This is a genomic window from Streptomyces sp. NPDC101234 (assembly GCF_044767525.1).
Taxonomy (GTDB): domain Bacteria; phylum Actinomycetota; class Actinomycetes; order Streptomycetales; family Streptomycetaceae; genus Streptomyces; species Streptomyces sasae.
Window position 1 is genome coordinate 1 of sequence record NZ_JBIWOA010000018.1, and the last position, 57,159, is coordinate 57,159.

The 57,159-nt window shown below is 72.2% G+C and carries 48 protein-coding genes and 4 pseudogenes (1 of these 52 only partly in view); 29 read left to right on the forward strand and 23 right to left on the reverse strand.

The window, feature by feature from the left end; genetic code table 11:
• From ACIRR9_RS29830 to ACIRR9_RS29850, 5 genes and pseudogenes are all read left to right on the forward strand, one after another.
• A partial coding sequence (locus ACIRR9_RS29830; RefSeq protein WP_403758464.1) for a hypothetical protein occupies positions 1–157 on the forward strand: 157 nt, incomplete at its 5' end.
• Between the two features lie 31 nt (positions 158–188).
• Entirely contained in the window at positions 189–1,202 is a 1,014-nt protein-coding gene (gap, locus tag ACIRR9_RS29835; RefSeq protein ID WP_403757960.1) for a type I glyceraldehyde-3-phosphate dehydrogenase, read from the forward strand.
• Between the two features lie 132 nt (positions 1,203–1,334).
• Positions 1,335–4,028 carry a GNAT family N-acetyltransferase gene (locus ACIRR9_RS29840; protein WP_403757962.1) on the forward strand — a complete coding sequence of 898 codons (2,694 nt, stop codon included), beginning with the start codon at positions 1,335–1,337 and terminating at the stop codon, positions 4,026–4,028.
• 19 nt (positions 4,029–4,047) lie between these two features.
• A pseudogene (locus ACIRR9_RS29845) lies at positions 4,048–4,780 on the forward strand (CBS domain-containing protein).
• 16 nt (positions 4,781–4,796) lie between these two features.
• A complete protein-coding gene (locus ACIRR9_RS29850; protein WP_403757965.1) occupies positions 4,797–5,312 on the forward strand; it encodes a flavodoxin domain-containing protein in 516 nt (171 codons plus the stop codon).
• A gap of 261 nt (positions 5,313–5,573) precedes the next feature.
• On the opposite strand, the gene ACIRR9_RS29855 is transcribed toward ACIRR9_RS29850, so the two are convergent.
• A complete protein-coding gene (locus tag ACIRR9_RS29855) occupies positions 5,574–6,155 on the reverse strand; it encodes a hypothetical protein (RefSeq protein ID WP_403757968.1) in 582 nt (193 codons plus the stop codon).
• Between the two features lie 343 nt (positions 6,156–6,498).
• Between ACIRR9_RS29855 and ACIRR9_RS29860 the strand changes: the two genes are divergently transcribed.
• A complete protein-coding gene (locus ACIRR9_RS29860; protein WP_403757970.1) occupies positions 6,499–7,566 on the forward strand; it encodes a zinc-dependent alcohol dehydrogenase family protein in 1,068 nt (355 codons plus the stop codon).
• Between the two features lie 98 nt (positions 7,567–7,664).
• Here ACIRR9_RS29860 and ACIRR9_RS29865 read toward each other — a convergent pair whose 3' ends face one another.
• From ACIRR9_RS29865 to ACIRR9_RS29880, 4 genes and pseudogenes are all read right to left on the reverse strand, one after another.
• Positions 7,665–8,120, reverse strand: coding sequence for a pyridoxamine 5'-phosphate oxidase family protein (locus tag ACIRR9_RS29865; RefSeq protein WP_403757973.1), 456 nt, complete (start codon positions 8,118–8,120; stop codon positions 7,665–7,667).
• A gap of 181 nt (positions 8,121–8,301) precedes the next feature.
• Complete coding sequence (locus ACIRR9_RS29870) at positions 8,302–8,688, reverse strand: hypothetical protein (protein ID WP_403757975.1); 387 nt, start codon at positions 8,686–8,688, stop codon at positions 8,302–8,304.
• A gap of 44 nt (positions 8,689–8,732) precedes the next feature.
• Positions 8,733–9,137, reverse strand: a pseudogene (locus tag ACIRR9_RS29875) (putative PEP-binding protein); the annotation flags it as partial.
• A gap of 570 nt (positions 9,138–9,707) precedes the next feature.
• On the reverse strand, positions 9,708–10,373 hold the full coding sequence (locus ACIRR9_RS29880) for a CBS domain-containing protein (protein WP_403757978.1): 666 nt from the start codon (positions 10,371–10,373) through the stop codon (positions 9,708–9,710).
• Positions 10,374–10,656: 283 nt separating this feature from the next.
• On the opposite strand from ACIRR9_RS29880, the gene ACIRR9_RS29885 reads away from it, so the two are divergent.
• The 4 genes from ACIRR9_RS29885 to ACIRR9_RS29900 all read left to right on the forward strand — a co-directional run bounded on the left by ACIRR9_RS29885 (position 10,657) and on the right by ACIRR9_RS29900 (position 15,007).
• Positions 10,657–10,866 (forward strand): hypothetical protein, encoded by a 210-nt coding sequence (locus tag ACIRR9_RS29885; protein WP_403757980.1) that lies wholly within the window; start codon positions 10,657–10,659, stop codon positions 10,864–10,866.
• A 214-nt stretch (positions 10,867–11,080) separates the two neighbouring features.
• The gene (locus ACIRR9_RS29890) at positions 11,081–11,932 is read left to right on the forward strand and encodes a universal stress protein (RefSeq protein ID WP_403758467.1); all 852 of its coding nucleotides are present in this window, start codon (positions 11,081–11,083) and stop codon (positions 11,930–11,932) included.
• Positions 11,933–12,060: 128 nt separating this feature from the next.
• Positions 12,061–14,460, forward strand: a complete 2,400-nt coding sequence (locus ACIRR9_RS29895) for a glycoside hydrolase family 65 protein (protein ID WP_403757983.1) — start codon at positions 12,061–12,063, stop codon at positions 14,458–14,460.
• 178 nt (positions 14,461–14,638) lie between these two features.
• On the forward strand, positions 14,639–15,007 hold the full coding sequence (locus tag ACIRR9_RS29900; protein ID WP_403757986.1) for a universal stress protein: 369 nt from the start codon (positions 14,639–14,641) through the stop codon (positions 15,005–15,007).
• Between the two features lie 179 nt (positions 15,008–15,186).
• On the opposite strand, the gene ACIRR9_RS29905 is transcribed toward ACIRR9_RS29900, so the two are convergent.
• The 7 genes from ACIRR9_RS29905 to ACIRR9_RS29935 form a co-directional block, all read right to left on the reverse strand.
• Positions 15,187–15,843, reverse strand: coding sequence for a potassium channel family protein (locus ACIRR9_RS29905; RefSeq protein ID WP_403757988.1), 657 nt, complete (start codon positions 15,841–15,843; stop codon positions 15,187–15,189).
• Positions 15,840–16,499 (reverse strand): potassium channel family protein, encoded by a 660-nt coding sequence (locus ACIRR9_RS29910; RefSeq protein ID WP_403757991.1) that lies wholly within the window; start codon positions 16,497–16,499, stop codon positions 15,840–15,842. Before ACIRR9_RS29910 ends, ACIRR9_RS29905 begins: the two co-directional genes overlap by 4 nt.
• Positions 16,496–19,324 (reverse strand): cation-translocating P-type ATPase, encoded by a 2,829-nt coding sequence (locus ACIRR9_RS29915; RefSeq protein ID WP_403757994.1) that lies wholly within the window; start codon positions 19,322–19,324, stop codon positions 16,496–16,498. Before ACIRR9_RS29915 ends, ACIRR9_RS29910 begins: the two co-directional genes overlap by 4 nt.
• Complete coding sequence (locus ACIRR9_RS29920; RefSeq protein WP_403757997.1) at positions 19,314–19,775, reverse strand: cyclic nucleotide-binding/CBS domain-containing protein; 462 nt, start codon at positions 19,773–19,775, stop codon at positions 19,314–19,316. Before ACIRR9_RS29920 ends, ACIRR9_RS29915 begins: the two co-directional genes overlap by 11 nt.
• A 37-nt stretch (positions 19,776–19,812) precedes the next feature.
• Positions 19,813–20,823 (reverse strand): Acg family FMN-binding oxidoreductase, encoded by a 1,011-nt coding sequence (locus ACIRR9_RS29925; protein ID WP_403757999.1) that lies wholly within the window; start codon positions 20,821–20,823, stop codon positions 19,813–19,815.
• Between the two features lie 110 nt (positions 20,824–20,933).
• Positions 20,934–21,815 carry a universal stress protein gene (locus ACIRR9_RS29930; protein ID WP_403758004.1) on the reverse strand — a complete coding sequence of 294 codons (882 nt, stop codon included), beginning with the start codon at positions 21,813–21,815 and terminating at the stop codon, positions 20,934–20,936.
• Positions 21,799–22,092, reverse strand: a complete 294-nt coding sequence (locus ACIRR9_RS29935) for a DUF1918 domain-containing protein (RefSeq protein ID WP_403758007.1) — start codon at positions 22,090–22,092, stop codon at positions 21,799–21,801. The genes ACIRR9_RS29930 and ACIRR9_RS29935 overlap by 17 nt, the downstream gene beginning before the upstream one ends.
• A 524-nt stretch (positions 22,093–22,616) precedes the next feature.
• On the opposite strand from ACIRR9_RS29935, the pseudogene ACIRR9_RS29940 reads away from it, so the two are divergent.
• Both ACIRR9_RS29940 and ACIRR9_RS29945 read left to right on the forward strand, forming a co-directional pair.
• A pseudogene (locus ACIRR9_RS29940) lies at positions 22,617–23,132 on the forward strand (FAD-binding oxidoreductase); the annotation flags it as partial.
• 89 nt (positions 23,133–23,221) lie between these two features.
• Positions 23,222–24,259 carry an acetolactate synthase large subunit gene (locus ACIRR9_RS29945; protein WP_403758010.1) on the forward strand — a complete coding sequence of 346 codons (1,038 nt, stop codon included), beginning with the start codon at positions 23,222–23,224 and terminating at the stop codon, positions 24,257–24,259.
• Positions 24,260–24,610: 351 nt separating this feature from the next.
• On the opposite strand, the gene ACIRR9_RS29950 is transcribed toward ACIRR9_RS29945, so the two are convergent.
• A complete protein-coding gene (locus ACIRR9_RS29950; RefSeq protein WP_403758013.1) occupies positions 24,611–24,898 on the reverse strand; it encodes a DUF1876 domain-containing protein in 288 nt (95 codons plus the stop codon).
• Positions 24,899–25,495: 597 nt separating this feature from the next.
• On the opposite strand from ACIRR9_RS29950, the gene ACIRR9_RS29955 reads away from it, so the two are divergent.
• The 8 genes from ACIRR9_RS29955 (at position 25,496) to ACIRR9_RS29990 (ending at position 30,192) form a co-directional block, all read left to right on the forward strand.
• A complete protein-coding gene (locus ACIRR9_RS29955; RefSeq protein ID WP_403758469.1) occupies positions 25,496–25,666 on the forward strand; it encodes a DUF429 domain-containing protein in 171 nt (56 codons plus the stop codon).
• A gap of 52 nt (positions 25,667–25,718) precedes the next feature.
• Positions 25,719–26,081: a zinc ribbon domain-containing protein YjdM gene (locus ACIRR9_RS29960; protein ID WP_403758016.1), complete on the forward strand. Its 363-nt coding sequence runs from the start codon at positions 25,719–25,721 to the stop codon at positions 26,079–26,081.
• A gap of 181 nt (positions 26,082–26,262) precedes the next feature.
• Positions 26,263–26,601, forward strand: a complete 339-nt coding sequence (locus ACIRR9_RS29965; protein WP_365336347.1) for a metalloregulator ArsR/SmtB family transcription factor — start codon at positions 26,263–26,265, stop codon at positions 26,599–26,601.
• The gene (locus ACIRR9_RS29970; protein WP_403758019.1) at positions 26,601–28,325 is read left to right on the forward strand and encodes a SulP family inorganic anion transporter; all 1,725 of its coding nucleotides are present in this window, start codon (positions 26,601–26,603) and stop codon (positions 28,323–28,325) included. Before ACIRR9_RS29965 ends, ACIRR9_RS29970 begins: the two co-directional genes overlap by 1 nt.
• Entirely contained in the window at positions 28,322–28,723 is a 402-nt protein-coding gene (locus ACIRR9_RS29975) for a pyridoxamine 5'-phosphate oxidase family protein (protein ID WP_403758022.1), read from the forward strand. The genes ACIRR9_RS29970 and ACIRR9_RS29975 overlap by 4 nt, the downstream gene beginning before the upstream one ends.
• Entirely contained in the window at positions 28,723–29,151 is a 429-nt protein-coding gene (locus ACIRR9_RS29980; protein WP_403758026.1) for an ATP-binding protein, read from the forward strand. Before ACIRR9_RS29975 ends, ACIRR9_RS29980 begins: the two co-directional genes overlap by 1 nt.
• Before the next feature lie 67 nt (positions 29,152–29,218).
• Entirely contained in the window at positions 29,219–29,662 is a 444-nt protein-coding gene (locus tag ACIRR9_RS29985; protein WP_403758029.1) for an STAS domain-containing protein, read from the forward strand.
• 179 nt (positions 29,663–29,841) lie between these two features.
• On the forward strand, positions 29,842–30,192 hold the full coding sequence (locus ACIRR9_RS29990; protein WP_385683616.1) for an ArsR/SmtB family transcription factor: 351 nt from the start codon (positions 29,842–29,844) through the stop codon (positions 30,190–30,192).
• A gap of 56 nt (positions 30,193–30,248) precedes the next feature.
• Here the strand turns inward: ACIRR9_RS29990 and ACIRR9_RS29995 are convergent, their stop codons facing one another.
• The 6 genes from ACIRR9_RS29995 to ACIRR9_RS30020 all read right to left on the reverse strand — a co-directional run bounded on the left by ACIRR9_RS29995 (position 30,249) and on the right by ACIRR9_RS30020 (position 41,065).
• Positions 30,249–30,791 carry a hypothetical protein gene (locus ACIRR9_RS29995; protein ID WP_403758032.1) on the reverse strand — a complete coding sequence of 181 codons (543 nt, stop codon included), beginning with the start codon at positions 30,789–30,791 and terminating at the stop codon, positions 30,249–30,251.
• Positions 30,792–30,821: 30 nt separating this feature from the next.
• Positions 30,822–31,004, reverse strand: a complete 183-nt coding sequence (locus ACIRR9_RS30000; RefSeq protein ID WP_316781420.1) for a DUF6126 family protein — start codon at positions 31,002–31,004, stop codon at positions 30,822–30,824.
• Complete coding sequence (locus ACIRR9_RS30005) at positions 31,001–31,366, reverse strand: ArsR/SmtB family transcription factor (protein WP_403758035.1); 366 nt, start codon at positions 31,364–31,366, stop codon at positions 31,001–31,003. The genes ACIRR9_RS30000 and ACIRR9_RS30005 overlap by 4 nt, the downstream gene beginning before the upstream one ends.
• A gap of 5 nt (positions 31,367–31,371) precedes the next feature.
• Positions 31,372–31,554, reverse strand: coding sequence for a hypothetical protein (locus ACIRR9_RS30010; RefSeq protein ID WP_384575480.1), 183 nt, complete (start codon positions 31,552–31,554; stop codon positions 31,372–31,374).
• Between the two features lie 112 nt (positions 31,555–31,666).
• The gene (locus ACIRR9_RS30015) at positions 31,667–33,151 is read right to left on the reverse strand and encodes a tryptophan 7-halogenase (protein ID WP_403758038.1); all 1,485 of its coding nucleotides are present in this window, start codon (positions 33,149–33,151) and stop codon (positions 31,667–31,669) included.
• Between the two features lie 30 nt (positions 33,152–33,181).
• Complete coding sequence (locus ACIRR9_RS30020; RefSeq protein ID WP_403758041.1) at positions 33,182–41,065, reverse strand: type I polyketide synthase; 7,884 nt, start codon at positions 41,063–41,065, stop codon at positions 33,182–33,184.
• 443 nt (positions 41,066–41,508) lie between these two features.
• On the opposite strand from ACIRR9_RS30020, the gene ACIRR9_RS30025 reads away from it, so the two are divergent.
• Positions 41,509–42,660, forward strand: a complete 1,152-nt coding sequence (locus tag ACIRR9_RS30025) for a glutathione-independent formaldehyde dehydrogenase (protein WP_403758043.1) — start codon at positions 41,509–41,511, stop codon at positions 42,658–42,660.
• 84 nt (positions 42,661–42,744) lie between these two features.
• Here the strand turns inward: ACIRR9_RS30025 and ACIRR9_RS30030 are convergent, their stop codons facing one another.
• The gene (locus tag ACIRR9_RS30030; protein ID WP_403758046.1) at positions 42,745–43,230 is read right to left on the reverse strand and encodes an acyl-CoA thioesterase; all 486 of its coding nucleotides are present in this window, start codon (positions 43,228–43,230) and stop codon (positions 42,745–42,747) included.
• Positions 43,231–43,318: 88 nt separating this feature from the next.
• Here ACIRR9_RS30030 and ACIRR9_RS30035 point away from each other — a divergent pair, with 88 nt between their 5' ends.
• On the forward strand, positions 43,319–44,203 hold the full coding sequence (locus ACIRR9_RS30035) for a fumarylacetoacetate hydrolase family protein (RefSeq protein ID WP_403758049.1): 885 nt from the start codon (positions 43,319–43,321) through the stop codon (positions 44,201–44,203).
• Positions 44,204–44,419: 216 nt separating this feature from the next.
• Here the strand turns inward: ACIRR9_RS30035 and ACIRR9_RS30040 are convergent, their stop codons facing one another.
• A complete protein-coding gene (locus tag ACIRR9_RS30040; RefSeq protein WP_403758052.1) occupies positions 44,420–46,591 on the reverse strand; it encodes an MMPL family transporter in 2,172 nt (723 codons plus the stop codon).
• Between the two features lie 309 nt (positions 46,592–46,900).
• Between ACIRR9_RS30040 and ACIRR9_RS30045 the strand changes: the two genes are divergently transcribed.
• A complete protein-coding gene (locus ACIRR9_RS30045; protein WP_403758471.1) occupies positions 46,901–48,049 on the forward strand; it encodes an XdhC family protein in 1,149 nt (382 codons plus the stop codon).
• Positions 48,010–48,452: pseudogene (locus ACIRR9_RS30050) on the forward strand (transposase); the annotation flags it as partial. The gene ACIRR9_RS30045 and the pseudogene ACIRR9_RS30050, both read left to right, overlap by 40 nt.
• Before the next feature lie 95 nt (positions 48,453–48,547).
• Here ACIRR9_RS30050 and ACIRR9_RS30055 read toward each other — a convergent pair.
• Together ACIRR9_RS30055 and ACIRR9_RS30060 are read right to left on the reverse strand one after the other, a co-directional pair.
• Positions 48,548–49,669 (reverse strand): sensor histidine kinase, encoded by a 1,122-nt coding sequence (locus ACIRR9_RS30055; protein WP_403758055.1) that lies wholly within the window; start codon positions 49,667–49,669, stop codon positions 48,548–48,550.
• Entirely contained in the window at positions 49,666–50,328 is a 663-nt protein-coding gene (locus ACIRR9_RS30060) for a response regulator (protein ID WP_403758058.1), read from the reverse strand. The genes ACIRR9_RS30055 and ACIRR9_RS30060 overlap by 4 nt, the downstream gene beginning before the upstream one ends.
• Before the next feature lie 1,144 nt (positions 50,329–51,472).
• Here ACIRR9_RS30060 and ACIRR9_RS30065 point away from each other — a divergent pair.
• From ACIRR9_RS30065 to ACIRR9_RS30085, 5 genes are all read left to right on the forward strand, one after another.
• Positions 51,473–52,369, forward strand: coding sequence for a 2-dehydropantoate 2-reductase N-terminal domain-containing protein (locus ACIRR9_RS30065; protein ID WP_403758061.1), 897 nt, complete (start codon positions 51,473–51,475; stop codon positions 52,367–52,369).
• 189 nt (positions 52,370–52,558) lie between these two features.
• Positions 52,559–53,800, forward strand: a complete 1,242-nt coding sequence (locus ACIRR9_RS30070; RefSeq protein WP_403758063.1) for a glycosyltransferase — start codon at positions 52,559–52,561, stop codon at positions 53,798–53,800.
• Positions 53,797–55,590, forward strand: coding sequence for a right-handed parallel beta-helix repeat-containing protein (locus tag ACIRR9_RS30075; RefSeq protein WP_403758066.1), 1,794 nt, complete (start codon positions 53,797–53,799; stop codon positions 55,588–55,590). The genes ACIRR9_RS30070 and ACIRR9_RS30075 overlap by 4 nt, the downstream gene beginning before the upstream one ends.
• Before the next feature lie 72 nt (positions 55,591–55,662).
• Positions 55,663–56,556, forward strand: coding sequence for a polysaccharide lyase (locus tag ACIRR9_RS30080; protein ID WP_403758069.1), 894 nt, complete (start codon positions 55,663–55,665; stop codon positions 56,554–56,556).
• Between the two features lie 31 nt (positions 56,557–56,587).
• Positions 56,588–57,159: the 5' portion of an NDP-sugar synthase gene (locus tag ACIRR9_RS30085; protein ID WP_403758072.1), read on the forward strand. Its footprint extends 196 nt past the window's final position; the window shows 572 of its 768 coding nt (coding positions 1–572); the start codon lies at positions 56,588–56,590; the stop codon falls past the right edge of the window.

The following is a 57,159-nucleotide window of genomic DNA, read 5'->3' on the forward strand; positions in this document are numbered from 1 at the left end:
CCTGGTCATGGACGTCATCGACCGTGTCCCCGGTCTCGCCGTACGCGCCGCGGCCGTACGTCAGCAGATGGCCGACGCCCGCACCCGCCACCAGGTCTGGATCCGCGAGCACGGCACCGACCTGCCCGAGGTCGCCGACTGGACCTGGACCGCCTGAACACCGCTCACCGGAAAAGGAGTTCGTCATCATGACCGTACGTGTCGGCATCAACGGCTTCGGCCGGATCGGCCGTACCTATCTTCGCGCGGCACTGGATCGTGCCGATGCGGGTACCCAGGAGCTCGACGTCGTCGCGGTCAACGACGTCACGTCGCCGGCCACCCTCGCCCATCTCCTGGAGTACGACTCGACGTTCGGGCACATCGGGCGCCGCGTCGAGCACGTCGCCAGTTCGATCACCGTCGACGGGCGGCGCATCGCCGTCACCTCGGAGCGCGACCCGGCCGCCCTGCACTGGTCGGACTACGGCGCCGGGATCGTCGTCGAGTCCACCGGCCGCTTCCGGGACCGCGACTCCGCCGCCCTGCACCTGAAGGCGGGCGCCCACACCGTGCTGCTGTCGGCCCCCGGCAAGAACGTGGACGCCACCATCGTCATGGGCGTCAACGACGGTGTATACGACCGGCGGCGCCACCAGATCGTCTCCGCCGCATCCTGCACCACCAACTGCGTCGCCCCGATGGTCAAGGTCCTCGACGAGGCCTTCGGCATCGAACGCGGGGTGATGACCACCATCCACGGCTACACCAACGACCAGTCCCTGCTCGACGGCCCGCACAAGGACCTCCGGCGGGCCCGCTCGGCCGCCCTGAGCATCATCCCGACCAGCACCGGCGCCGCCCGCGCGGTGGGCCTGGTGGTGCCCGAGCTCGCCGGCGCGCTGGACGGCATCGCGGTCCGGGTGCCCGTCGAGGACGGCTCGCTCACCGACCTCGCCGTGGTGCTGGAACGCGAGGCGACCCCGGACGAGATCAACGCCGCGTTCTCGGCCGCCGCCGAGGGGCCCCTCAACGGCATACTGCGGGTGTCCAAGGCTCCGATCGTCTCCCGGGACGTCATCGGCGACCCCTCCTCCTGCGTCTTCGACCCGGCCCTGACCCAGGCCAACGGCACCCTGGCCACGATCTTCGGCTGGTACGACAACGAGTGGGGTTACACCAACCGGCTCCTCGACCTCACTGCCCTGGTCGCCGAGGAGTGAAGCCCGCCGGGGCGAGGACGTCCGGGGCGGGGTGAGGGCCGATCGGCCTTCACCCCACCCCGGACAGCCCATGGGATCACGGGCGCCCACGCCGGATGCTCGAAGTACCGACCGGTTCGGAGGAGACCCGCCATGACGGACTACCTGCTCGACCGAGTTCCCGCCGCCCATGCGCTGCTCGCGGACGGGACCACCATCTGTATCCGCTCCGTGCTGCCAGGCGACCACGACCGGCTGCAGCGGTTCTACGACGACATGTCGCCGGAGAACCTCCGCCTGAGGTTCTTCGGGCTGAGCCCTCGCTCGGCCGCCATGGCCGCCGACCGGGCCTGCACGCCCCGCCCCGGCTACCGGGCCCTGCTCGCCGAGGCCCAGGGAGCCGTGCTGGGCCTCGCCGAGTACGACACCGGCGGCAAACCGGGCCCGGCGGAGATCTCCATCGCCGTCGCCGACGGACTGCACCACCGAGGGGTCGGTACCCTGCTGATCGAGCACCTGGTCTCGGCGGCCCGCGCGGCCGGTATCGACACCTTCACCGCCGACGCGCTCAGCGAGAACCGCGAGGTGCTCCGGCTCTTCACCGACCTCGGCCTGCGCACCTCCCGCCGTTTCGAGGGTCCGGAGGCGCGCTGCACCATCCACCTCGACGAGGACGACACCTACCTGTCGGCCGTCGAGGCCCGCGGCCGCTCCGCCGACGTGGCGAGCCTCAAGCCGCTGCTGTGCCCGGACGCGGTCGCCGTCGTCGGCGCGGGCCGCACCCCCGGCTCGGTCGGCCGGGCAGTCCTTCACCACCTGCACTCCGGCGGCTTCACCCGTCGCCTCTTCGCGGTGAACCCGAACGTGACGTCGGTGCTCGGCGTGCCGTCCTACCCCAGCGTGCACGCCCTGCCGAAGACCCCGGACCTCGTGATCATCGCGGTGTCCGCCGCAGGCGTACCGGCCTGCGCCGAGGAGTGCGGCAAGGCCGGTGTCCGCGCCCTGGTCGTCGTCACTTCGGGTCTCGACGCCGCCCAGGCGCGGGCGCTCCTGGCGGCCTGCCGCACCTATGGCATGCGCCTGGTCGGCCCCAACTGCCTGGGCATCTCCCACCCGGACCCGGACCTGCGCCTCGACGCCACGTTCGCCGCCGGCCATCCACGCCCCGGCAGCGCCGGAGTGGCCGCACAGTCCGGAGGCATCGGCATCGCCCTGCTCGACGGGCTGTCCCGACTGGGCATCGGCGTGTCGTCCTTCGTCTCGCTCGGCGACAAGTACGACGTCAGCGGCAACGACATGCTCCAGTGGTGGGAGACCGACGGCCGCACCGACCTCGCCCTGCTGCACCTGGAGTCCTTCGGCAACCCCCGAGCCTTCTCCCGCACCGCCCGCAGGGTCGCCCGCCGGCTGCCGGTGCTGACCGTGGACGCGGGACGCTCACAGGAAGGCCGCAGGGCCGCCGCCTCGCACACGGCCGCGGCCGCCACCCCCACCATGACCCGCCAGGCGCTGTTCACCCAGGCCGGCATCACCGCCACCCGCTCGGTCGGTGAGCTCCTCGAAACGGCAGCGCTGTTGTACTCCCAGGTGCTCCCCGAAGGGACGCGCGTAGCGATCGTCACCAACGCGGGCGGGGCGGGCGTGCTGGCCGCCGACGCCTGCGCCGAGGCCGGCCTCGTCCTGCCGCCGTTCACGCCCAAGGCCGTCGACGAGCTGGCCACCGTGCTGCCGGACGGCGCCTCCTGCGGCAATCCCCTCGACGCCACGGCCGCGGTGAGCGAGGAAGAACTCAGGCGGTGCGTCGACCGGCTCATCGGAAACCCGGGCGTCGACGCCGTGCTGGTGGTCCTCGTCCCGACGGCGGTCGCCGCCGCCACCGGCGACGACCTCGTCCGGGCCCTCACCTGGGCGCCCGGCCGCCGGACCAAGCCCGTCGTCGCCGTGCGCCTGGAGCAGGACCTCCCGGTGAAGCTGCTGCCGGCCCTCGATGACGGCACGATCCCCAGCTACGCCGAACCGCAGGCGGCCGCTCGCGCGCTGGCCCACGCGGCCCGCCGCGCGGCCTGGCTGGCCCGCCCCGCCGGCACCGTCCCGGTCCTCGACGACATCGACACCGAACGGGCCCGGACGCTGGCCGACGCCTACCTCGACGCCCACCCCGACGGCGGCTGGGCGGACCCGCGGACCTGCGCCGACCTGCTCGCCTGCTACGGCATCCCGCAGCTCCGCTGGGCCTGGGCCGAGACGGAGGACGACGCCGTACGCGCCGCCGAACGACTGCGCGGTGCCGACGGCCGGGTGGTGATGAAGGCCCACTGGCCGGGCCTCCTCCACAAGAGCCGGGAACGCGCGATTTATCTCGACCTGCGCGGTGAACACCAGGTCCGGGCCGCCTTCCGCGACCTGGAGACCCGTTTCCACGGCCTGCTGACCGGAGTGGTGCTCCAGCCGCTCGCCGATCGCGGCACCGAACTGTTCGCGGGTGTCGTCCAGGACGAGGTCTTCGGCCCACTGGTCCTGTTCGGGCTCGGCGGTACAGCCACGCAGGTGCTCGCCGACCACGCAGCGCGGCTCGCTCCGCTCACCGACCACGACGTCCACGACCTGATCACCGCCCCGCGCTGCGCGCCCCTGCTGTTCGGCACGAACGGCGCCGGGCCGGTCGACCTGGAGCGCCTGGAACAGCTGTTGCTACGGCTGTCCCGGATGGCGGAGGACCTGCCGCAGCTGGCCGAGGCCGACTTCAACCCGGTGCTCGCCGCACCCGGCGGGGTCACCGTGCTCGACGCACGGCTCCGTCTGCTGCCGCGCCACCCCAAGGACCCCTATCTGCGCCGGCTGCGCTGAAGCCGAGGAGGGAACAGACATGAAGCACGACAAGGTGGGCTCCGTGATGACCACGGACGTCGTCCACGCCACCTACGCCACCCCGTTCAAGGAGGTCGCGCGGCTCCTCGCGGACCACCGCATCAGCGGACTGCCGGTGCTCGACGACGACGACAAGGTCATCGGGGTCATCTCCGAGACGGACCTGATGGCGCGCCAGGCGGCCACCCCGGTCCCCTTCGGGAACAAGCGCCGCACGCCGTCGTTCGGACAGCTGACCCGCGGTGCCCGGCGACAGGCCGGCAAGGCCAAGGCCCGCATCGCCGGGGAACTGATGTCCGAACCCCCGGTCACCGTGCACGCCGAGGACACCATCGTCGAGGCAGCCCGCACCATGGCCGCGCGGCAAGTGGAACGCCTCCCCGTCCTCGATGTGGAGAACCGGCTGGTCGGCATCGTCACCCGGCGCGACCTGCTGACGGTGTTCCTCCGCCCGGACGCGGAGATCCGCACGGAAGTCGTCGACGAGGTGCTGGTGCGGGCCCTGTGGCTGTCGCCCCGCACCGTCGAGGTCTCCGTCACCGAAGGTGTCGTCACGCTCACCGGCCATATGGAACGCAGGACCGAGACCGAGATCGCCGTTTCCATGACCCGCCAGATGGACGGCGTGGTCGATGTGGTCGACAAGCTGACCTACCACCTCGACGACACGCGCATCCGTCCGGAGCAGGACCCTGCGCGGCGCGGCTGACGACCGGCCACGCTGGCTGTAAGAGGAGGCACGTGGCCATGACGGGCAGTGTGCTGGTCACCTACGGGACCACGAACGGATCGACGGCACGGATCGCGGAGACCGTCGCGGCCGTCCTGCGCAAGGACGGCCTGACGGCGGAAGCCCGACCGGCCGGAGCCGTCACCGACCGGACGCCCTACGGCGCGGTCGTGGTCGGCGGCGCGCTGTACGCCGGCCGCCGGCACAAGGACGCCCGGCGCTTCGTGCGCCGCCACCGCCGCGCGCTCGCGAAGCGATCGCTGTGGTTCTTCAGCAGCGGCCCGCTCGGCGTCTCCGCCGCGGCCTCCGGGGACATCCCGCCGGTGCGCGGGGTGCGGCGCGCGATGACGGAACTGGGCGTCCGGGGCCACGCCACCTTCGGCGGCTGCCTGGAGGAGGGCGCCAAGGGCTGGTTGGCGCAGCGGATCCTTCGCTCGGGAAACGGCGGGGACTTCCGGGGCTTCGCGGCGATCGAGGCCTTGGCGGCCCGCGTCGCCGGGGAGCTGCGGGGCGCCGAGACGGACGACGAGTGAGAGGCGAGAGACGTCAGAGAGCGGCCGACGGCCGCTCCTGACGCATGTGCTACGACGACGGTACGACGGCCAGGGGGCAGGCGGCCCCGGGGGAGCGGGGCCCCGGCGACGGATCCCCAGCCGGCGGTGAGAGGGAGCGGCCGATCACGATCCCGGGCACGGGCACGGTCGAGGACGAAGTCGATCGCGGCCCCCGCGGGATCGCGGGGGCCGACGCCGAGCACCACGTCCGAGCGGTGGCCCAGGTGCGGGCGCCATCGATCAGCCCGTCCGGTGTCCCCAGCTCGGTCCGACGAGATCCCACTCCCGCCCCCACAGCGCCGTCCGCCGTTCGTCCAGCCGCCAACGGGCGACGGCTCCCGCACCCAGTGCGGCGCCCGCCACGGCGGCCACGGCCAGCGCCCCCAGAACCCCTGCCTCGATGCCCGCCTCCGTCGCGCTCGGCGGTTCGGCGACCAGGTCTCCCCGGCCGTCCTCCCAGGCCATGACCGAAGTCCCGGCGCCCAGGTCCGCGTCCACCCGGGTCAGGCCGGTGCGGAGGGATCCGTCGGGTGCCGTCCACCGCACCGTGGCCATCCTGCGATCGTCGGCCACCCCGCCGGTGCCGGTGCTCTTCGGCACATCGGTGAGGAGCACCGCCTGGACGGGCCGGCGCTCGGCCCGCTGCTGTGCGAACACCTGGTCGGCGGCCTGGGCCGTCACCACGCCGGCGACGGCGCCGCCCACCGCGATGAACGCCCACATGGCCAGGACGATCCAGGCCTCGACGATGTCGTCGTGCCGCCGCAGCGGGTTGTCCCGCCACCGCCACAGCCGCTTCTTCCCGGTCTTGGCTCCGCGCATCGGACCGTACCCCCTCCTCGTCGTCGTGGTGACGTTTCCGAAGGTGGCAGCCGGTGTGCCGACCGGGTATGGGCCGGACAGGGGCCACCACGGGGCCGCTCGGACTCGACTTGCGAGTGGGAAAAGGCCGTTCAGCCCTTCCGCGCTGTCGAGGCCGACGGCCGGGGTGGCGTGCGGGGCAGCGCGAAGGCGCTGCCCTGCCCCGTGCGGCACGCGGCGGGGGCCGGACGGCCCAAGCGCGTCCTCGCAAGCCGGGACAGGATGGAGCTGTGGGGCAGTCCGGCGTCTTCCCGGCGTCCGTCGATCCCCGGCCCCGCAGCGGACCAAGGACGGTGAGCGCGACATGAAAGCCTTCGTCTTCCACGGCCCCGGGCAGTCCGCCTGGGAAGAGGTCCCCGATCCCGCCGTCAAGGAGCCCACCGACGTCGTCGTGCGCGTCGACGCCGTCACGATCTGCGGGACGGATCTGCACATCCTCAAGGGCGACGTCCCCGAGGTCCTGCCCGGCACGGTCCTGGGTCATGAGGCCGTCGGCGAGATCGTCGAGATCGGCGGCGACGTGCAGACCGTACGGCCGGGCGACCGGGTGCTGGTCTCCTGCATCACTTCCTGCGGGCGCTGCTCCTACTGCCGCGAGCGGATGTACGGCCAGTGCCGGGGCGGCGGAGGCTGGATCCTCGGCCACCTGATCGACGGCACCCAGGCCGAGTACGTCCGCGTCCCCCATGCCGACCTGTCCGTCCACGCGCTGCCCGGCGCGCTCGACAGCAGGGACGCGGTGCTGCTCGCGGACATCTTCCCCACCGCCTACGAGGTGGGCGTCCTGAACGGGCGGGTGCGCCCCGGCGACACCGTCGCCGTCGTCGGCGCCGGTCCCATCGGCCTCGCGGCGATTGCCACGGCCCGCCTGTTCTCACCCGAGCGGATCATCGCGATGGACCTGGCCCCGGCCCGGCTGGAGGCTGCCCACCGGTTCGGCGCCGATGCCGTGGCCGACGTCCACGAGGCCCCCGCGCAGCTGGTGGCCGACCTGACCGACGGGCTGGGCGCGGACGTGGTGATCGAGGCGGTCGGAGTGCCCGAGAGTTTCGAGCTGTGCACCCGCATGGTGCGGCCCGGCGGCCACGTCGCCAACATCGGCGTGCACGGCAGGCCGGCCACCCTGCACCTCGAAGAGCTGTGGATCAAGGACGTGACCATCACGACCGGCCTGGTGGACACCCACTCCACACCGACCCTGCTGCGGATGGCCGCCGCCGGCCGCCTGCCCACCGCGCAGATGGTCACCCATACCTTCCCGCTGAGCCGCATGGAGGAGGCGTACGACGTCTTCCGCCGGGCCGGCGAGACCGCCGCGCTGAAGGTGGTCCTCGGTGGGGCCCTGCACGAGCTCGCCGTCCCCGCGGCCTGACGGGAGGACGGGACAGGGGCCGGCCGAACAGGTGAGGCCGGGCGAGGCCGACCGGACCGGCGACGTGTTCAGCGAGGGAGTACCTCGTGACCGGCCGCTCAGCCGTCGTCGCCGACGAGGGCGATGCCGGTCACCAGGTCGGGGCGGATCCGGACCGCGTGTTCCATGGTCCTGTTCAGCCATGGACGCAACAGCCGCTCATAGCGGGCGAGTTCGCGTGGATCGGTCACCAGGCGTGCGTAACCGGTGACCACCACGCTCCAGCCCAGGTGGGTGTCGGGATCGATGGTGTCCGCTTCGTAGGCGACCACGACCCCGGCGCCGTCGGCCTGCCGGGTGCGGGAGGTCAGGGCCGCGCTCTCGTGGGTGCGGATGACGATGTCGCCGTCGACCAGCACATGGTTGACAGGGCGGACGGTGGGCAGCGCCTGCCGGGTGAAGACGATCCTTCCCAGGGAGACCGAGCCCAGCAGTCGCAGCGCCTCCGCGCTGTCGAGCTCGACGCTCCTGCGCGCATTCGGCGAAGGGGCGGGTGCGCTGTCGTCGTTCGCCATGTCGGGCTTCCGTCGGTGAGTCGTCCCTCGGCGCGGCGGACATGCCTCGCCGAGATGGTGCGGAGTGGTGGTACGGGCGGAGCGGCACCGCGGGGGATCGGTGCCGCTCCTGACCCAACTCTCTCCCCGGCCGCGCTGCGGCGCAGGTGCCGTTGGTCCCGCGTCCTGGGCCGATCGGCCCTTACGTGGCGGACCGGGTGCCGTCGTCCGATGCCTCGGGCCCGCCGCGCCATGGTGGCGGCGCGGCCGACCTGCGGGCCGTGTCCGTGCGGTGCGCCTCCGCCTCCGCACGGGCCCGCACCCTGTCCTCAAGCCGGTCCCCGAGTTCGTGGGCGGTGGGCTCCTCCGCGTGTACGACGACCACGGTCCCGGCCACCAGGAGCCGGGCCGTCGCCGACCACGGCCGCCGGACGTGCGGCGCGGCGGCCCGGACGACGGTCAACGTGCCCTCGGCGGGCGGGAGTCCGAGCCGCTCGAAGGCCGCGTCGACCTTCGAGCGAACATAGCCGAGCGCATCCTCGTCCACCTCGCCCTGGGCTCGCATGCGTACGGCGTCCCTGATGGTCATGTGCGCCACGTCCTTTCGGTTCTTTCGCTCACTGTGAGGGGTGTTCACCGGCTGTCGCCGACGCCGGTCGTCTCGGGAAGGGCGGCCCGTCCGGCCTCCAGCCGGGCCACCGGGACACGGAAGGGCGAGCACGAGACGTAGTCCAGTCCCGCCTCGTGGAAGAAGTGCACCGACTCGGGGTCGCCGCCGTGTTCGCCGCACACGCCGATCTCCAGGTCGGGTCGCGCCGCACGGCCCTCGTCGACGGCGATCCGGACCAGCCGGCCCACGCCCTCGCGGTCGATCGTCTCGAACGGCGAGGCGGCGAAGACGCCACGGTCGAGGTAGGCGGAGAAGAACGCCGCCTCGACGTCGTCGCGCGAGAAACCCCAGGTGGTCTGGGTCAGGTCGTTCGTACCCAGCGAGAAGAACGTGGCCTCCGCGGCGATCCGGCCCGCGGTGAGCGCGGCCGGGTCATCTCGGCCAGGTTCGCACCCCTGCCGCCGAGCGACTCGGCCATGTCACGGCCGCCCTCGGCGAAGTCGTACACGTATCGGACCATGACACCGGTCTCCTCCGTCTTGCTCGGGGCTGGTTTCAGCTCAAGCGTCGATCGGCCGGGGCCGCTGGGGCAGATGCTGTCCGTCCCCATCGGAGGGCCGACCGGCCCACCTGAACCTGACCCGTTCGAGTCGGAAGGATCCGGAGCTCCGCGGTGGAAGGCTCCGAAGCGGCTGCCGTACGGCTGCCACAGTGCAGGCTCGACGACGAGCCGCTACGGCACGATCGCCCGCTGCGTCCGGCTGCCCGCGGGCGCCAGGAGCGATGAGGCGACGGCGGAGTACAAGGACGGTGTCCTGACCATCCCCGTGCGGACGGGCTGACTCGGGGGGACGCCCCACCGCACGAGGTGTGCGCGGCCGGCGGTCACCGGCCGCGCACACCGTTGTGTCCGATCCGCCCGACGAGTCCCCTGACGAGTCATGGGCGCGCCCGGCGGTTGCCGATCCGCGCCCGGGGCGTCTTCTCATCACCGTGCGTCAGACGGTGTCGTTCCTGACGGAGACGGGGGCCAGCCGGCAGTGCACGTCGACCACGCCTTCCACGGCGCGGGCCAGGCGTTCGGCCACCGGCGCCAGCGCCGGGCCGTCGATCCAGCCGGTGAGGGTGACGACCCCCTCGGCGACCTCGACCCGGATATGGTCCGCGGAGATCGGGAACAAGTGTTCGATAACCTGCTGGCGTACCTCCTCGGCCAGTTCCTCGTCCTCGCGGAGGAACACCTTGAGCAGGTCCGCACGGCTGACGACGCCTTCGAGCATGCCCACGCCGTCGACGACGGGCAGCCGCTTGACCCTGCGCCGGGCCATGATGCGGGCGGCCTCGGCCAGGGTGGCGTCGGCGTGCACGGTCACCGCGGGCGCGCTCATCAGCTCCCCGGCGGTCACCCCGCCGGCCTTGGCGAGGTCGGCCAGTCGGTCCCGCTGGGTGAAGCGGTCGGGATCGCTGTCGCGGAACTCCTCCTTGGGCAGCAGGTCGGCCTCGGACACGACGCCGACCACCCTGCCCTCGCCCTCCAGCACGGGAAGGGCACTGACGCTCCACTGGTCCATCAGCGTGACGACGTCCTTGAACGGCGCGTCACGGCCGACGGCGACGGCGGTGTGGGTCATCACGTCGCTGACCGTGTGCGGGCTGCCGTGCATGATTGCCTCCTCGGTTCCCTGATCCCAGCGTGTGCCCGACCGGCCGCGGGCACCAAGGGCTGCCCGGACCCTCCCGAGGGGCTCTTCGGCCCGGGACTACGGCGATCTCCTCCCCGGCCGGACCGGCACTCCCCGGTGCGGGACCGTGCAGGCCTTGGGCCGGACGGCCCCCGGCCGGGGACGGTCTGCGCCGTCGCGCGGACCGCTCGGCTCAAGCGCCCTCGGTGTCACAGGAGTTGGCTGCGAGTGAGGGGAACGATCCCCACGAGGGAGGGCGAGGGCAGTGGGTACGAGCCTCACGACGGAGTTCTGGGAACGCTTCTCGGTCCTGCTGGTGGTGGCGCTGGCCATGACGGCGATCCTCACCGCGGTCTTCACCACGCTGTTCGACGCGCTCACCGCCTGGCTGAGCGGCCGGCGGCCGCACCGCACCACGCCACCGATCCCGCATCCGCGCATGCCGTCCGACCGGCCGACCCCAGCGCACCACTGAACCCGAAGGGCCCGGTGCCGCGCACATGGAGCGGGCGGCACCGGGCCTGCGGCGCCGTGGCGGCGGCTTCGAGCCGCGGCCGCCCGCCCGCGGGGGCTGAGCGGGTACGCCAACGGGCCGAGTGGCCCCTCCTGCCGGCCGGCCACTGGTGCGAAGGTGGATGGAGGGTCCACCTGCCGCGCGAGGTGGCAGTCCGAGGAAGGCGGTGGGGATGATGACACTTCCCCTGGTCGTAGGCGTCGACGGATCGGACGGCAGCCTGCAGGCGGTCGACTGGGCGGCGGCCGAGGCCGCCCGCCACGACGTCCCGCTACGGGTGGTGTACGCGTCCCTGTGGGAGCGCTACGAGAGCGGCGTCCCCGAGGTCGGTCAGGAGCGCCCTTCCGAACGTGTGTCGGCCGAGCACATCGTCGCCTCGGCGGCCGACCGCGCGGCCCGGCGCGCCCCGGACGTGAAGGTCACCACCGACATCCTTCCCGAGGACGCGGTCGACGCCCTCCTGCACGAGGGGAACAACGCCTCCCTGGTCGTCACCGGATCGCGGGGCAGGGGCGAGCTGAAGGGACTGCTCCTCGGCTCGGTCGGCCTGGCGGTCGCGGGCCGGGCACACTGCCCGGTGACCGTGGTCCGCGGTGACAAGGCGGGCCTGGCAGGCACCCATGAACGGATCCTGCTCGGCGCCGGTGACCCGGAGAGCGGCGATGCGGCCGCGCGCTTCGCCTTCCGCGAGGCGGCGGTGCGCGGATGCGCCCTGGACGTGGTCCGCGCCTGGCGTCGTCCCATGACGGTGGAGGAGCCTGCCCGGGAAGCCGAGTCGCAGGCCTCGGCGCTGCTCGACGCGCTGCTGCGCGAACCCATGGCCGAGTACCCGGACGTCCGGGTGCGCTCCGTGGCGGTCGAGGGCCCGGCCCACCGGATCCTGGCGAACCGCTCGGCCGCCGCCGACCTCGTCGTTCTGGGCTCCCGTCGCCGGCGCGGCCACCGCGGTCTGCAACTCGGCCGGGTCGTCCACGCCCTGTTGCACCAGGCTGACTGCCCGGTCGCCGTCGTACCGCAGGCAGTGTGATCGTCGTATCCGGTGCACTGGTGAGGGGTTGCCGATGACTGCTCGGGACCACGGCTGTTCACCCGGCGGCGGCTTGGTGCCGTCGTCGTACTCGACCTCGAAGAGCCGGTCGTGAGGGGAGTACCGCAGTGACGTGGGAGTACGGCGGCTACGTGCCCGCCGACGAGCGGCTCAGGGAGTCGTTGTGCACGCTCGGGAACGGCTACTTCGCCACCCGGGGCGCACTGCCCGAGTGTGCGGCGGACGACGTGCACTACCCCGGCACCTATGTCGCCGGCTGCTACGACCGGCTCACCACGGACGTCGCCGGACACCGGGTCGAGAACGAGGACATGGTCAACCTCCCGAACTGGCTGCCGCTGCGATTCCGGCTCTCCGGCGGGGACTGGCTCACCCCGGACACCGCACCCGTGCTGGACCACCGTCAGATCCTGCACCTGGGCGTCGGGGTGCTGGAGCGCCGGACCCGCTACCGGCTCGGCGCCGGGCGGGTGCTGTACGTCCGCCAGAGACGACTGGTGCACATGGGGGACCCGCATCTCGCGGTCCTGCGAACCGAGTTCACCGCCGAGGGCTTCGCCGGCGAGCTGGAGGTCGAGGCGGCGCTCGACGGGGACGTCCGCAACGCAGGGGTGCCCCGCTACCGAGACCTGGACGGCCGCCACCTGGCCCGCGTACGCACCGGTACCGCCTGTGCGGACACGGTGTGGCTGCGCTGCCGCACCCGCACCGCGGACATCCGGATCGCCATGGCCGCACGACTCACCGCGGACGTCCCGGTCTCGGTGGGAAACGGCCCCCTGAGAGCCGTCCAGCGGCTGAGGCTGCCGCTGACGCCCGGTCGTACCCGCACCGTCGACAAGACCGTCGCCCTGCACACCTCCCGCGACCCCGCGATCGCCGACCCCCTGGGGGCCGCCGTCGACCGGATCGGCGACGCTCCCGGATTCGACGCGCTGCTCGATACCCATCGGAATGCCTGGGACCGACTGTGGCGCCGGACCGCCCTCGACGTCCCCGGGAAGGCGGGCCGCATCCTGCGGCTGCACCTCTTCCACGTGCTGCAGACGCTCTCCCCGCACACCGCCGACCTGGACGTCGGTGTGCCGGCGAGGGGGCTGCACGGCGAGGCCTACCGGGGGCATGTCTTCTGGGACGAGCTGTTCGTCCTGCCGTTCCTCGACCTGCACTTCCCCGAGGTCTCCCGCGCCCTGCTCCGCTACCGGCACCGGCGCCTGGACCGGGCCTGTGCCGCCGCCCGCGCGATCGGCCGCCGCGGCGCGATGTACCCGTGGCAGAGCGGGGCCGATGGACGTGAGGAGTCGCAGTCGCTGCACCTCAACCCGCGATCGGGACGCTGGCTGCCGGACCACTCGCACCTCCAGCGGCATGTCGGCTCCGCGGTCGCCTACAACGTGTGGCGGTACTGCGAGGCGAGCGGCGACACCGAGTTCCGGCACACCAAGGCCGCCGAGATGCTCCTGCAGATCGCCCGGTTCTGGGCGGACTCGGCCACCTGGGACGACCACCTCGACCGGCACCGCATCCGCGGCGTGGTCGGTCCCGACGAGTACCACGACGCCTACCCCGGCGCCCGGGAACCCGGCCTCGACGACAACGCGTACACCAACGCCACCGCCGCCTGGGTCCTCACCCGCACCCTGGAACTGCTGGACACCCTGCCCGAACCGCGCCGCCGCGAACTCACCGAACGCACGGGCCTGGAAGACGCCGAACTCCAACGGTGGGAGCACGTGTCCCGCTCCCTCCACATCCCCTTCCACGACGGCGTCATCAGCCAGTTCGAGGGCTACGGCGACCTGGCCGAACTCGACTGGGACGGCTACCGCGAGCGGTACGGCGACATCCGCCGTCTCGACCGGATCCTGGAGGCCGAGGGGGACACCGTCAACCGCTACAAAGCCTCCAAACAGGCCGATGTCCTGATGCTCGGCTACCTCTTCTCGCCCGCCGAACTCCACACACTCTTCAGACGGTTGGGCCATGAACTCGACGAGGAGACCTGGACGCGCACGGTCGACCACTACCTGCGCCGCACCAGCCACGGCTCCACCCTCAGCGGCCTGGTCCACGGCTGGATCCTGGCCCGTTCCCGACGCGCGGACGCCTGGACGTTCGTCCAGGAGGCCCTGCGCGGCGACATCGCCGACGTCCAGGGCGGCACCACCGGCGAGGGCATCCACCTGGGCGCCATGGCGGGCACCCTCGACCTCGTCCAGCGCGGGCTGACCGGGCTGGAGACCCGCGAGGGAGCGCTCTGGTTCGACCCGGTGCCGCTGCCGGAGCTGTCGTCGTATGGCATGTCCCTTCGCTACCAGGGACATTGGGGTGTACGGCTGCGGCTGACGCGCGGGCGGCTGGAGGTCACCGTGCCGTCGTCCGACGAGGCGCCGATCGACATCCGGCTGCCGGACCGTGCGGTGTGCGTCGAGCCGGGGGACACCTGTGTGCTGATGCTCCCGGACCACGGCTCTCGCCCCGGGCACGGGCCGACCGGCCCCGGGTGAGACCGGGCGGCCCCTGCCCGCCGCGGGACGCTGGTACCGGGAGAAGCCCCTTACCAGGAGGTGTCGTCATGGTGCCGTGTGTCGTCGCCGGAGTCGACGGGTCCGCACAGAGTCTGGCCGCCGCCTGGGGGTACCTCCCACGCCTTCAGGGCAGTGGGGGAGGGCGGCCCGTGAGGCGATGCGGCGTGAACTGCCGCTGCGTCTGGTGCACGTCCGGGACTGGCATCCGCGCCGGCAGGACGGCGCGATCGCCACCGCCGCGCAACGCCACCTGGCCCGGCGGGCGTTGCACCAGGCCGAGGAGCGGCTGGGCTTCCTCAAGACCGTGCTCCGGGTGTGGCGCGACAAGTACCCGGACGTGGAAGTGCTGGAGACCGTCGCCGAGGACAAGGCCTCGACGGTCCTGGTCCGGGCAGCCACCGGGACCGGCCTGCTCGTAGTCGGCCACCGGCTTGCCGAGCGGCCCGTGGGCCCGCGCACCGGACCGGTCACCCATGCCGCGATCCAGCACGTCGGCTGCCCGGTGGCTGTCGTCCCGCACACCTGAGGCGGCTCGTGGGCCCGGTCCTGCCGCCCGGCGCGGGTGCAGCTCGTCGCGCAGCGTGGAGGCGGGGCCGGGGCGGGGCGGCTTCGCCGACGCCCTGCTCGGCTCCGCCGGCCGGTGTCGCAGCACGCCACATGCCCCGTCGTGATGGTGCGCGTCGAGCAGGAGTGACACGGGCCCGGTTACTGGAACGCCGCGTGGATCTCCTGCTCGGTGGCCTCGTGCGAGACGAGCAGGAGTTCGTCACCCGGCCGCAGCTCCATCTCCGGGCCGGGGACCGTCGGCCGTCCCTCGCGTACGACCGTGGCGACGACGGTGCCGGCGGGCAGGTCGATCTCACCCAGGGCGCGCCCGGCCGCCCTGGATTCCGCGGTGATCGCGGTCTCGATGACCGCGACGCCCGCCTTGCTGAGTCTCAGCAGCGCAACGGTGTCCGTGGCGCCGGTGGCCTCCTCGATGAGGGAGACCAGCGGGGTGGCGGCGGGCACCGCCACGTCCACGCCCCACCGCAGATCGAAGAGCCAGGTGTTCTCCGCGTCGTTGACCCGGGCCGCCACCCTGGCCACGCCGAACCGCCGCTTGGCGAGCAGACCGATGACCAGGTTGTCCTCGTCGCGGCCGGTGGCGGCGATGAGGACGTCGGCGGTGCGGGTCCCCGCGCGGGCGAGCAGACCGGGCTCGGAGGCGTCTCCGGCCAGCAGCCGCACCTGCGCCATGCCGTCGAGTTCCGCCAGCCGGTCCTCGTCGCGCTCGACGAGCGTCACGTCGTTGCGCGCGGCGGACAGCACCTGGGCGATCTGGGTGCCGAGGCGGCCCGCGCCGGCGATCAGGACCTTCATGTTCCCAGCTCCTTGTCCAGGAAACCGCGCAGCCTGCCGAGCGCGGTCGCGGCGACGGCGAAGGTGACCAGGTCACCGGGTTCGGCCGGGAGCCCGTGGGCGGGCACCAGCGAGTGGCCGGCGCGGGTGATCTCCACGACCCGGATCTCGCCGTCGACGTCGAAGCCGGTCACCGGCCGGCCGGCGAGGTAGGACGGCAGCTCGGAGCGGACGAGGAGCGTCTCGCCGTTGCCGAAGACGAGCTCGGGGGTGAGGTGGCGGTGCAGCAGCATCTGGTGGATGCGGCTGACGGCCCAGCGGACGCTGGAGACCGCCGGGATGCCCAGGTCCCGGTAGATTTCGGCGCGGCGCGGATCGTGGACCCGGGCGAGGACGATCGGGACCCGGTAGGTCTCCTTCGCCGTCCGCGCGCTCACGATGTTGGCGTTGTCGGCGGAGGTGACCGCGACGAAGGCGTCGGCACCGTCGATCCCGGCCGCCTCCAGGACCGGGCGGCCGAAGCCGTTGCCGACGTGGAAGGTGCCGGGGAAGCCCGCCGGCAGCAGCCGGTCCGCCGTGGGCCGCCGGTCCACCAGCCGTACGTCGTGTCCCTCCGCGGCGAGCTGCGCGGCGAGGGTGGCCCCCACCCGGCCGCAGCCCACGATGACGATTCTCATCGTGTTCCTCCCTTCACGGCCGCGGGACGGCGCCGCAGCCACTTCCGGCATTCCTCGGCGGTCAGCAGCAGGACACCGAAGGCGGCCAGGACCGCCCAGTCGGCGGCGGTCAGCGGGGCCGTGCCGAAGACCGCCTGGAGCGGCGGCGCGTAGCTGACGGCGGCCATGAACGCGATGCCGAAGCCGCCCGCGGCCAGCAGCCAGGGATTGCTCAGTAGCCCGGCCCGGAACACGCTCTGCCGGTCGGTGCGCACCGCGAGGGCGTTGAAGAACTGACTCACGACGATGCCCGCCTGGACCATGGTGATCGCCTCCCGGTAGACGGGGGTGTCCTTGGTGAAGTCCGCATAGGGAATGCCGGAAGCCTGGATGTGCCAGAAGAACACGGCGCACACGCCGAGCGCCTGGATGCCGCCCAGGAAGAGGATGCGGCCCAGGACGGCCGCCGAGAACAGCCGTTCCCGGCGCGGCCGCGGTGGGCTGTCCATCACGTCGGGCTCCGCCGGCTCGGCGCCGAGGGCCAGCGCCGGCAGCACGTCCGAGCCCAGGTCGATGGCGAGGACCTGGACGGCGGTGATCGGCACCAGCGGGAAGCCGACGAAGGTGGCCGCGAGGATCGGCACCAGTTCGGCGATGTTGTGACTGAACAGGTAGATCAGGAACTTGCGGATGTTCCGGTAGACCGAACGGCCCAGCCCCACCGCGGTGCTGATGGACGCGAACGAGTCGTCCAGCAGCACCATCACCGCCGCCTCCCGGGCGACGTCGGTGCCGGAGGCGCCCATGGCCACCCCGATGTCCGCGTGCTTGAGCGCGGGGGCGTCGTTGGCGCCGTCCCCGGTGACGGCGACGACCTCGCCCCGCCGCTGGAACGCCGTGACCACCCGCATCTTGTGCTCGGGGCTGACCCGGCACAGCAGCAGCTCGGCCGAGCCCGCCAGCAGCGCGTCCAGCCCGCCGTCGTCCAGCGTGTCGAGCTGCGCGCCCGTCACCACGGTCGGGTCGGGCGCGCGCACGATCCCGACACGGCGGGCGACGGCCTCCGCCGTCAACGGATGGTCGCCGGTGACCATGACGACGCGGATCCCGGCCCGTCGGCACGCGTCCACCGCGTCCCGCACCTCCGGCCGCGGCGGGTCGTACATCCCGGCGAGCCCCAGCAGCGTCAGCCCCGACTCCACGTCACCGATCGGCGGGCGCGGCCCGGAGACCCGCCGCGAGGCGACCGCCAGCACCCGCAGCCCCTGCCCGGCCATGGTGTCCGCGGCGGCGGCCACCTCGGCGCGGGCGGCATCGGTCAGCGCGACCGGCACGCCGTCCCGGTCGACGGCGGTGCAGCGGGCCAGCAGTTCGAGCGGCGCGCCCTTGACGTACGCGACGTACGTGCCGTCGGTGTCGCGGTGCACGGTGCTCATCAGCTTGCGCACGGAGTCGAAGGGGTACTCCGCCACCCGGGGCGTACGGGCCTCCTCGGCCGCCGGATCCAGGCCCGCCTTCCGGGCGGTCACCACCAGGGCGCCCTCGGTGGTGTCGCCCAGTACCCGCCACCCGTCCCGCCCGGTCGGCGGCACCAGCCGGGCGTTGCCGCACAGCGCCGCCGCCCGCAGCAGCTCCCGGACCGGTGCCGCGTCGGCGACCTCGCCGTCGGGCGCGTACCCGACGCCGGTCACGGCATGCGGCTTTCCGTTCGCCCACAGTCGTACGACGGTCATCTCGGCCTGGGTGAGGGTGCCCGTCTTGTCGGTGCACACCACGCTGGTCGACCCCAGTGCCTCCACCGCCAGCAACTGCTTCACCAGTGCGTGCTGGCGGGCCATCCGGCGCACCCCGATCGCCAGTGACACCGACAGCGTCGCCGGCAGTCCCTCGGGCACCAGCGCGACCATCACGCCGAGCGCGAAGACGAACGTGTCCACGAACGGCTGCCCGCTGGGCACGCGGAGCGCGAACACCACGGCCCCCGTCGCCAGCGCGACACCGGCCACCCGCCGGGCCATGGCGGCGACCTGACGCTGCAACGGGGTCTGCTGCCGCGGCGCCGCCGCCGTCAGCCGGAAGATCCGCCCGAACTCGGTGGCGGTCCCGGTGGCGAACACGACGGCTTCGGCGGTCCCCGCCACCACGTCGGTGCCCATGAACACGCAGTTGCGCGCCTCCAGCATCGCGCCCGCCGGCAACGGGTCGGCGACCCGGGCCACGGCGTCGCTCTCGCCGGTGAGGGCCGCGTTGTTGACGGCGACCTCCTGCGCCCGGACCAGCCGGCAGTCGGCGGGCACCGCGTCCCCGGCCTCCAGGACCACCACGTCACCCGGCACCAGATCCCGTGCGGGCAGCTCCCCGGGTTCACCGTCCCGCAGCACCCGGCAGGTGTGCGGCACCATCGCCTGCAGGGATTCCGCCGTGCGCTCGGCGGAGTACTCCTGCGCGAAGCCGATGCCCGCGTTCAGCAGCACCACACCGAGGATCGCCACGGCCAGCTGGAGCGTGGCCGCGTCCCGGGGCTGTCCGAGCAGGTAGGCGAGGAAGGTGATCGCCGAGGCGACGAGCAGCACCACCGCGAACAGGTCGGTGAACTGCGCGAGCAGCCGTCGTCCCACCTGGCCGCGGGCCGCGCCGGGCAGCTCGTTGGCGCCGTACCGGGTCAGCCGTGCGGCGGCCTCGGCCGCGGCGAGACCACGTGGGCGGCTGTCCAGCGCGGCGAAGACGTCGGCGGCCGGGAGGGAGGGGACGGGGGAGTCGGGGCCCGGTTCCCGGGGCCGTGCCTCCTCGGGCGGTGCAGCCGCGGGAACCAGAGCGGCAGTTCCGGAGGGCGGTTCAGAGCCCATGCGGGCCTCCGCCCGCACCGTCGCGTCCCGAGGGCTCCTGCAGCACGGTCCGGGCGACCGGTCCCAGCAGGTCGGCCAGCCCGCGGAAGACGTCGAGGAACAGGTCGTCGATCGTCAGCACGCCCACCACCCGGCCCAGCTCCAGGACCGGCAGCCGACGGACCCCGGTGCGGCGGAAGGTCCGGTACGCCGCCTGGAGATCGTCGCCCGCGTCGACGGTGACGACCCGGGCCGACATGACCGCGTCCACCCCGGCATCCCGGTCCAGGCCGCCGCCCAGGCCGCGCAGGGCGATGTCGCGGTCGGTGACGATACCGACCAGCACCCCTTCGTCGTCGACGACGAGCACCGATCCGACGGAGGCCTCCGCCATCCGCCGGACCGCCTCCGCCAGTCGCACGCCCGGGGCCACCGTCACCGGCGGGGCGGTCATCGCCTCGCAGACTTTCATCCGACAACTCCTCATCCTGGAGAGGGAACGGCACAGGTCAGTGCGGACGCACCGCGCCTGGGACGACGTCGAGCACCTCGTGCACCGGGCGCCGAGGGCTCGGGTGGCCCACAGGGCCGTAGCCGAGCCGGATCACCATCTGCACCTGGGCCATCGCGGAACTCGGATCGCGGGTCACCCACCGCAGCTCGGGCCGGTCCAGGGTCTGGGACACCATCGAGGCGACCAGCCCGCCGGCCGTGGCCGTGAGCAGGACCCGTTCCAGCGCCTGACCCGCGCGCAGCCAGTCCGCCGGTCCGTCGTGGCCGGTACCCAGCAGGGCGATGTGCGGATGCTTCTCGAACACCGCCGAGTCGCGTCCGGGCACCGCGTGTCCGGCGGCGAAGTCGCGCACCGGAGTCGCCGGGCCGTACCGGCTGGGGCCGAACGCCTCGACGGGGATGCCGTCCGACGCGGGGGAGGCGCCCGGTGGTCCGGTCCGGGTCCAGTGGGCCGTTTCGGCGCGCAGAGCGGGGTCGAGTGCCTCGCGGCCCTCGGCGTCCTGCACCAGTTCCAGCAGTTCCTGCACATGCCAGGCACCGGGGAAGACCAGTTGCGCGCCCTCGGCGTCCGCGGCCTCGCGCATCCGGTCCTGCAGGTCGGCCGGTATCGGCCGCTCGCTGAAGGGATGGCGGCTGGAGTGGCGCCGGGGGATCGCCGGGTACAGGCCGGCGAGGGCCTGATCGGGCGGTCCGGTGGTGTCCAGGGCCACTTCGGCGAGCAGCGTCGGATCCGCCGGATCAGGCAGCAGCCGTACGACCGCGGTCCACCCGGCCGCCGCGGCGGCCACCCGCAGGTTGAGCAGCGCGGCACCGCAGCCCACATGCAGGCCGCGGCCGTCCGGGTCGGTACGCGGCAGCGCGCGCGACTCGTCGGCGTGCAGCCGCAGGACGCCCTCGGCGGACAGGTAACGGAAGCGCCAGGGCTGTACGTTGTGCAGCGACGGCGCCGCCGTGGCGTCGGCCACGAGTGCGGTGAGCGTGTTCGCGTCCACCTGTTGAGCGGTCACGGTGACTCCCTTCGCCGGGCCCCGCTTCCAGCGTGGACGGTCACCACCGAGGTACGGCATGGGCCGCATGGACCTGGCGGGGGACCGAGTGGACCTACGGCGGCGGCTGCTCAGGCGGCTGCCGGCGGAACGACGAGGATGGGGCAGCGGGCATGGTGCAGCACGCCCTGACTGACCGAGCCCAGCAGCATGCCGGTGAAGCCACCGCGCCCCCGGGTGCCGACGACCAGCCCCAGCGCGTCGGCCGAGGCGTCGGCCAGCACCTGCACAGGGTGGCCGACCACCACTTCGTGACGCAGCTCCACCTCCGGGTAGCGGGCCTGGCGGCCGGCCACGATCTCGGAAAGCAGACGGCGAGCCTCCTCCTGTGGTTCGTGCTCGTCGAAGATCCGCAGCGGTCCCGGCTGCCACACGTACAGCGCGCGCAGTCGGGCCCCGTGCAGGGCCGCCTCCTCGAAGGCCAGGTCGACGGCGGCGGCACCGTGCTCGCTGCCGTCGACGCCGACGACGAAGTACCCGGGTTCCCGGGGAACGTGCTCCGGTTCCGGTACGACGACCACGGGACACCGTGCGTGCGCCATGACCGGGATGGCGACCGAGGCGGAACCGAACACCTCCTGGGTCCGGCTCAGGTGCCGCGAGCCCAGGACGACGGCCGTGGCCTCCCGGCTCTGCTCGCGCAGCACCCACACCGGATCGCCCTCGGCGAGGAGGGTGTCGGTCCTGACGTCCGGCTGCCGGGCCACGACGAAGGCCGTGGCCTCGTCCAGCAGTTGCCGCCCCTCCTTGTGCAGTGCCGCGTTCCACTCCTCCCAGGAGGGAGGCACCTCCCGTCCCCGGTAGCCCCGGGTGGGCACGCCCTCGGCGTGCACCACGCGCAACGGCAGCCGGCGGCGGGCCGCCTCGTCGGCCGCCCAGGTCAGCGCCGTGCGCAGGCCGGGATCGGGGGCGATCCCCACCACGATCGGGAGCCGGTCAGATGCCGTGGTCATGGCTGCCTCCGGCTGCCGGCGCGGATGTCAGATGCCTGACGCAGTCATCCGGGCCGGGGAAGTAGAGGGTCACCCGCCCGTCTTCGGCCCACCGCACGTCGTACGGCGGGCTGCCGTCCGGATGGTGCAGCCCGACGACCTCGCCGTCCCGGGCCACGACCCCGTCCCTGGTGCCCCGTACGACGATCTCGTCGCCGACGCGGGCCTGCATGGAACCGCCGGTCACCTCGGGACGGACACCCGGATCAGGCTTCCTGCGCGGTGCGGGAGCGGTCATCGTCCTCGCCTCCTTCACGGCGGGGCGGGCTGCCGCCGCCGATTCCATGGAAACCCGGGTGCTGCCGGGGTGCCAGTGCCATTGGGCCCCTGCCGAACCTCCCGTTCCGCCCCGGGACGGGAGGTTCGGCCGGTAGGCCGCGTGCGCGCAGCGGCCATGGCCCCGTCGGTTCACGAGCGGGTCCGGACCGTGGGATCCCGGCGTACCCGCGCGGTGAGCTCCTGCGGGGCCCGGGAAACGACGGGCCTTACCGGTTCGCGGGAGTGGATCCGGCGTACCGCCCGGCCGTCGAGGTCTCCGCCTCTGGCGCGGACGGCACAGCCCCCACCGAGATCGATGAGGTAACCCCCGCCCGAGTCGGCCTGAACGGTGCAGAGCCGGGTGGTTCAGCGGTGATCCACCTCATCGCCCGGCGAGGCGCGGGCCGGTCCGCATGGCCCCGGGCGAAGGCCGGACGGCCCCTCCCCAGGGGGTGGGGTACGCGGCCAGGATCGGAGCCGGACCAGGTCCGAGGAGGGAGTGCGATGGCGGACATCGAGGCGCTGCTGGGCGACGCCGTGGGGGCGCGGGACGTTCTGGCCGGGGTGGAGATCCCCCCGGAGTACGCGGGTGACGAGTCGCTGACCGCGTTACGGCAGCGACCCGCGTACCTGGTCCGGCCGGCCGCCACCGCCGAGGTCGCGGACGTGCTCAGGATCGCCGGCGAGGCCGGGATCCCGGTGACCGCCCGCGGCTCGGGGACCGGCATGTCGGGAGGCTGTGTGCCCCGGCCGGGCGGGATCACGGTCTCGTTCGAGCGGATGAACCGCATCCTGGAGATCGACGCCGTCAACCAGGTGGCCGTCGTCCAGCCCGGCGTCACCTTGGACCGACTCGACCACGAGGCCGCCGAGTCCGGCCTGCACTATCCCGTGCGGCTCGGCGAACCCTCCGCCAGCATCGGCGGCACGATCGCCACCAACGCCGGCGGGATGCACGCACTGCGGTACGGGGTCACCCGGCACCATGTGCTCGCCGTCGAAGCCGTCCTGGCGTCCGGAGAGGTCGTGCGCAACGGCGGCAAGTACGTCAAGACGGCCACCGGGGGGCCGTCCCGGCCCCGCCGCTGCCGCCTCGGCGAGTCGTGCCCGTGTCGGACGACACCATCACCGCCGCCGCTGCCGCCCTGCGGTCCGGAGAGCCGGCCGCGATCCTCCTCGGCGGCCCGGCCACCCACGCCCCGGCACTGCGCGCGGTGGCCCGCGTCGCCGCCGCCACCGGTGCCCGGCTGCTGTGCGAGACCTTTCCGGCCCGCCTGGAACGCGGTGCGGGCCTGCCTGCCGTCGAGCGGCTCGGCTACCTGCCCGAGAGCGCCCGCGCCCAGCTCCGCGGCCTACGGCACCTGGTCCTGCTCGGTGCCCGGCCTCCGGTCTCCTTCTTCGCGTACCCGGACGCACCCGGCCTCCTGGCTCCCCGCGACTGCCACGTCCACTCTCTGGCCGCTCCGCGCGACGACGCCGTGGACGCCCTCGCCCACCTGGCGGCGCTGCTGCCACAGGCGACCGCGACCACGGCGGCCCAGGCCAGGCCGGAGCGGCCCACCGGCGAGCTGACCGGTGAGACGGTCGCCGCAGCCGTCGGGGCGTTGCTGCCGGAGGGGGCGATCGTGGTGGACGAGTCCAACACCTCCGGCCTGTGGCTGCCCGCGGCCACCGCCGGGGCACCGCCCCACGACTGGCTGACCCTCACCGGCGGCGCCATCGGCCAGGGACTGCCGCTGGCCGTCGGCGCCGCGATCGCCTGCCCGGACCGGCCGGTGGTCGCCCTGGAGGCCGACGGCAGCGCCATGTACACCCTCCAGGCGCTGTGGACGATGGCCCGTGAAGGCCTGGATGTCACCACCGTCGTCTACGCCAACCGGTCGTACTCCGTCCTGGAGATGGAGTACGACCGCCTGGTCCCGGCCCCGCACGGCCCGAGCTCCCGGCAAGCCCGCCGGGACCTGCTGGACCTGTCCCGGCCCGGCCTCGACTTCGCCGCGATCGCCCGGGGCATGGGGGTGCCCGCCTCCCGTGCCACCACCGCCGGGGACTTCACGGCCCAGCTCGCCAAGGCCCTCGCCGAACCAGGCCCCCATCTCATCGAGGCCCGTGTCCCTCCGCTCTTCGGCCCGCAGCGCGTCTCATGATCGTCCAGGTGGACCAGTCAGGCGCGGCAGACGGTGTGCCGGAGGCGTCCTGGACGGCGGCACGACAGACCGTCTCGGGGTGGGCCAGGGCGGTGTTGGGCGCGGAGTCGGGGCGGAGGGAGGACGACGGCCGCGCGACCGATGAACACGCCCGCGGTCACGGTCACGGTCCGCCCGGACACCACCCTGGCGCAGCAGGACCCGTGCAGGACGGGGGCGTAGGGCTCCGCGGGCTGGTCCACGGCACCTCGCTCAGCAGGGTCGCCGAGCGCGTCGTCCGGGCCGTCCCGGCCAGCACGCCCGCCGGGACGCGGTTCCAGCCGTACGGCCCGGCGATCGGGCCGCGTGCATTCACATGGGCCAGCCGATGCTCTCAGAGGTGCTCGGCCGGGGGCCGGCCATGTCCTGGACGTCGTTCGCGGCGATGTTCAGCAACTGGTGGGCGAGATCCTCCATGGCCCTGCCGGCGGCCAGTTCGTCGCCGATCTCCGGCACGTCGGTGTCCGCCGGGTTGCAGTGCGCGGCCCCGCGGCCGGTGAACTCCGTGGTGCCGGTGTCCAGCACCACCTGTGCCTTCGTCGTCCCGTGGTCGTCCTCGAAAAGGTTGAGACGGACCTTCCACTGCTCTGTGTGCGACATCGTTCTCTCCTTGCCTCCGTCCGCTCACGTGGTCGGCCGGTCGCACCCGCTCCACCGGCTCGTCCGCTGCGCCAGGCGCGGTGACGGCATGACGTGGCACGCCGTCGGCGGGTGGGCCGGCGGAAGGCGACGGAGCCGGGTGGCAGGCCTCCAGCAGTCGCGAGTCGATCCCCCCTAATACCACTGTCGAACAGCGGCGGCCGTGGGTACAGGGCCGAACGGCCCCGCGGGACGACTCCGGCCCGGGGAAGCCGCATGGCCCCTGCTCAGGAGCCGGTGTCAGTGGTGGCGGGTCCACGCGGAGCGGACGCGGGCCCACCTGTCGCGTCCCCCGGCCGTTGTCTGGCATCGATCCCGTTCCTCGATCCCTCGCGGGCGGCAACGGGTGCCCGGCAGCTCGTTCGCACGGCTTCAGGACCTGGTGGAGTCACTCACCGACGACCTGGTCTTCACGATGTCCAGGGGCAGCAAGGCACTGTTCCACAGCGACATGCCGGCCTGGTAAGTGGAGCACCATCCGGTGCTGGCCGAGGCGCTGTCCGACGCCTGGCACGTGCCCGCGAGCGGAAGCGCCGCTCCCTGCCGGCCGGGGCCGGGATCGTACTCCCGGACACGCTCGGTGAGGCGGACCGCGTTCCCGCGGACGACGTGCTCGACGCCGCCGTCGCGGCCTGGTCGGCACACCGGATCGCGCTGGGGGCCGCGCAGCGGATTCCCGAGCCACCGCAACGCGACGCTGAGGGCCGCGCGATCGAGATCCGGTTCTGACCGCCGCCGGACGAGGGAACGTGCGAGTGGCAGGGCTGGATACGCTGTCGCGGTGATCGAGAATCTTCCTCCCTGTCCGAAGTGCTCCTGCGAGTACACCTACGAGATGAACGCCCTGGTCGTGTGCCCCGAGTGCGGCCACGAATGGGTTCCCGCCGAGGCCGCTGCCGAGGGCGGCGGCGAGGCCGCCGGAGAGCGTGTCGTCAGGGACGCCGTCGGCAATGTGCTGCAGGACGGCGACACCGTGGTGGTCGTCAAGGCGCTCAAGGTCAAGGGCAGCCCTTCGGGGATCAAGGCCGGGACCAAGGTGCGCAACATCCGGCTGGTCGACGGGGTCGACGGGCACGACATCGACTGCAAGGTCGACGGTTTCGGAGCGATGCAGCTCAAGTCGGGCGTGGTCAAGAAGGCCTGATCGGCCTGATTCTTCGAACAGGACCCCCTCGGTGGCGGGGTCGCCCGGGGTGCAGTCGGATGCAGAATTGCAAAATTTAGCAATTGGTTAGATGCTGTGTTTGCTGTGTCTGCAGGTGATCGTGGGCACCGCCTTTTGCGTCCGCCCCCGCAGGGGGACTTGTCGGGGAAGCCGAGGGGTCGTGTCCGTTCCGCTGTACCAGGCCAAGGCCGAGTTCTTCCGGATGCTGGGGCATCCCGTACGGATACGGGTGCTGGAGCTGCTGCAGGACGGGCCGATGCCGGTGCGGGACCTGCTGGCCGCCATCGAGGTGGAGCCCTCCGGTCTGTCGCAGCAGCTGGCGGTACTGCGCCGCTCGGGGATCGTCACGTCCGCCCGTGAGGGTTCGACCGTTGTCTACGCACTGGCCGGCGGCGACGTCGCGGACCTGATGAAGGCGGCGCGCCGGATCCTGACCGAGATGCTCTCCGGTCGGAACGAACTGCTGGCCGAGTTGCGGGAAGCCGAGGCCGTCGCGTGATGGCCACCGCGTTCGGCCGCGCGTGGGCCCGTATCGTCTCGCTGCTGCCGGGCCCGGCCGACCTCGCCGAGGCCCGGCGTGACCCGCGCCGGGACCTGCTCGCGGGCCTCACCGTGGCGATCGTCGCGCTGCCGCTCGCGCTCGGCTTCGGTGTCTCCTCCGGGCTCGGCGCCGCGGCGGGACTGGCGACCGCCGTGGTCGCGGGCGCCCTCGCCGCGGTGTTCGGCGGGTCCAACCTGCAGGTGTCCGGTCCGACCGGCGCGATGACCGTCGTCCTGGTACCGATCGTGGGCCGGTACGGGCCGACCGGGGTGCTCACCGTCGGGCTGATGGCGGGCGTCATGCTCGTCGGCCTGGCGCTGCTGCGGGCCGGGAAGTACATGCAGTACGTGCCCGCCCCGGTCGTCGAGGGCTTCACCCTCGGCATCGCCTGCGTGATCGGCCTGCAGCAGCTCCCGAACGCGCTCGGTGTGCCCAAGCCCGAGGGTGACCGCGTGCTGGTGGTGACCTGGCGTGCCGTCGACGAGTTCGCGAAGAACCCGAACTGGACGGCGGCCGGACTCGCGGTCGCGGTGGCCGCGGTCATGTTGCTGGGAGCCCGGTGGCGGCCGACCGTGCCGTTCTCGATCGTCGCCGTGATCGCGGCGACGGTCGTGGCACAGCTGGCCCGCCTGGACGCGGCTGAGCCGATCGGCGACCTGCCGGCCGGACTGCCCGTGCCGTCCCTCTCCTTCCTCGACCTCGGCTCGCTCGGCACCCTGCTCGCCCCCGCCGTGGCGGTCGCGGCGCTCGCCGCCCTGGAGTCCCTGCTGTCCGCCTCGGTCGCCGACGGCATGACGGTCGGGCAGCGCCACGACCCCGACCGGGAGCTGTTCGGCCAGGGCCTCGCGAACATCGCGGCCCCCCTGTTCGGAGGTGTCCCGGCCACCGGCGCGATCGCCCGTACCGCGGTCAATGTCCGCACCGGCGCGGGCTCCCGGCTCGCCGCCCTCATCCACGCCGCCGTCCTCGCCGTGATCGTCTTCGCGGCGGCCCCCGTCGTCTCGAAGATCCCGCTGGCCGCTCTCGCCGGCGTCCTGCTGGCCACCGCGATCCGCATGGTCGAGGTCGGCTCGCTGCGGGCCATGGCGAAGGCCACCCGTTCCGACGCCCTGATACTTGCCCTCACCGCCGTGGCCACCCTGGCCCTGGACCTCGTGTACGCCGTGATCATCGGCCTCGCCGTCGCCGGCGCCCTCGCCCTGCGCGCCGTGGCCAAGCAGGCCCGCTTCGACCAGGTCCCGCTCGACCGGGGCGATCACAGCGCGGAGGAACACGCGCTGCTGGCCGAGCACATCGTCGCCTATCGCATCGACGGCCCGCTGTTCTTCGCCGCCGCCCACCGCTTCCTGCTGGAGCTCACCGAGGTCGCCGACGTCCGGGTGGTCGTCCTGCGCATGTCCCGGGTGTCGACCATGGACGCCACCGGAGCCCTGGTCCTCAAGGACGCGGTGAAGAAGCTGCACCGCCGCGGCATCCTCGTCCTGGCCTCCGGCATACGGCCCGGCCAGCGTCAGGTCCTCGCCTCCGTCGGCGCGCTCGACCTGCTGTGCCACGACGGCCGGGAGTACGCCACCACGCCCGACGCGATCCGGGCCGCCCGCGACCACCTGGAGGCGGCCGGAGTGCTGCCCGCCCTCCCCGACCAGCAGCCCCGAACCTCCGGCGAGGAAGCCCTGCGATGAGCCCTTTCCCCGCCCCTCCCCGTCTGGTCGAGGTCTCCGGTGCGGAGGCCCTGTGGCTGCTGGACGGCAGCACGCTGGGCCGGCTGGTGTACGCGCAGCGGGACCTGACCGTGATCCGGCCCGCCCGGCACGTGTGGGAGTACGGCCGCCTGGTCGTCCGTGCGCCGGCCCCGGCGGTGCCCGCTACCGCGACGTACCACGTCGACGACATCCGTACCGTCGCAGGCACCGGCTGGACGGTCACCGTCTCCGGCCCCGCCGAGGTGATCACCGACCCCGACGAGGCCGCCCACTATCACCGCACCCTCGCGGGCTGGACGCACGGCCCGCACGACACCCTGCTGCGCCTGCACCCCAAGACCGTCGCCGGTTTCCGCCTCGCCCCCGCGGAGGCGTGATGTCCACCCAGCTCGAAACCCTGCCCCACCGCCATGTGCTCACGCTGCCCAGCGAGCCGTCCGCCGTCCGCGCGGCCCGCGAGACGGCCGAGAAGGCCCTGGTCGAGTGGGGCATCGGGCTGCGTCACTCCACGGTGGACCCGGCGCTGCTGATCCTCGGCGAACTCGTCACCAACAGCGTCCGGCACGCCGCCGTCCTCTCCCCGACGGTGACCGTGATCTACGCGGCGGGACCGGGCTGCCTGGCCTTCGCCGTCCACGACCGCCACCCCTACCAGCCACGGCTGTACGGAACGGTCACCGGCACCGGAACGAGCGGCGGCCTGGCCACCGTCATGGAACTCACGCTCGCCCTGGGAGGCACCGCGGTGGTCCGCCCCGACGCCGACGGCGGTGGCAAGACCATCTGGATCACCCTGCCCCTCTGAACCACCCTCTCCCTCTGAACCGGACAGCAGACTCCGGCCGGCCACGCGCGCAAGGAGGAGCATCATCATGACCATCGACTGGCGCTACACCGTCGAGGACGACCTCGGCGTCCTGTCGGTCGCCGGGCACCTGGGCCCGGACGCCGTACGCCGCTTCGCCGGTGCGGTCGGCTGGGCGCTGGCCCGCGGCACCGGACCGGTCGTCGTCGACCTGACCGAACTGCGCGGCTGGTCGGCCGAGGGACAACTGGCGATCACCGACGCCGCCCGCCGACTCGCGCAGGCGGGCCGCAGCCTGGAACTGGCCGCGATTCCCGCCGACGGCTCCCTCGTCCCCACCGGCGACTGCCCGCTGATCCCGGTCCACGCCGACCTGCCCGCCGCGCTCGCCGCACACGGCGCCCGGCACGGGGAATTAGCCGAGGCACGCCAGTCGTGGCGCACCACCGGCTGGCCGGACGGCGACCGCGATCCTGGCGCAAACCCCTCACAAGACCTCACGAATTGCTAATATTGGCAATTACTGAGGTCGTTACTGATTGACTCCGTGGTCCGCATCGCCCGTGCGGTTTCGGCTTGCCCGGTGCCGCAGGCGAGGATGGTCCACATGTTCTTGACGAGTGGGTGGATGCGATGCGCCGAGGCCCGGCCGGTAGTGCCGTGCTGCTGTACGGGGGAGGGGGTGGCCCGGTGAGTACGCCGCTGTACCAGCTGAAGGCCGAGTTCTTCAAAACCCTCGGCCACCCGGCCCGCATCAGGGTCCTGGAGCTGCTGAGCGAGCGCGAGCACGCGGTCGCGGAGATGCTGCCCGAGGTGGGCATCGAGGCGGCGCACCTCTCGCAGCAGTTGGCCGTGCTGCGCCGGGCGAACCTGGTGCGCACCCGGAAAGAGGGGTCGAACGTGTACTACTCGCTGGCCAGCCCGGAGCTGGCGGAACTGCTGCGGGTGGCGCGCTCGATCCTGTCGGGCGTGCTGACGGGGCAGGCGGAGCTGCTCGCCGACCTGAAGGCGGCCCAGTCGGAGGCGAAGCCGCCGGCGTAGCTTGCGGCAATATTCCGCATTTCCAGGCAAATTGCAGGAAAAGCGCGCGGCGGCCTTCAACCCGGTGTACAACGGTGAGAAGCTACGGGGCACGCCTTGTGGCCTCGCCCCGGCACGCGGATGTGGCCCTGGTGACAGGCCCGCTCCTCGCCCGGCGTCATGCGGCCGGCTCCGTCGGGCCACGGGACCTCGACGGCAATGCCGCTGCTGCGGGCGAAGGCCACGAGATGGGCCGTCGCGTCCCGGCCGTGGGTGGGGGAGCCGTCCCACACCGCCAGCAGCCGGGCGCAGGAGCGCAACAGGCTCTCGTCAGCCCCCAGGCAGGAGCCCCGGTCGGAGGGGTCGTACTCCAGCAGCCGTACCTGCTCGGAGAGCAGCAGCAGTTCCCCGGCCGCCCTGCAATCGGACGACTCCAGCACGTCCGGGACGCCGTTCCTGGAGGGCGGGACGGTCACCAGCGCCAGTCCCGCAGCGCGGGCAGCCCTCCCGAAGGCGACCGGCAGTGCCTGTCCGGCACGCACCAGCCCTGCCTTGCCCGTCCGGGCGAACTCGGCCAGACCACGGGTCGGCCGGGCCTGCGGCAGGGCCAGCCGGCCCATGTCCGAGGTGTGCGAACCCTCGCACGGTCACTAGTGCGCGTGCCGGCCCAGATAGAAGAGCAGGATCACCCAGCCGGCGACGATGTGCGTGCCGAAGATGTAGAAGCCCGCGCGGATCGCGACACCGCGCTCGATCTGCCACTCCCTGTCCTTCTTCTTGGCCTTCCGTTTCCGCTGCTCGCCCGCGGACCCGTCGGACACCTGCTCGGTCACCGTGCCGTCTCCCTGCTTCCTGTTTCGTCCCCTGAAGTCGTCTCGCGCAGCTCCTCCAGCAGGTCCTGCCGGCCGGTCAGCAGCGTGGCCAGGATCCGCCGTGCCGCGGCGAGCAGGTCGGCCACATCGCCGCCGGCCAGCTCGTACACCACCGTCGAACCGGTGCGCGTCGCGGTCACGATGCCCGAGCGGCGCAGCACGGCGAGCTGCTGGGACAGGCTCGACGGCTCGACCTCGATCGCCGCGAGCAGCTCGCGCACCGGCTTGGGGCCGTCCTGCAGCAGTTCGAGCACCCGGATGCGCACCGGATGGCCGAGCATCCGGAAGAACTCGGCTTTCGCCTCGTACAACGGAACCGGCATCCCGGTCACCCCTCGTCCGCCCCGGTCGCCTCGACGTCCAGCCCGTGCCGCCGCGCCAGCCGTATCGCGTCGTCCAGCTCGTCCTCGGCCACCGCGACGGCATACGCGTCCGCGGCGCTCACGGCGGCCGCCAGACCGGCTCGCGCCGCGCGCACCCGTGCCAGCAGCGCTTCGGTGACTTCGTTCATCACCAGGACCTCCGGACAGTGGATCACTTAGGAACCATGACAACTAACAAATTGAAGAACTCTTCAATTGAAGTGTAAGGGGTGGGGCTCCGGTTCGGGGCGGGTGCCGGTGTCATGCCGGAAGCCAGGACAAGCCGTCCTCCGTGGCCGTGAGCCGGCCGATGGCGGGCGGGGTCCTGGCGTCCAGTGGGCCGCCGTACAGGGCCTGTTCCTGGAGGGCGTTGCCGGTACGGAAGGTCTCGGTGACGACCCGGGTGCCGAGGAGCGGGTTCGTACGGTCGTCGGCCGACGCCAAACGGCCCACCGCACCCTCCAGTTCGGCCGCCGCGGAGTTCCACCGGGCGCCGAGTCCGCCGGCGGCGAGCACGCCGGTGTCGCCCGACACCACACCCCCGGCCAGCTCGGCGAAGGCCGCGGCCTCGTCGACGTCCACCCGGGTGATCTTCTTCGCCGACCAGAAGTACGAGTCCTCGTTGCGCTCCATGTCGTAGAACGCGATGAGGAATTCGTAGAACACTCGGTACTCCCGGCGGTAGCGCGCCTCGAACTCGGCGAACCCGCGCTCCTCCGGAACGCTGCCGTCCAGGGCCGAGTTCACCGCGCGGGCCGCCAACAGGGCGCCGTACGTGGCCAGATGGACGCCCGACGAGAGCACCGGGTCCACGAAGCACGCGGCGTCGCCGACCAGGGCCATGCCCGGTGACCACAGGGACGCCTTCCAGTAGGAGTAGTCCTTGCGCACCCGGACCTGGTCGTACGGCGGCTCGGTCGCGACCGGTACGTCCGTGAGCAGCCGGCCGACCTCGGGGCAGGACTTGATCATGTTCTGCCAGGCGGCGCGGGGGTCGTCCTGGACGGCCGCGTAGTGCTCCGGGGCGATCACGGCGCCGACACTGGTCAGGTCGTCGCGCAGCGGGATGTACCAGAGCCAGCCGGCGTCGAACGCGGCGCAGAAGATGTTGCCGCTGTTCGGCGCGGGGAGCCGACGGCCGCCCGCGTAGTAACCGAACACGGCCAGATTGCGGAAGAAGTCGGAGTACACGCGAGCCCCGCCGACCCGGCCGTGGATCCGGCTCGTGTTGCCGGAGGCGTCCATGACGAACCGCGCGTGCGCCGTGCGCCTGGTCCCGTCCCGGTCGGTGTACTCGACACCGCGTACCCGGTCGTCGTCCCCGCTGAGCACCCGGCGCACAGGGCTGCCCTCCCGGACCTCGACGCCCACGCGCTCGGCGTTGCGCAGCAGGATCTCGTCGAAGCGGGAGCGCTCCACCTGGAAGGCGGTCGCCGTGGGCTCCGGCAGCCGGGGTGTCATGGCGAAGGAGAACTGCCAGGGCTCCGGGTCGCGGCCCCAGCGCAGTGTCCCGCCGCGTTTGAGGGTGAAACCGGCCCGGGCGACCTCGTCGGCGACACCGAGCAGCCGGCACAGACCGTGCACCGTGGCGGGCAGCAGCGACTCGCCGATCTGGTAGCGGGGGAAGGTCTCCCGCTCCAGCAGGAGCACCCGGTGCCCACGCAGGGCCACGGCCGTCGCGGCGGTCGAGCCGGCCGGCCCGCCGCCCACGACTATCAGGTCGTAGTCCTCGTTCTCAGCGGTCATCCGGCACTTCCCTTCCCATGGGCAACGTGATCACTTGGTCAGCCAGGCGCGGATCGCCGCGGCCGTGCTGTCGGCGTCCTGGTGGAGTAGGGAGTGGTGGTCGCCGGGCACGTCCACGCCGTCGTGCGGCAGCGGCCAGTGCGGCCGCCAGTCCCCGTCGGGTGCGAGGCGCAGCATCTCGGCGGTGGGCCGACCGCGCAGCAGCAGGGTGGGGACCGGGGACGGTTCGGGCCGCCAGCCCTCCATCACGCGTACATACCCGCCCCCGGTGATCAGCAGGGAGTCGTCCAGCCCGTCGACGACATCGGCCGGGAGCGCGGCGCCCGCGGACACCAGGGCCTGCCCGCGCGCATCGGCGCGGCGCAGCACTCCGGCATGGGAGTCGATCAGGACCACCCCGGCCGGTGGCCGTCCCGCCAGCGCCAGCTGCCGGGCCACGGCATGGGCGATCGCCCCGCCCGCGCAGTAGCCGACCAGGACCGGTGCGGTCTCGACGGGCAGCGCGCGCACGGTGTCGGCGTGGGCCCGCACCAGCGTGGCCACACTGTCCGGAACGGCCCTGCGTGTACCGAATCCGGGGTGCTCCAGCAGGTACAGATCACGCTCACCGTCGAACCGCCGGGCCAGGGCGGTGGGGAGACGCAGGTGCGGTGTCAGGTAGTCCGGGAGATACGCCAGCGGGGTGCCGTCGCCGTGGGCGAGCTGGAGCGGCGGAACGGTGTGCCGCGCGCGCTCGCCGTCGGAGAAGACCGGGAGGGCATAGGACGCCAGGAACCGCAGTCCCATTGCCTCCTGCGCTCCCTGTTCACGCAGGACGCGGTGGTAGAGGGGGCTGAACCGGTAAGGGGCGTGGGGGAGTTGGGTCGCTGGTTCGGGCCGGGTCTCCCGGGGGCCGTCGGCATGCTCCGGTTCGGCTCCCTGCGGTGCGTCCGCGTCGAGCAGCGCCGTGTGGACGTGTGCCGCCAGCTCCGGCAGCGTGGGGTACTCCAGAGCGACGGTCGGAGCCAGCCGTACCTGGGTGAACGCGCTGAGCCTGTTCCGGATCTGGACGGCGGACAGCGAGTCGAAGCCGAGTTCCGTGAAGGAACGTTCGGCGGGGAGGGCGGCCGGGTCGGTGAAGCCCAGGACCGCCGCGATCTCGGCCCGGATCAACTCCGTGAGCAGGGCCGGACGTTCGGCAGACGGAACGCTCGCGAGCCGCTCGCGCCAGGCACCGGGCCGCTGCCCGGCTCCCTCGACGGGCGCCGTGTCGACCGCGGCCGGACTCGGCGGCAGCAGATCGGCGAGGACGGCCGGCGCGCCCGCGTCGGCGGCGGCCCGGAGGTCCAGCGGGACCGGCACCAGCAGCGGTTCCTGAGTGCGCAGCGCCGCGTCGAGGAGAGCCGTGCCCTCCCGCTCGCCGACGGGCAGGACGCCGCCCTCGCGGATGCGGCCGGGCGCGACGCGGTCTGCCATCCCCTCCTCGCCCGCCGTGGCCCACGGTCCCCACGCCAGCGCCTGCGCGGGCAGGCCGCGGGCCACCCGGTGCCGGGCGAGGGCGTCCAGGAACCCGTTCGCGGCCGCGTAGTTCGACTGTCCCGGCCGGCCGAGCACGCCCGCGGCCGAGGAGTACAGCACGAAGGCGGACAGATCCAGGCCCTGCGTCGCCTCGTGCAGATACCAGGCACCGTCCGCCTTCGGCGCGAGCACGGTCGCCAGCCGCTCGGGCGTCATGGCGTCCACCACACCGTCGTCCACCACCCCCGCCAGGTGGAAGACCGCGGTGAGCGTCGACCGGCAGGAGCCGACCAGGGCGTCCACCGACGCCCGGTCGCTCACATCGCATGCCACCACCCGCACATCGGCGGGCAGTTCGGCCACCCAGTCCGGGACCTTTCCGCTGCCGCTCGCCAGCAGCAGACGCCGTACCCCGCGCTCGGCGACCAGATAGCGGGCCAGGCCGGCCCCGAGCGCGCCGGTGCCTCCGGTGACCAGTACGGTCCCTTCGGGGGTCGGCTCGGCAGATCCGGTGGCCGGGTGATCGGCCAGGACCAGCCGGGGAGCCAGGACGACACCGTCGCGCACGGCGACCTGGGGCTCACCGGACCGCAGCGCCGCCTCCAACTCGGTTGCCTCCAGGTCCGCCGCCTTCGGGTCGGCTGCCTTCGGGTCGGTTGCCTTCAGGTCCGTCGGTTTCGGGTCGGCTGCCTTCGGACCCGCCGCTTCCTGGTCCGCCACCTTCCGGTCGGCCGCATTCAGGTCCGCGGTCTTCAGATCTGCCGCCTCCAGGACCGCGAGCCCCGGTTTCGCCGCGTCGGCCGTTGCGTCCGGATGGTCCACCAGGACGATGCGGTCGGGATGCTCGGACTGGGCGCTGCGCACCAGCCCGGCGACGGCGGCCTCGGCGAGGTCGGGATCGTCGCCGGTGGCGTTGCGGGTCAGCACCAGCAGACGGCCCGGCCGCGCGTCCGCGGTCCAGTCGCGCACCCGATCCAGCACGGCGGTGAGCAGCCCCCGCACCCGATCGGGCACAGCGGCGTCCGGGGGCAGGGCTGCGGCCAGCCGGGCCACGTCCAGTACCTCGTGCGTCGTGCTCGCGGAACCTCCCGGCGTCACGGGCCGCCAGGCGAGCCGATACGTCTCCGCGGGAGCCCGCGTCGGGATCGGCCGGGTGACCACCGACTCCACCATGGCCAGCGGCAGTCCGGCCCCATCGGTGAGGGCGACGCGGAACTCGTCCGGGCCGACCCGCCGTACGACCGCCCGCGCGGCGCAGGCGCCGGTCGTGTACACCGTCACCCCGGAAAGGGCGAGCGGCGCCGCGGGCCCACCCGGCCCCTCACCCGGTTCCCCCGCCAGCAGCGCGGCGTGCAGCGCCGCGTCGAACAGGGCGGGGTGCAGGGTGTACGACCCCGCGGCCGCCGCTTCCTCCGGCGGCAGCGCCAGTTCGGCGAGGATCTCGTCGCCCCGGCGCCACAGCGCGGTCACCGCGCGGAAAGCGGTGCCATAGCGATGGCCGTGGTCGGCGAGGCGCCCGTAGTCGACGGCGATCCGTTCGGCTCCGGCCGGCGGCCACGACGTGGGCATGCCGTCGGGCGGCGGACCGGCCGGTGCGGTCGTCGCGGTGGCATGCCGAGTCCACGGCCCCGGCGTACCGGCCCGGCGCGCCCAGACGGTGACCGGCCGGCCACCCGACCCGTCCGGGCTCCCGGCCACCACCTGCACCTGCGTCCCGTGCTCCGCAGACAGCACGAGCGGTGCGTGGAGGGCCAGTTCGGCCAGCCCGGCCGGGCCCGGGGAGCCGTCGGCCCGTGCGGCCAGTTCGGCGAAGACGGTGGCGGGTACCAGCGCCCGGTCGCCGATCGTGTGGTCGGCCAGCCAGGGATGGCGGTCCAGGGACAGGACGGTGGTGTGCCGGATTCCGGGCCCGTCGGCGTCGGGCAGCGGTTCCCCCAGCAGCGGATGACCGGACCGGCTCCGGTGCGCGGCGGCGTTCAGCCAGTAGCGCCGGCGCTGGAAGGGGTAGGTGGGCAGCGGACGCCGCCGGGCCCCGGTGCCGGCGTACACCGATCGCCAGTCGACCGGTACCCCGTGCACATGCAGCGCGGCCAGCGCCGCCACCGTCGTACGCGCGTCACCGCACGAAGTGAACACCGCGCCGGTGCCCGGCCCGACGCACTCCTCGGCCGCCACGGCCAGCGAGGGGGCGGGCCCGGCCTCGACGTAGGCCGTGACCCCCTCGTCGGCCAACCGGTCCATCGCCTCGGCGAACCGGACCGTCTCGCGCGCCTGCCGTACCCAGTGCTCGGCGGTGGCGAGGGCGTCCGACTCGGTCCGGCCGGTCAGCGTGGACACGATCGCAACGGACGGCCGGTGGTAGGTCACCGACTCGGCGACCGCACGGTACTCGGCCAGCATCGGGTCCAGCAGCGGCGAGTGGAAGGCATGGCTCACCCGCAGTCGGCGGTACGGCCGGCCCACGGCGGTGGCCAGTGCCGTCACCGCGTCCTCCGGTCCGGAGAGCACGACCGACTCCGGACCGTTGACCGCCGCGACCGCGACCGCGACGGCCCGGCCGGGAACCCCGTCGAGGCGGCGCGTCACCTCGGCCAGCGGCGCGCGGACCGCGATCATCGCGCCGCCGGCGGGCAGGGCGGCCATCAACCGGCCGCGCGCGGCGACCAGCCGTACCGCATCGGCGCGCGAGAACACCCCGGCCACATGAGCGGCGGCCAGCTCGCCGACGGAGTGCCCGACCAGGAAGTCCGGCCGTACCCCGAGGCCGGCGAGCAGGGTGTGCAGGGCCACCGCGTGGGCGAACAGCGCGGGCTGCGCATAGTCGGTACGGTCCAGCAGACCGGCTTCCCCGTCGATCACCTCCAGCAGAGGGCGGTCGAGCCACGGGGTGAACTCCTCGCACAGAGCGGTGAACGCCGCCTCGAAGACCGGGAACGCCGCCCGCAGTTCGCCGCCCATCCCGGGGCGCTGGGCTCCCTGGCCCGGACAGAGGAGCGCCACCTTCGGACGCGGGGGCGCGGTGCCCCGCAGCAGCGCCGGGCCGTCGATCTCGGCGGCGAGGTCGCGCAACCCCGCGAGCAGGCCGTCGGCGTCGGTGGCGAGGACGGCCGCCCGGTGGGACAGGGGCGCCCGGGTGGTGGCGAGCGAGTACGCGGCGTCCAGGGCGCCCGCCTCGTCCTGCACGTCGGTGAGCGCGGCCGCCAGCCTCGCGGCCTGCGCGCGCAGCCCGGCCTCGTCACCCCCGCCGACGAGCCAGGGCATGACCGGCAGCCGACGCGTCGTGGGCGCGGCCGGGTCCGCATCGTCCCGGGGCGGCTCCTCAATGATCACATGGGCGTTGGTGCCGCCGATGCCGAACGACGAGACCGCTGCCCGGCGCGGGCGGTCGCGGCGCGGCCATGGCCGGGCCCGGTCGAGCAGCCGTACCGCGCCCGCGGACCAGTCGACATGCGGCGACGGCTGCTCCGCGTACAGGGAGGCGGGCAGTTCGTCGTGGCCCATCGCCTCGATCAGCTTGATCAGGCCCGCCACCCCCGCCGCGGCCTGGGTGTGCCCGAGGTTCGACTTCACCGAACCCAGCCACACCGGATCGCCCGGATCGCGGTGCTGTCCATAGGTGGCGAGCAGGGCGCCCGCCTCGACCGGGTCGCCGAGCGCGGTTCCCGTACCGTGCCCCTCGACCGCGTCCACGTCGGCCGCCCGCAGGCCCGCGTCGGCCAGCGCCAGCCGGATCAGGTCCCGCTGCGCCTCGCCGTTGGGGGCGGTCAGGCCGTTCGAGGCACCGTCCGAGTTGACGGCGGAGCCGCGCAGCACCGCCAGTACCGGATGGCCGTTGCGCCGGGCGTCCGAGAGCCGTTCCAGCAGCACCAGGCCGACGCCCTCGGCCCAGGCGGTGCCGTCCGCGCCCGCGGCGAACGAACGGCAGCGGCCGTCCGGCGACAGCCCCCGAAGGCGGCTGAACGCCACGAACGGCAGCGGGCTCGGCAGCACCGTCACCCCGCCGGCCAGCGCGAGCGAACACTCCCCGGCGCGCAGCGACCTGGCGGCCAGGTCCAGCGCCACCAGCGACGACGAGCAGGCCGTGTCCACAGTGAGCGCCGGGCCGCGCAGCCCGAGGACATAGGCGATCCGGCCGGACGCCACACTCGGTGACGATCCGACGCCGAGATGCGCCTCCAGTTCGTGCGGCGAGAGCCCGCTCGCGTACCCGCCGGCGTGCATCAGACCGACGAACACGCCGGTGCTGGTGCCGCGCAGCCGTGGCGCCGCGATGCCCGCCCGTTCGAAGCTCTCCCAGGCGACCTCCAGCAGCAGCCGCTGCTGGGGATCGGTGGCCAGCGCCTCGCGGGGCGACATGCCGAAGAACAGCGGGTCGAAATCCGCCACGCCGTCGAGGAAGCCGCCGCGGCGGGTGTACGTCGTCCCGATCCGGTCCGGGTCGGGATGGTGCAGGGCGGCCAGGTCCCAGCCCCGGTCGGCGGGGAACTCGGAGGTGGCGTCGACCCCCTCGGCCACCAGGCGCCAGAGGTCCTCGGGCGAGCTCACTCCGCCCGGGTAACGGCAGCCGACGGCCACGATCGCCACCGGGTCGGCCTCCGGGCCGCGCGTCGCAACCGCACTCGCGGGTACCGGAGTTCCGTGCAGCCGGGCGTCCAGGTAGGCGGCTGTCGCGGCCGGGTTCGGATGGTCCCACACCAGTGTCGCCGGGAGCCGCAGCCCGGTGCGGGCGCCGAGGCGGTGCCACAGGGTCATGGCGTCCATCGACGTCAGACCGAGATCGGCGAACGCGGTGCCGGGATCGGCGGCCGCCCCGCTGATCGCCGCGGTCTCCGTGCACACCAGGTCGGTCAGCGCGGCCCGCCGCTCGCCGGGCGTCCGGTCGGCCAGTGCGACGAGGCCCGGTTCGGCAGGGCGGTCGGCGAGGGCCTGGCGCAGCAGGGCCCGGCGCGGTTTGCCGCCCGCGGTGCGCGGCACGGCCGGGGTGAGCAGCACCTCCTCGGGCACCTTGTGCGCGGAGAGCACCGCCGCGCAGGCGCGCAGCAGCGGCGCCGGATCCAGGTCCGGACGGTCCGGCACCACGAACGCCACCGGAACCTCACCGAGCAGCGGATGGGCCCGTCCGACCACGGCCGCGTCCCGCACCCCCGGCAGACCGCACAGCACGCGCTCGACCTCGGCCGGGTCGACGTTCTCCCCGCCGCGCACGATACGGTCGGTCGCCCGCCCGGTGACCGTCAGCACGCCCCGCTCGTCCAACCGGCCCAGGTCACCGGTGCGGTACCAGCCGTCGCGCAGGACGGCGGCGGTCTCCTCGGGCCGGTTGTGGTAGCCGAGCATCACGCCCGGGCCGCGCACCCAGATCTCGCCGTCCCCGTCGGCGGTCTCCGGCGTGACGAGGCGTACCTCCATACCGGGCAGCGGCGTCCCGCTGCCGCCGCGCGCCCTCGGCCCGCCGGGCCCCTCCATGGCGATCTTTCCGCAGGTCTCCGTGGAGCCGTAGCCGTCCAGCAGCGGAGCACCGAACCGTGCCTCGACCTCCTCCCGCAGCTCCGGGTCACTGGGCGCCCCGGCCGTGACGCACAGCCGCAGCGAGGGCACGGAGCCCAGCCCGGTGTCCAGCAACTGCCGGTAGGTGAGGGGGACTCCGGCCAGGACGGTCGGCGCGTACTCGTCGACCAGCCGTGCCAGCGCGGCCGGTTCGCGGGGCGCGGTGATCCGGGCGCTCGCCCCGGCCATGGTGGTGCCCAGGACACAGAGCGAGTGGGCGTAGGTGTGGGAGAGGGGCAGCGGCCACAGGATGCGGTCCGCGGCCGACAGGCCGAGCCGGGGCAGGTAGCAGGCGGCCGGGGACCAGAGCGCGGACCGCTGACTGGAGACCGCCGCCCTGCTGGCGCCGGAGGTCCCTGAGGTGTAGAGCAGCCAGGCAGGCTCGTCCAGGCCGAGGTCGTCGGGGGGAGCGGACGACGGTTCTGCGACCAGGGCCTCCCAGGCGGTCGCCCCTTTTGGCAGCGGGCCCTCGCCGGTGACGAGCAGCCGCACCGGCCGGCCGGCCGTCAGCCGGGTGATCCGTGACAGGTTGCGCCGGTCGGTGACCAGCACGGCCGGATCGCAGTCGGCCAGCAGCTCGGCGAGTTCGGCATCCGTGGCGCGGGAACCGAGCGGTACGCCCACCGTGCCGGCCCGCACCGTGGCCAGCAGCCCCTCGACCAGCTCCACGCCGTTGTCCAGGCAGAAGGCCACCCGGTCCGAGCGGCCGGTCCCCAACCGCGCCCCCAACCGGCCCGTCCTGCATTCCAGTTCGGCCCAGGACAGGGCCCGCCGGTCATCGGCGAAGGCGACCCTCCCGCCGTGCCGCCGGGCGTTCTCGGCGAGCAACTCCGCGACGGGTCGCAACTCCGGCGCCTGTGCCGTTCCCACCCGGTTCCCCCTGATGCCCCAACGCCTGTGCCATACAGGCCCGTTGAGGAGCCTAACGCCGCATACCGGCGCCGAACGGGCCGCGACGCGCGGCCCGTCGGGAATCGTTCGACGAGTCGGTGACGGCCGCGTACGACGCCGGGACCCGCCGCCGGTGATCATCCGGGACGGCGACGGCAAGTCGATGATCTTCGAGAACGCGGAGCCGATCGCCTGCGGAGCGGGTGTGCGCCCCGAGCACTCACCGCATCCGGACCCCGAGGGGGTTGCAGCGCCCGCCCGAGCGGCGTTTTCTGGAAGTATCCGATGGTGAAACAAGAGCGCCTAGGGTCGCGGCACGGACCGGGGGCTCTGCCTCGACGTGTTTCTCCTGGCCACCGCCTCGGTCTGCGCGGTCCGTCGCCGGCCCCCGGCCCTCGGCGTTCGACGCGGAGGTGAGCCAGGTGAAAGCCGTCGTCTACGAGAAGCCCTTCAGCGTCACCGTGCGGGACGTCGACGATCCGCGCATCCAGCACCCGAACGACGTGCTGGTACGGGTCACGTCGACCGCCATCTGCGGATCCGACCTGCATATGTACGAGGGCCGCACGGCCGCCGAGTCGGGCATCGTCTTCGGACACGAGAACCTCGGCATAGTCGAGGAGATCGGCACGGGTGTGACGTCGTTGTCCAAGGGCGACCGCGTCGTCATGCCGTTCAACGTCGCCTGCGGATTCTGCAAGAACTGCCTGGCCGGCAAGACCGGCTTCTGCCTCACGGTCAATCCGGGCTTCGCCGGCGGAGCCTACGGCTATGTGGCGATGGGCCCCTACAAGGGCGGGCAGGCAGAGCTGCTGCGGGTACCGTTCGCCGACTTCAACTGCCTCAAGCTGCCGCCGGGCGAGGAGTTCGAGACCGATTTCGTGCTGCTCGCCGACATCTTCCCGACGGGCTACCACGGCTGCGAGCTCGCCCAGGTGTCCCCCGGCGAGAGCGTGGCCGTCTTCGGGGCCGGCCCGGTCGGGCTGATGGCCGCGTACTCCGCGCTGCTGCGCGGTGCGGCCAAGGTGTTCTCGGTCGACCGCGTGCCCGAGCGGCTCGCCAAGGCCGAGCAGATCGGAGCGATCCCGATCGACTTCACCAAGGGCGACCCGGCGGCCCAGATCAAGGAACAGACCGGAGGCGAGGGAACGGACAAGGGCGTCGATGCCGTCGGCTATCAGGCACAGGCGCACGACGCGAGCCACGAGGAACCCGCCATCGTCCTCAACGAGCTCGTCGAGACGGTACGGCCGACCGGTATGCACGGTGTGCCGGGCCTGTACGTCCCGTCCGACCCGGGCGGACCCGACGAGCACGCCAAACACGGCCAGCTGCTGGTCTCCATCGGCAGGATGTTCGAGAAGGGCCAGCGGATGGGCACCGGCCAGTGCAATGTGAAGCAGTACAACCGCCAGTTGCGTGACCTGATCATCGCAGGGCGGGCCAAGCCCAGCTTCGTGGTCTCCCACGAACTGCCACTGGAGGACGCGCCGAGGGCGTACGAGAAGTTCGACCAGCGGATAGAGGGCTACACCAAGGTCGTCCTGCACCCCGGGCACGCTCTCGCAGCGTAGGACCGTCCACACACCCACGGCGGGCCGGCTCCCGGCCCGCCCTTCGGTGGGCGAAATCTCCCCGACGGCACGGCCGGGGTTCGGCTACGGGTGCCGGGGGCCGTCCCCGCCCGGCTCGGCATCCGCGGAAGCCGCGGTGAGCGCGGCGACCCACTCGGCGGGCCAGGGCGCGCTGACCCGCTCCTCTCCCGGCTTTCCCGGTGGCACATGGACGACCGTGTACCGGCCGGACGCCGCGAGCCGACGCGGCCGGTCGTCGGTCCTCTCGCCCCACACCTCGAACCGGAACGTCATCGAGGACGTCCCGATGCGTTCGACGGCGAGGACGGTCGTCACCTCCTGCTGGAACCACAGCGGAGAGGTGAAGTCGACCTCGTAGCGCACCCGCGGCGCGGCACCGAAGTAGCCGACGACACCGTGCTCGCGGACCAGCGCCGCCTCGGCCGCCTCCACGAACCGGACCACCGCCGAGTTGTGGTGGTGCCCGGAGGCGTCGGTGTCCGACCACTCCACGCGGCACCGGTGGACGGCGCTGGCCGGTTCGGCGGGTGTATCCTCCATGGATCTCATATCTCGTATTTTTCACGGTCGTCATTTAAAGTCAATACGCTCGCCCGGTCGTGGGCGTGCCCGACCGCAACTGAGCGAAAGGGGAGACGTGAAGCTTGCATCCCTCGCCGTCGACGGCGAGCGGCGATCCGGCGTCGTGGACGAGACCGGGCAGACGGTCACCGTGCTGCCCGCGGAGATCGGCACGGTGGACGACATCGTCCGCGGCGGCCCGGAAGCCCTGGAGGCGGTCCGCACCGCCGTGCCCGGCGCGACCCTGGACCTGGCCCAGGTCCGCCTGGAGGCCCCGCTGCACCGCTTCAACCGCGACATCCTGTGCACCGGCTGGAACTACTGGGACCACTTCGAGGAGTCGAGGGGAAAACGGGAGGGCCAGGACCCGGACAAGCGGCCCGAGCATCCCACCTTCTTCACCAAGGGCCCCGGCACCGTCATCGGCCCCGCCGACGACATCGCCTACGACCCCGACCTCTCCGCCAAGTGGGACTACGAAGCGGAGATCGCGCTCGTCATCGGCCGCGAGGGACGGTCGATCCCGGAGGAGAAGGCCCTGGACCACGTCTTCGGCTACCTCGTCGCCAACGACGTGTCCCAGCGTGACCTCCAGCGGGCACACGGCGGCCAGTGGCTCAAGGGCAAGAGCATCGACGCGACCATGCCGCTCGGGCCGTGGCTGACGACCGCCGACGAGATCGACGACCTGACCGGCCTGCGGGTGCAGTGCGAGGTCGACGGCCGTCTGCTGCAGAACGCGACCAGCGGCCAGATGGCCTTCCCCATCCCCAGGATCATCGCCGAGCTCAGCCGCGGCATGACCCTGCGGTCCGGGGACGTGGTCCTCACCGGCACGCCGAGCGGCATCGGCAGCGCCCGCGAACCGCAGATCTTCCTCGGCGACGGCGATCTCGTCGTCACCCGGGTCAGCGGTCTCGGCGAACTGCGCAACCGGGTACGCCGGACCCGGCTCACCTGACTCCGGCGCGCACCCGGCGACGCGGCGCCTCACCCGGCCGGTCGGTCCAGGAACCCGCCCACCGGACGCAGACCGGTCCGCAGCGTCTCGGTGTCGTCGACGCGGCCGACGCTCATGATGCCCGTGTCGGCGGATGCGGCACAGCGTGGACCGTCGGCGGTGCGTGACGGGTCGGCCGGGCCGGGTGGCCCAACCGACCCGCTGTCACAGCGGCTGTCAACCGCGCCGCCCCGCCGGGGTGCTGTGGTCCCCGCCGGGTGCCGGAACGGAGCCGGCGGGTGGCGTGTCCGCCGTCGGCTCCGCACGGTCGGCGTGGCCCGGCCACCAGGCCGCGTGGCCGATCAGCGCCGTGAGGCTGGGCGTGAAGAACATCGCCATCACGAACGCGGCGACCGCGATGCCGAAGGAGACCGCGAAACCCATCTCCGTGAGCAGGGCGTTGCCCGCCAGCATCATCGTGGCGAAGGTCGCCGCCAGGATGAAGCCGGCCGCGGCCACCGTCGGACCCGCGTGCCGCAGCGCCATGCCGGCCGCCTCACGCGGCTCCCGGCCCTCGCGGGCCTCCTCGCGGAGCCGGGCGATCATCAGGATGTTGTAGTCCGTGCCGATGGCGACCACGAAGAGATACATGATCACCGGGAGCATGAACATCAACCCTGGCTTGCCCTGCGCCTCCTGGAAGATCCAGACCGTGGCACCGAGGGTGGCACCGAAGCCGAGCCCCACCGAGGCGATCAGGTACCAGGGAGCGACCACACTGCGCAGCAGCAGCCCCAGGATCACCATGATCAGCAGGGCGGCGACGGGGAACACCGTCCGGTAGTCGTGGTTGACCGCGGAGTCGATGTCCTTGTAGATCGAGGACATCCCGCCGACGACCGCCTCGGTGCCCTCGGGCGCGTCGGCGTGCGCGACGTCACGCACCCGGCCCACTGCGTCGATCGCCTTGTCCGTCGACGCCTCGTACTTGAGGGTGACAGTGAAGTCCGCCGTGGTGCCGCCCTCGTTCACCTGGGTCATCCGGGCACTCGCGACACCGTCCACGGCACCCAGCTTCTGCGCGTAGGCGTCGAAGGAGGACTTGTCCAGCGGCTTGCCGTCGGTGCTGGACAGATAGACGTCGGTGGGTGCGGCGGCACCCGCCGAGTACGCCTTCTGCATCTCGTCCTGGACGACCATGGACTCCTTGGTCTTCGGCATCGAGCCCGACGCCAGGTCGAACGTGGCGTGATAGCCCAGCGTGCCCAGCGACAGCACGACCAGGACGGCGCCGGAGACCGCGGTGGTCAGCGCCGGGCGGCGCTGCACAGCGCGGCCCAGGGCCGCGAAACGGGCGTTGGCCGGCTCCTGCTGCCAGGACTTCGAGGGCCAGAACACCTTCGGGCCGATGAGCGAGACCACGGCCGGGATCAGGGTCAGACCCGCGACCAGCGTGACCGAGACCGCGATGGCCAGCGCCGGCCCCATCTGCTTCAGGAAGCCCAGCGTGGACAGCACCAGCGCGAGGAAGGCGATGATGACCGCGCCGGCCGCCGAGGCGATGGCCTCGCCGACCCGGCCGACCGCGTTGACCATGGCCTGCTTGGGTTCGTCACCCGCGCGCAGGCGTTCGCGGTAACGGAACATCAGGAACAGGAAGTAGTCCGTGCCCACACCGAAGAGCACGACGATCAGGATCGACGAGACGGAACTGTTGGCCTGCAGATCGAACAGCTTGGTGGCGTACGCGATCAGCCCGTTGGCGATCGCGGACACCACGCCGATCAGGATCAGCGGCAGGAACGCGAGGATCGGCGCCCGGAAGATGATCAGCAGGGTCACCAGGATGATCGCGAAGGTCCCGATGCCGATCAGTGCCTCGCCGCGCTTGGACGAGTCCTGCTGGTCCAGGGCCTGCGCGGCCGAACCGCCCAGTTTGGCCTCCAGGCCGGTGCCCTTGACCAGTTGCCCGAGGTCGTCGCGCAACACCTTGGCGGCGTCCGCCTGTACGGGCTGGCCCGCGTTCTTGCTGTCCATCTGCACCAGGGTCAGGGTGTACCTGCCGTCCTTGGACGGCTGGCCGGGGACGACCTTCTGTACCTGATCGATGTGCTTGCCGCCCAGTTCGGTGGTGATCCGGGAGACGGTCTGTTTGTCCTCGGCGGTGAGCCTGCCGCCGTCGCTGCGCTGGTACAGCGCGATCGCGGCCGGGGTGAAGGCGCTGGGGAACGCCTTCGCCTGGAGGTCGGCCGCCTTGATGGACTCGTAACTCTTGGGCAGGAAACTGCTCTCGTCGCTGTTCGAAGGCAGGCTCGGGGCGGTGGCGACGATCGCCACCGCCGCGATCAGCCATGCCACGATCGTCCAGACTGGATGTCGGACGACGGCACTGCCAATTCGTCGGAACATGCGGAAGGTCCTCCTGGGTAGGAAGATCACCGCAGCCCGGGGAGCGGTCCCTGGCATCGGCGACCCCGACCGGCACGCATCCAACGAGCCGGCCGCATGGTTGTCTTGAGGTCTTATCGTAGGGATCACACAGGAAGTGCGGTCCAGTGGATTTCGGGTGGCTGATTTCGGGTGGCTCCCGGACACCGCGGCTCGACTCCGCGCATCAGGGCGGCCCCTCACTAGAATTCCGGTCATGGCGCCCTCGCCCACCAGGCGGCTCTCCCGGCGCCGGCGACCGGCACGAGGAGGTCCGCGACCACGCGCGAACTGGCGGAAACGGCACGGCAGTGGGCGGCCCGGGGCCGTACGGGAGTGCTCGCCCGCCCCGTCACCGAGCAGGGCTTCGGCCCCCGGCACCCCACCGACGCGATCCTGATCGACGAGGACGGACACTGCCACGGCACCCTGTACCGCGGTGCGTTCGACGCCCACCTCGCCACCGAGGCGGCCGCCCTGACGGCAGGTCACACGGCACGCGTCCGCGCGGTGTCCGTCCACGACGACGAGGTGAAACGGGCCGGCTTGACCTGCGGCGGACAGGCCGACGTCCTGCTCCAGCCCCTTGCGGCGATCCCCGCCCGCTGGTGGACCCTGCTGGCCGAGGGAGCCGACGCGGCACTGATCACCAGACTGGACGCCAGCAGGACCCGGGCGGTCAGCCTCGTCGCCGCACCGGACGACGGCACCGTGGCACAAGGACCCGTCCAGGCCATGGAAAGGGCCCGCGAACTGCTCGCCCGCCGCCGGGCCGGCCGCGAGACCCACGCCACCGACGCCGGACTCGTCCTCATCGAGACCTTCCCGGCCGTACCCCATCTCGTCATCGCGGGCGGTGGCGAACTCGCCGAACTCCTGGTCGCCCAGGCACATCTGCTGGGCTGGCAGGCGACCGTGACGGTCACCGCCCAGGACACCGTCAAACTGCTCGCCGACCGCCCGGCCGCGGCCTGTCTGATCGTCCTCAGCCATGTCATGCGGGCCTGCCGGTGCCTCCGCGCCCTGAGAGACCGCGGCGCACGGATCACCGGCGCCTCATTCCCACACGCACTGCACGCACAACCGAATCGACGACGGCGCACGCCCCGAACCTCGCCGCTGTCACAGAAGGAGCACCATGAAGACCATCCTCGTCAGCGGCGGCAACAGCGGCATCGGCCTGCAAGCCCGTGCTCCGACCTCGCCCACCCCATGGTTTCTGACCGGCCTCTTCGACCGCGAATGGAGCTGGACGATAGTTCACCGCCTCCGAAACCCGGCGGTTGCCCACTGCGGTGCTGGGCGACTGCCTGCTCACCAGGATCGCGCCGACGACGTCCGCTGTACCTGTCGCGGCTCATGCTGTCGACGGCCCTCGGTGCGGGGCTTCGTGGAGCTGGATCGTGCCTGACGGACTGTGGGAGACGGCCGAACCGCTGATCCCGGAACACAGAGCGCGTCCGCAGGGCGGCGGTACGGCGAACACCCCCGACGAGGCGCTGTTCGCGGCCATCGTCTATGTACTCGTGAGCGGCTGCGCCTGGCGGTCCCTGCCACCGTGCTTCGGTGTCTCGAAGTCGACGGCCCACCGGCGTTTTCTGATCTGGTCCAGAGCGGGGGTGTGGAGCCGACTGCACGAAAGCCTCCGGTACCGGCGAGCCGACCCGGGCCTGATCGGTCTCTCCCGCGAGGTCCTCGACTTAGCTCACGTTCGGATCGCGACGGGGGCGAAGACCGAGAACCGGGCCCCCTGAGCTGCGGCAGCACGGGTTCCGGGATGTGCGACCTGCCGGACGCGGACGGACTGCTCCTGGTCGTCGGTGTCCCAACCGCCGGTGCGCACATGATCCCCGAACGGCGACCTCAGGCCGAATCGTGTCCCGCCTGTTCGTCCTGCGAGGGCTGCGATTGTTCGTCCTGCGAGGGCTGCGACGCGCGTCATTCGGCACACTCCGGAATCCGCATGCTCACCCGATAGCCGCCCTCCGGAGTCGGTCCGGCGAGGAATTCCCCCCGCAGGTTCTCCGCGCGCTCCCGCAGACCGACGAGACCGTGCCGTGAGCCGGGAAGCGGCAAGGAGGGCCTTGACGGTTGGGAGTTGGTCACCGTGACACCGACGTCATCGCCTTCCTGCCATAGTTCGACACGTGCAGTGGCACCAGGTGCGTGCTTGCGCACGTTCGTCAACGCCTCTTGTACCGTTCGGTAGATGGCGCGCTGGGTCGGCGTGCCCACGGTGTCGGGGAGCTCTCCGCGCACCTTCGCGTCGATGCCGCTGGAGGCGACGAGCCTGTCCAGGTCGGCGAGTGTGGGCTGAGGCGTGAGCCCTGTCGGGTCACCGTCGGAAGCGCGCAACAGCGTGACCATCGTGCGCAACTCGTCCAGGGTCGCGACGCTCAGCGTACGGATCTTCCTCGCGGCCTCCCTGACCGCAACGTCCTTGGCGGATACCTGGAGAGCACCTGACTGTACGGCGATCAGGCTCACCTGGTGGGAGACGACGTCGTGCATTTCCCGGGCCAACCGGGCGCGCTCCCGGGCCAGCACCGCCTGCTCGTGCAGCGCTCGCTCGTGTTCCCGTGCCTCCTCGATTTCGACCAGGCGGCCTGACAAGTCCCGTCGTGCCTGGGCGAGTTGTCCCAGGAAGACGGGGGCTGCTGCAACCGCCAGTGTGTAGACGAAGGAGACGAAGGTCCACACCTGGTCGTCGGCGCTGAAGTCTCCTGGTGTCTCCGAGACGGTATTGACCACCGCGAAACCCACCGCGCACACAGCCAGCAGGACACGGTTCCGGGAGCGCTCAGCGAGGGTGAAAAGCGTGGCGATCGGGGCGACGATGGCTGCCTGACCCATGGTGGTCGGCAGTGTGAGCAGGAAGGCGAGGAGCGGGGCCTTCCTGCGGAGAGCGACAGCAGCGAGGCCCAAGAAGTCCAGTGCCAGGTGGAGACGCGTCGCGTCGGCCCCGTCGAGCTTCAGGTCCAGCCCTGTCAGAGCGATGAGACACAGAGTCGTGCACAGGGCCCGCAGACGCCCGCGAGAAGCGGCTCGACCTGTGCTCATCCGGCGTCACCAGGGCCGTTCCGGTCCCGCAGCAGCCCAGCCCGCTGAGCGACCAGCGCCGCCTGAACACGGGTTCCGACGCCGAGTTTTGTAAGGATTGCGCTGACGTGGTCCTTGACGGTCCCGGTGCTGAGGTGGAGGCGCACTCCGACGGAAGCGTTGGAAAGTCCTTCTGCGAGGAACATGAGAACATCCCGCTCGCGGTCGGTGAGGCGTTCCAACAACAGCACGGAGTCGCCTGCCAAGTCCGACCGGGCGTTCAGCAGCGTCAGGGATGCCTTGGGGGACAGTACGACGCCACCCGCTGCCAGTGTCCGTACCGACTGGGTCAGCTGATCGGGCTCAGTGTCCTTCAGGAGGAAGCCGGCCGCGCCTGAACGCAGCGCCGCGAGGATGTACTCGTCCGCGTCGAAGGTCGTCAGCATGGCCACGACCGGTGTCTCGGGCAGGGCATGCAGTGTGCTCAGCACGGTCAGACCGTCGACATCGGGCATTCGGATGTCCAGCAGTACCACGGCGGGGTGTGTATCCCGGATCTTGCCGACGGCCTCGAATCCGGTGGCCGTCGCGACGACCTCGATGTCGTCGGCCGAGTTGAGGATCAGTTCGAGGCCGGACCGGACCAGGGCCTCGTCGTCCACGACCGCTACCCGGATCAATATCGCTCTCCCGCCTCGACTGCTGTGGCACACGGCTAAGAGGCCGTTCAAAGCTTCCGGGTTGCTCCGCTCCGACGATCCGGACACTCGGAGGCGGACCTTGCCCGTGCCGCCGTACTCCTTGCGGCCCTCGCACTGGACGAGCCGGAGGCGGGGGCGGCCCGCGAGGCCGTGTCGGCCGCCGACGTCCACCCCGCCGAGCCGGATTCCGACGACACGGTCCCGCGCAGCGGGTCCGGCCGATGAGCCTCCTCCCCCCCGCCAGTCGGGGGGCGTCGAGCCGTACCGGGCACGCTGTGGCCTCCGGCTCCTGCCCCGGCGGCCGAGGCAATTCGAGCTTGCTCCGCCCTGTGGAGGCCGGCATTTCGTCGGCGAACGGCTGGACGGCGAGCGGGGATCTCCGCTGCGCCCGGCGGGCGGGAGTCGAGCGTATTCGCGGCCGAATCGTTGGAGCACGGGGATTGACCCTGGGGGCACAACCTTGTGTGCCCCACACCTTCGTGCCGGGAGGACGACACAGGTGAGGCGGTCTCCACGGCGGCTCGTGCGGCGTCCTCTCGTCGCTTGTCGCGTGAATCGGGCCGTCCGAACAGTCCGAACCTCCCCGGAATCACCTGCCCTGAACCGAGGAATTCTTGTCGGATATTCGGTCGACGTAGAGGTGTGCGGAGTGGAGTTTTTCGACAGGTTCGGATTCTTAATTTCCCAAGCCATCTGTCAGGGCTCCGTCGGCCTGGAAATCCGGCGGCCGTAAGACCCGCCGGTTGGGGGGTTGACGTCCGGCTCTCCGTATGGGATGCGACTCACCCGTGGTATCACATTTTCCCTGCTCAAAGGCCTTTTGTGGTGAGGGTCCAGTGTCCTTTCGCTCGTTGCCCGCCTGTCCGGGTAAAGAGTTTCAAAATGCGCTCTTACCTGCTCATTTTCTGGATTTCGGGGTCGTAATGCCGGATTGGCGCATGTCCCGGCATCGCCCCCGGATCTGATTTCTCGAACATTGACGGAACCTGCGCGATGGATGATTCGTCTAGCTCGGCGTGAGCGTCATGGAAGTGGCTCACAGCACGCATGCATCAAATGTTCTCGCGCATCCGCTTCCGCATTCGGAACCTGGTTCTGCGCACATCACAGGAGGTCAGTTCGCATGGCACGAATCTTCGTCGTGGGGTCAGGCGTCGTGGGGACCGCCACGGGAAAGGGGTTCCTCCACGCCGGCCACAAGGTGACGTTCGTCGACGTCGACGAGGCGCGGTTGGCAGCGCTCCGGTCGGAGGGCCTGGACGCGCGGGACGGTCTTGACCTCCGCGCCGAGCCGAGCTCGTTCGTCATCCTCACGCTGCCGACGCCCAATGTCGGTCACGCCTACGACCTGACCGCGTTCGAGAGGGGTACCGCCTCCGTGGGCGAGGCGCTGCGGGAGTCGTACGAGTCCCACGTCGTCGTGGTCCGCTCGACGGTGCCGCCGGGCACCGCGGAGGGCCTGGTGCAGCCGTTGCTGGAGCGGCACTCGGGCAAGAAGGCGGGCGAAGGGTTCACGGTCGCGAGCAACCCCGAGTTCCTGCGGGCCGCATCGGCCGTGGAGGACTTCCGGCACCCCTGGATGACGGTGATCGCCGCCCGCAGCACCCGGACCCGGGAGCGCCTGGGAGAGCTGCTCCAGCCCTTCGGCGGCGACATACGCTACTTCTCGAACCCGGCCGAAGCCGAGCTGATCAAGTGCGCACACAACATCTACAACGCGACGAAGATCAGTTTCTGGAACGAGATGTGGCTGGTGAGCAGGGAACTCGGGCTGGAACTGGAGCCCATCGCCCAGACCGTGGCCCGCTCCGCGGAGGGTTCCATCAATCCGCTCTACGGAATCCGCGGCGGCGCCGCGTACGGCGGGGTCTGCCTGCCCAAGGACACCCAGGGTTTCCTCGGCGTGGCCGACTCCATCGGCCTGCGGCTGCCGCTGCTCAAGGCAGTGGTCGAGGTCAATGACCGGATGACCCTCGAAGCCGGCCGGCCGGCCGGCTCGCCGGCCTCCAGCGCGGCGTAGCGCGGGAGTTCGCACCGACCGCCGGGGCTCGGGCAGCCGGGGCGTCCCCCCACGCCCACGGCTTCCCCTGCCCCGAGTCCCGGCCTTCCGTCCGGTCCCGGACGCCGTCGTTCGTCACGCGGTGCTGCGGTCGCCCGCCCCTTCGCACTCCGCCCCGCTGCCCGTGCGGGCTTCTTGAGAACAGGCCACATGAACGGACTTTTCGACAGCACTCTCGTCACTCTCCGGTATTACCTGATCTATCTGCCGCTGGGCGTGCTCGGTCTGGTGCGCTGGAGCTGCTGGCTCGTACGCCGGGCACCGGCCGCCCTCTACAAGCCGGTGGAGAACGACTTCCGGCTTCCGATGAGCGTCGTCGTCCCGGTCTACCAGGAAGACCCGGTGATCTTCGCCCGGGCGATCGAGTCCTGGCTCATGAACGACGTCGACGAGGTCATCCTTGTCATCGACGCGACCGACCTCGCATGCCAGGACATCGCCGGCCGTTACCCGGTGACCGTCGTCATCACCGACGTGCCCGGCAAACGGGACGCGCTGGTGCGCGGCTGGGAGGCGGCGCGCACGGACCTGGTCGCCCTTGTCGACTCCGACACCATCTGGGCCGCCGACGTGGCGGCCGAGACGTGCAAGCCGTTCGCCGACCCGAAGATCGGCGGGGTCGGCACCCGGCAGAACGTCTACAACCCCGAAGGCTTCCTGCAGCGGGTCAACGACATGTACCTGGACTACCGGTACTTCGACGAGAACGCCTCGCAGAGCGTGATGGGCCGGGCCGTCTCGTGCCTGTCGGGGCGTACCGCCGTCTACCGCCGGCAGTTGCTGCTGGAGATCTCCGACGACTTCATGAACGAGACCTTCATGGGCGTCCCGTGCATGTCCGGCGACGACAAACGGCTGACGACCCTGATTCTGGAACGCGGACACCTGGCCTTCATGCAGCGTTCGGCACGGGTCTGGTCCACCTTCCCCGGAACGCTGCGGATCTTCCTCAAGCAGCGGCTGCGCTGGGCGCGCAACACCTGGCGGTCGGACCTGCGGGCACTGTCCCGGCGCTGGGTCTGGCGCCATCCGTTCCTCGCCTTCACCATGACCGACAAAGCGGTCAGCAGCTTCACCCTGCTGCTGGCCCCGGCCTTCATGGCACTCGCCGTGGTCCGCCAGGACTGGTTCTTCGTCGCCTGCCTGGCCACCTGGTGGTGGATCAGCCGGGCCATGAAGATACTCCCGCACCTGGTGCGGAGACCGTCCTCGTTCTTCCTCATCCCCGGATTCGTGCTCCTGTCGTTCGTCATGGCCGTGGTCAAGCTCTGCGCGCTCGCCACCATCCGCAAGCAGCGCTGGCTGACCCGCCAGGTCTCCGTCGAGAACGGCGTCGTCGTACGCACCGGCCCGAGCCAGGCACAGCCCACCGAAAGCGAGGCGACCGCATGAAGCGCACGTTCCGCACGATGACCGCGGGCGCGACCGTGCTCACCGCGCTGGCGATGGCCTGTGCCACGGCGTCGACGGCACATGCGGCCGACCCCGCGCAGTCGGCCCTCGCCGCCTGGCAGCGTGTCGGCCGGCCGGACCGGCTCATCGTGATCCGGCCGGGAGCGGTGGACCTCGTCCACCAGGGGGTCCTGGTGAGCCGCCGCGGCCGGAAAGCAGGGGCGGTCCCGATGAGCTGGCTGGTCGCCGACACCGGACCGAACTGGATCGCCCAGAGCGCCGACGACCCGTCCGTCGTACAGGTCAAGGCCGCGATCCTGCTCAGCCCCGGCGCCGGTCTGCGGATCGGAGAGGTGAGCAAAAAGGTGCTGTTCACCGCAGGCGACTCCGCGACCTCGGCCACCTGGATCCGCGGCAGCCGGGCGAGCCTCGACATACGCGACACCACGCTCGCGGCGGCCGGCCCCGACGGCGGGAGCCCAGGCGACAGCTCTCCGGTGCGCCCGTACATCTACATGGGGGCGGGCGGCCGGCTCGATGTCACCGACAGCACGGTCACCGGTTTCGGGCTGCGCGGGAAGGCTCCCGCGAATTTCTCCGGTGTCACCTGGGGAACGGGCAGCAGCGGTTCGGCCGTGGGCGCCACGTTCGAGGACAACCGGACCGGCCTGCGGGTGGCCGGGGCCACGGGAGTCCGGCTGGACGACGTCACCGCGAAGGACTCGGTCGAGGACGGGGTCGTACTGAACCGCGACACGGGTACCTCCGTGGCACGGCTGACCGCCGCGGGCAGCGGCCGCGACGGCGTCGTCGTCGGCGGAACCGCCGGGCGGAGCCTGTCGGGCGTCACCACCCGGGACAGCAAGGGCACCGGCGTGAAGGCCACGTCCCAGGACGGCCTCAGACTCCTCGGCGTCGACTCCCGTTCCGACCGGCGCGGCGGCATACGACTGCTGTCCTGCCGGAACTGCACCGTCACCGACGCGGCCGTGCAGCACACGGACGTCGCCCTGGCCATCTCCGGACCCGGCAGCGCGGCAACCGTCGACAACCCTCGCCTGTCCGACGGCCGTACCGGGATCTCGCTCGGCAAGGACATCCGGTCCGCCACCGTCGCCGGTGGCACGGTGAGCGGTTTCGAACGGGGTATCTCGGTCTCCGGCCCCCGGACGACGGTCACCAGGACCCGCGTCGCCGACTCCCGCACCGGCATCACCGTGCGCGACAAGGCACACGATGTCGCGCTGACCGACGTGACCGTCGCCGGCGGCCGGACCGGCGTGACGGCCGCATCGACCGCCACGCACGTCTCGCTCACCCGGGCGCGGATCGAGGATGCCTCCGCCAAGGGCCTGACGTCCGCCTCACCGCAGTTGTTGGTCAAGGGAGGTTCGGTCTCCGGGGCGAACACGGCCGTCGACCTGCGAGCACCGGCCCGTCTCGACGGACTTGCCGTCACCGATGCCTACCGGGGACTGCACCTCGCCGCGAACGTACACGCGGCGGGGACCGGACTGGACGTGCTCGCCGAGCACAAGGGCGTCGAAGCCGACCGCGGTGCCGTCCTCGACGTCACCGACTCCCGGGTCCGGGCCCCGCTGGCACTGGCCGGCGCCGGACGGATCATGCGCCACGGCCGCACGCAGGTCACCCTGCCGCCCTTCCCCTGGCTCGGCTTCGCGGCCATCGTCGCACTGCTCGCCTCGATCGCTCTCCAGACCATCCACCAGGTGCGGCACCGCGGCACCCGTGCGCCCAAGGTCGCACGGCATGTACGCAACACCGCCTGAACACCCGTGATCCGGCCTACCGGTCGGGGCCTGTCACCCCATGCCAAGCCCCCCAAGGACAGGAGTGGTCTCATGCGCAGAAGGCGATCCATGGCGCTGTGCGGTGCGGCGGCGCTCATCATGCTCGCCGCGTGCTCAGGTCCCTCGACGGATCACGGAGGCGGTGACGGGGACAGCGGCGGCCGAAGTGCCGCGCCCCATGCTGGTCCCACCACCGCGCTGAGCGACGACGCGGACGGTGTGCAGCAGTTCTTCGGACCGACGGTACGGCCGGTGGGCCGGGGCTCGTTCGGACTGTCGCGGGCCGTGTTCCTGCCGCGCCGCGACCCCAGGCTGGGGCAGGTGCTGCGGGTCAGGTATCCGGCCGGATCGGCGAGCCCGACGGTGGCCCGGAAATTCGGCCGGCCGGAAGGCGGCGCTCAGCTCTACCTCCCCCTGAAGTCGGGGCCGACGGACTCACTGCACCTGAGGTACTACCTCCGCTTTCCACGGGAGTTCGACTTCGTCAAGGGCGGCAAGCTGCCCGGCCTGTACGGAGGCACAGTCACCAGCGGCCGACGGATCCCCGACGGCGCAGACGGCCTGTCCACTCGTTACATGTGGCGCCTGGGCGGTGCGGCCGAGGTGTATGCCTACCTGCCCACCTCCGTCCAGCACGGCACGTCGCTCGACCGCGGCGCCTGGCGCTGGCCCACCGGCCGCTGGGTCTGTGTCGAGCAGGCCGTCCGGCTCAACACCCCGGGCCGCTCCGACGGCACCGTCGACGTGACCGTCGACAACAGAACCGTGCTGCACGTCGGCGGCCTGGAGTTCCGGACCACGAACGCACTCGGCATCGACGGAATCTTCTTCTCCACATTCTTCGGCGGCAGCGATCCGAGTTGGGCGACCCCTCGCGGCCAGTACGCCGACTTCGCCGGCTTCGCCGTCTCCACCCGCCCCATCGGCCCGCTCAGCGGAGCCTGACACACGCACGCATCATCCCTCGGGAGACACCATGAGCAACACGCCCAGCCCCACCGCGACCAACCAGGACTTCCCGACGGTCCGTCAGGCGGTGATCCTCGCCGGCGGTCAGGCCAGCCGCCTTCGCCCGCACACCGACCGGGTCCCCAAAGCCCTGGTCCAGGTCGCCGGTCGACCCATCCTCGAACACCAGGCGCACTGGCTGGCAGCCGAAGGCATCGAGGACGTCGTCGTCTCCTGCGGCCACCTCGCGGAGGTCCTCAAGGAGTACACGGCCACCCACCCGCTGCCCCTGCGAGTCCGCATCGTGGTCGAGGACGAGCCCCTCGGCCGCGGCGGTGGCCTCAAGCATGCGGCCCGTCAGTTGCCGCACCCCGATGAGCGCTGGGCGGGCCTGAACGGGGACATCCTTTCCCGCTTCTCGCTGCGCGACCTGGCCCGCACCCATGTCGAGCGCTCCGCTCTGGCCACGATCGCGGTGACCCCGCTGAAATCACCGTACGGCGTCGTGGAGCTGAGCAGCGACGACCGTGTCACCCGGTTCGACGAAGCTCCGGTGCTGCCGCACTGGATCAACGCGGGCGTCTACCTGTTCGAGCCTGA

Excerpts from the sequence above, each read along its gene's own strand:
- gap (WP_403757960.1), top strand. The coding sequence starts at position 189 with ATGACCGTACGTGTCGGCATCAACGGCTTCGGCCGGATCGGCCGTACC.
- ACIRR9_RS29840 (WP_403757962.1), top strand. The coding sequence starts at position 1,335 with ATGACGGACTACCTGCTCGACCGAGTTCCCGCCGCCCATGCGCTGCTC.
- ACIRR9_RS29850 (WP_403757965.1), top strand. The coding sequence starts at position 4,797 with ATGACGGGCAGTGTGCTGGTCACCTACGGGACCACGAACGGATCGACG.
- ACIRR9_RS29855 (WP_403757968.1), bottom strand. The coding sequence starts at position 6,155 with ATGCGCGGAGCCAAGACCGGGAAGAAGCGGCTGTGGCGGTGGCGGGAC.
- ACIRR9_RS29860 (WP_403757970.1), top strand. The coding sequence starts at position 6,499 with ATGAAAGCCTTCGTCTTCCACGGCCCCGGGCAGTCCGCCTGGGAAGAG.
- ACIRR9_RS29865 (WP_403757973.1), bottom strand. The coding sequence starts at position 8,120 with ATGGCGAACGACGACAGCGCACCCGCCCCTTCGCCGAATGCGCGCAGG.
- ACIRR9_RS29870 (WP_403757975.1), bottom strand. The coding sequence starts at position 8,688 with ATGACCATCAGGGACGCCGTACGCATGCGAGCCCAGGGCGAGGTGGAC.
- ACIRR9_RS29880 (WP_403757978.1), bottom strand. The coding sequence starts at position 10,373 with ATGCACGGCAGCCCGCACACGGTCAGCGACGTGATGACCCACACCGCC.
- ACIRR9_RS29890 (WP_403758467.1), top strand. The coding sequence starts at position 11,081 with ATGACACTTCCCCTGGTCGTAGGCGTCGACGGATCGGACGGCAGCCTG.
- ACIRR9_RS29900 (WP_403757986.1), top strand. The coding sequence starts at position 14,639 with ATGCGGCGTGAACTGCCGCTGCGTCTGGTGCACGTCCGGGACTGGCAT.
- ACIRR9_RS29905 (WP_403757988.1), bottom strand. The coding sequence starts at position 15,843 with ATGAAGGTCCTGATCGCCGGCGCGGGCCGCCTCGGCACCCAGATCGCC.
- ACIRR9_RS29910 (WP_403757991.1), bottom strand. The coding sequence starts at position 16,499 with ATGAGAATCGTCATCGTGGGCTGCGGCCGGGTGGGGGCCACCCTCGCC.
- ACIRR9_RS29915 (WP_403757994.1), bottom strand. The coding sequence starts at position 19,324 with ATGGGCTCTGAACCGCCCTCCGGAACTGCCGCTCTGGTTCCCGCGGCT.
- ACIRR9_RS29920 (WP_403757997.1), bottom strand. The coding sequence starts at position 19,775 with ATGAAAGTCTGCGAGGCGATGACCGCCCCGCCGGTGACGGTGGCCCCG.
- ACIRR9_RS29930 (WP_403758004.1), bottom strand. The coding sequence starts at position 21,815 with ATGACCACGGCATCTGACCGGCTCCCGATCGTGGTGGGGATCGCCCCC.
- ACIRR9_RS29935 (WP_403758007.1), bottom strand. The coding sequence starts at position 22,092 with ATGACCGCTCCCGCACCGCGCAGGAAGCCTGATCCGGGTGTCCGTCCC.
- ACIRR9_RS29950 (WP_403758013.1), bottom strand. The coding sequence starts at position 24,898 with ATGTCGCACACAGAGCAGTGGAAGGTCCGTCTCAACCTTTTCGAGGAC.
- ACIRR9_RS29970 (WP_403758019.1), top strand. The coding sequence starts at position 26,601 with ATGGCCACCGCGTTCGGCCGCGCGTGGGCCCGTATCGTCTCGCTGCTG.
- ACIRR9_RS29975 (WP_403758022.1), top strand. The coding sequence starts at position 28,322 with ATGAGCCCTTTCCCCGCCCCTCCCCGTCTGGTCGAGGTCTCCGGTGCG.
- ACIRR9_RS29980 (WP_403758026.1), top strand. The coding sequence starts at position 28,723 with ATGTCCACCCAGCTCGAAACCCTGCCCCACCGCCATGTGCTCACGCTG.
- ACIRR9_RS29985 (WP_403758029.1), top strand. The coding sequence starts at position 29,219 with ATGACCATCGACTGGCGCTACACCGTCGAGGACGACCTCGGCGTCCTG.
- ACIRR9_RS29995 (WP_403758032.1), bottom strand. The coding sequence starts at position 30,791 with ATGGGCCGGCTGGCCCTGCCGCAGGCCCGGCCGACCCGTGGTCTGGCC.
- ACIRR9_RS30005 (WP_403758035.1), bottom strand. The coding sequence starts at position 31,366 with ATGCCGGTTCCGTTGTACGAGGCGAAAGCCGAGTTCTTCCGGATGCTC.
- ACIRR9_RS30010 (WP_384575480.1), bottom strand. The coding sequence starts at position 31,554 with ATGAACGAAGTCACCGAAGCGCTGCTGGCACGGGTGCGCGCGGCGCGA.
- ACIRR9_RS30015 (WP_403758038.1), bottom strand. The coding sequence starts at position 33,151 with ATGACCGCTGAGAACGAGGACTACGACCTGATAGTCGTGGGCGGCGGG.
- ACIRR9_RS30030 (WP_403758046.1), bottom strand. The coding sequence starts at position 43,230 with ATGAGATCCATGGAGGATACACCCGCCGAACCGGCCAGCGCCGTCCAC.
- ACIRR9_RS30040 (WP_403758052.1), bottom strand. The coding sequence starts at position 46,591 with ATGTTCCGACGAATTGGCAGTGCCGTCGTCCGACATCCAGTCTGGACG.
- ACIRR9_RS30055 (WP_403758055.1), bottom strand. The coding sequence starts at position 49,669 with ATGAGCACAGGTCGAGCCGCTTCTCGCGGGCGTCTGCGGGCCCTGTGC.
- ACIRR9_RS30065 (WP_403758061.1), top strand. The coding sequence starts at position 51,473 with ATGGCACGAATCTTCGTCGTGGGGTCAGGCGTCGTGGGGACCGCCACG.
- ACIRR9_RS30070 (WP_403758063.1), top strand. The coding sequence starts at position 52,559 with ATGAACGGACTTTTCGACAGCACTCTCGTCACTCTCCGGTATTACCTG.
- ACIRR9_RS30075 (WP_403758066.1), top strand. The coding sequence starts at position 53,797 with ATGAAGCGCACGTTCCGCACGATGACCGCGGGCGCGACCGTGCTCACC.
- ACIRR9_RS30080 (WP_403758069.1), top strand. The coding sequence starts at position 55,663 with ATGCGCAGAAGGCGATCCATGGCGCTGTGCGGTGCGGCGGCGCTCATC.